Below are 54,845 nucleotides of genomic sequence, written 5' to 3'. Positions count from 1 at the left end.
GGAATACGATATTGCATATCAGTTTGGCCCGGAGGCGTACACCTCGATTGACGTGCTAAGCGAGGTGTGCTACGAGACATATCACACGTATCCAGAACACGGTCTTGCGCTCCGCAGTGAAACGCGATTGGACCAATGAACGGTTGGAGAGTGACAGACAAACGCTGAAACGAATCCTGACGACAGATAGCGATACCGATGTCACAGAGTGACGCGCCGTCTACACGATAGAGCAATACCATACGACACGATGCCAACGAGCTGTTCATACACGTTTGACCCAGCGGAACACGAATCGACTACTGTACAAAGAGTGTGGGAGTGTCCCCACGAAGCGCATGCAGACCACCATCACTGCCAGTTCCATCTGGAACCAGAGGCACGTAGTGAGACAGGGATCTCCGAAAGCGAACTCTCTAAAGAGATCACTACAATTCTGAAGACTGGCACGCCCGAGGAGCGTGTGTTCATCGGGGCAACTCTCCCGGAGATCACGCTAGAGTATATCGACGTTGAGGGTGCCGACCAGCATCCAATTGACTTCCGACACACCACAATCGAAGGCGGCATCACCGCTTCTGACGCCCGGTTTGAGGAACCGTTTGATCTCCGCCACAGTGAGGTCGGGGGAATCGTTGCCGACGACTGTACGTTCGAGAACGGAATCCTCTGTAGTCACGCTACGATTACCGAGCAGGTGGACTTCTCCGATGCACTCGTGTTGGAGGGTGACAGCGATTTCACTGCCAGTCGTTTCGAAGGAGAGGTCTGTTTTGACGAGGCCGATTTCCGAAAGGACGTGAGTTTCGAGGAGGCCGTCTTCGAGGCTGACGCAAGCTTCCTCGCTGTACAGTTCTATGGCCGCGTGAACTCGATAGGTGACAACACCACGTTCGACGAGGCGACATTCCACGGCGATGTGACGTTTGAGTACGCTACGTTCGAATACACATCGTTCGAGGACGTTCTGTTCCACGGAGCGGCAGTATTCGAGAAAGCGACCGTGAACGGTGCGTTCCTCCTTACGGACTGTACATTCAGCGGAGTGGCTGACTTTGACGAGGTAACTTTCCACGACGACACCTCGTTCAGGAATGCACAGTTCGATGCACACGCGACATTTCGTGGTGTGGAGTTCCACGGAGGGGCGGCGGTTCTCGCCGACGACGTCACGTTCGAGGATGCCACATTCGCTGGAGAGGTCACGTTCTATCAGGGGACATTTCACTACTCCAACTTCAGTAATACAGCATTCCAGGACGACGTCAATTTCGAACGGACTCAATTCGATGACGACGCGGTGTTCGATGGTGCCACCTTCGATAGCGTTGCGGACTTCGATGAGGTTCTGTTCAATGGTGATGCGAGCTTCAAGGGCACAACGTTCAAACAGAAAGCGATCTTCCGAGGAGGGGAGTTCCTCGGTGGAACCAACTACCTACACGATGACGCCATCTTCACCGAGGCGATATTCCTCGATGATGCGGACTTCCACGACGGAGTGTTTACGTCGGCTAACTTCATGGACGCGAAGTTTGAGGGGAGCGTCGATTTCATCAACGCCGAATTCAATGACTCGATCAAGCTGAGGGCATCATCATTCGGGCAGAACACGTACTTCAATTTCACAGACGCCGAGGTTGACGACGGAGAGATCATTCAACCGGAGTCCGGATGGATTCGTTTTGACTTTACGAAAGCTACACTCGGGACGGTAACGCTCCGAGCAGAGAACCCGGACGACGAACGGGAGTTGCTGGATTACTTCCGCATCTGCGATACGACGTTCGAAGGGTTCGACTTCGCAGCACACACCGGATATTTAGACCGGAACGACTGGAACCTCCATACATTTGATGCGGGGAACCACGACTACGAGTTCGCCGCCGATCTGACTCCCGAGATGACCGAGAAGACGTACCTGAAAGCGAAAAACAGTGCATCTACGGAGAGTAACATCAAGGCCGCCGGAGAATTCCGAGTGAAGCGCCAGCAGTTCGCTCGGAAGAAGTTCATCGATATCGCTACTGACGCTTCGGAGGGAGTCAAAACGCGTTTCAAGAACTTCCTCAGGGGGGTAGAAAACTGGTTCCTCGGTGTGTCGTGTGGGTATGGACTGCGACTGTATCGAATTACGACTGTCTTCATCCTGTTCCCGCTCATCGCAGGGTTCGTCTTCGCGTTTGGTGGAGATCCGTTCGCCACCAGTGGAGACCAACTCTCGTCGATTGGAGCGTTGGCCACATCAGACGGGTTGCATACGTTGATGATCAACATCTACTTCAGCTACATCACGTTCCTCACTATCGGATACGGCGGCATCGGCCCCACTGGAATCGGCGCGAGGTTCACTGCGGCTGGACTCGTGTACTTGAACGTGATCCTCGCTGGGTTGTTCCTCTACGCCCTGATCAAACGTAGCGAAATCTGACGCTGGGGGTCGCTGCCCTCGCGTGACTGTTTTCCTGAGCGTTGAAGTATCAGCGCTACAAAACAGCTGACATGCTTCGTATTTCGACAGTCGAAGGAGCGATACAGCAACTATGAGCAGTACCGAATCATATTCAGGCGACGTAACGTTGACTGGTGACGAACAGACGCCAATCGAAATCGATGGTGCGGATAACGTTCACGTCCTCTCCGGGAGCATCGACGGCAACCTGAAGGTCGTGAATGCAGAGTACGTGTTCACGAATACGGAAACCGGCGGAGAAGTTGACCTCGACGGCATCGAGACGGAAATCTCTGGCGCGCTCGAAGACGGCTACGTGATGCCGGACGGTGCCACCGGCGATGTCGTGATACGGGACGCGGGGGACGTGTTCATCGAGCACAACGCCGTTAGCGGAGAGTTACAGGTCGTCGGGTCAGAACGCGTCTTCGACGACAGCGATGCCGGAACACCGACAGCTCGTGAGGAGTACGACGAGACTGTAACTGGTTGGGAGCGGTCTCTGCACAGCTCTGATCCGTCTACAGGTGTCGGTGTCGCTGGTGGCCGCTGTTCCGTAGAGATAGAGGAACTCACTCGGGAGATAGACTTGTACGTCACCGGTTGGAAGAACTCCGTGGATATCGAAGGGAATCGCGGAACCGTGAACCTCCACCTTGCCGGCTCGCATAACACTATCGAAGTGGCACCTTACGTCGATCTAAACGTAGCGACGGACACGGGGGTGGAAAACACGGTCACGGAACGGACGATTCCACACGAGGACATCATTCAGACGACGAAGAGCGAGGCGTATCCGTCATTCGGGCGGGCGAAAGTCACCTATCAAGAACCGGCCCCGGATCAGAACCACTGTCCATCCTGCGGGGCAGATGCCGCTACAGTAATCGAGCGTCATCAGGAGGATGCGTTTTTCCTGTTCGGACTCCCGATGTACACCTTCGATGAGGGCGGGGCATCCTACGAGTGCGAAGAGTGCTCCCGGAACGTCGGCCCGGACGTCAGCCTGTCCGAATCAGAACGTAAGAACATCCTTGGGTAGTCGGTATCAGAAGCGGTCTATGCCCGGGCGGCCGGTTGCAACAAGTTCGGGACGACCGGCCGCTGGAAGCAGGTCGGGTTCGACACTGGCTTGGGTACTGGTGCAGTGAGTCACAATTGTGGAGTTCACCTCCAGTATCAGAAGCGTACTTTCCGTGTAGCAAACACATGAGGTGACGTTTCTAGAGAAAGGCTAACACGATGCCAGCGTTCGTCGTCTAAAGTGATATGTTTCCCCTACTGGAAGACACCTTCTATTAGTAGCCGCGACTTGTGAAAATCTACTCGCAGATACACTCATGACCCTGCGAAGAGCGACCAACGACGAATCGGTGTATCTCCGACGCAAGCCCGTGCATTTTTTCCGCGCGATTCGCCGCCGCGACCCCGTCCTGATAGTACGTCTTCGCTCGGTGGTCGCGCCACAGGTCGGCGAGGTTGTCGGCGACTGATTCGGAGAAGATACCTGCGGATGCTGCTTCGCGGTAGACACCGGGATGCGTTTCGGGGAGCGAATTGGACTGTGCTGTCCCGCGCTCCAACAACCGAAACTCGACCGTTCGCTCGATGGCCGCGAACGCCGCTTCGATGACGAGTGTGTAGTAGCCTTCGTCGCGGAGCGCGTCAGCACCTGCGAGCAAACGACATGCCTTCCGAAGCTGCAAGAGAGCGGCATCCTCGACGGTCAGTCCGGTTTCGATGTCGTCTGGCCGCCTGTCAAAGGAGGCCTGTACCTCGTCTAGGAGTGTTTCGATTCTCGAACTACTCATCTGCGAAGACCCCCTTTCGAATCGACTGAAGCTGTTCGGTTCCGTACACAGTAATTCCTTCCTCGAAGATATCTCGCAACTTCTCGCCTGCTCGTCGCGCGCTCTCGGTCGATTCGACGTACGGTTCGAAGTCGAACCGGTCGCCGCCGAATCGACGTTCGCTCAGGTCGCTGACCACGTCCGTCACGTGGCGTCTCGCACTCGTTCTGTCGCCATCAACGACGACAAAGAGGTCAATGTCGCTCTGTCTGTCTGCCTCACCGCGAGCGACGCTTCCGAACAGGACGATACCGACGACAGTCTCGATATCGCCTGTCTCACCGAGTGCAGACTGAACTTCCTTGATGAACATTCGAACAGGGTCGTGAAACTCGGGTTGCTCGATGGCGAGTATTGGGTCGTCTTTTTGAAGACGTGTGGGGTCGATGGAAACGTAATTTCGCTGTGGCGTCTCACGAATTCGGACAACACCGAGATTGTCCAGTAGTTGTACAGCCCGCCAAACTGTCGAGCGAGTCACCCCTGTCGCATTGACGAGTTCGGAAATCGTGAACTCCGTATCGTTTGCGTCGGTCAACAGACGAAGAATGTCGTCTGCAACACCGATTCGAAACACGTTTGTATCGTCGCTGGGGAGAACGTCGATACAGACTCTTATCCGCTGTTTCTCTTCTTTGGACACTATCTGATTTCATGCAACAACATATAAACGGTGTTGGGTTGCGTATTTTTCGTGTAGCGATCCACACTGCGTGATGTTTTTCACTGCAAGCGCTCTATCACCGCTTGGTGGTGATGACGAAATGTTACCCCCACTGAGCCCCTTGTGATGATGGGTTTAACACCGAACCACCGCTAATTTACGACGCGAGGAGACAGCTCTCTGTCTTTCCTACACACTCTCCAACACGGCGATAGCTACGCCAGCCGCGCTCAAAACCTCTTGCGAAGTCGCCCTCGTACGCTCGATGCGAACGTCGTAAACGGTTCGCGGATGAAGTCGCCCAGCAACCTCCCCGATGTGCTCGCCGTTCGGCGCGTCGATTGAGAATGTCTGCGGAAGTGGAGAGAGCATCTGCGAGACGGTGTTCACCGCACCGATGAGTCCGCGTCGAGAGGTAACTTCGACGATTTCTTCGCTGTCTGGAAACGCGACAGTCCAGTGATGGCGACGAAAGTTAAGTTCTTTTGAGAGGGTGAGCAGCGGTTCCTCGCCTTCTCCAACGAGAAGAACGTAATCGCCTGCACTGTCGAACAACCGCTTCGAACGAACTCGAAACGCGATTTCGTCGTCCTCGTCACGAAACGGAAACGTTGCCATGCCCTCCGACACGTTTCGTCCGGTGTCGAGAATGCGATTGCCGTCCGAATCGGAAACCCGGAACTCCTCCCGGAGGAACTTTCGTTTGACGGTGTACGGTTCGTCCCCGAACGGCAGGTCACCAACCTCGTCGCGCACTGGCATCGTCCGACGATTCGAACGTGATGATAGTAATCTCTGCTGATGACTCGCCACATCCACTCTGCCACTGTCCGAAGATTCATTCCCGTGCCGTGGGTACCCCTGTCCATGCAGATTTCCCACCTCGGAATCCACGAATCGGTCGGTGCCGTCTTCCCACCCGAGCAGTTGCGCGAGGCGCTTTCGTCTATCGACCCGAACGTCGTGGTCGTCGGTGACGACCCGGACGAACTCGCGGAGTGTGACGCCGTGGTCACCTTCGCCCACCGGGACGGACTGCTCGATTCCGGACTGGAATGGGTGCATTCGATTCAGGCGGGGTACGACCGATTCCCGCTCTCCGAATTCGAAGACGCAGGTATCATTCTGACGAACAGCACGGGCATTCACGGCACCAGCGTCGGCGAATCCGTGCTCGGGATGATGCTCTCCATTTCCCGCCGACTCCACGTCTTTTCGCGCCAGCAGGCCGACCGCGAGTGGAATCGCCCCGATTGGGACGAACCGTTCACGCTCCAGCACGAACCGGTCTGTGTCGTCGGTCTCGGTACGCTAGGACAGGGAATCGCAAAACGGGCGGATGCAATTGGAATGCACGTCACGGGCGTCCGGCGCTCGGCCGAATCGGTGCCGCACGTCCGCGAGGTGTACGCGAACGACGACCTGCACGACGCGATTTCGGAGGCTCGGTTCGTCGCCTTGGCGACGCCCCTCACCGACGCGACGGAAGGGTTGATGGGTGCGGCGGAGTTCGAGGCGATGCGCGAGGACGCCTACTTCATCAACGTGGCTCGCGGAAAGTGCGCCGACCAGAACGCGCTGATTTCGGCGCTCGAAAGCGCCGAAATCGCGGGCGCGGCCTTAGACGTGTTCGAGGAGGAACCGCTTCCGGAGGAGTCTCCACTTTGGGAAATGGACGAGGTCGTCGTCACGCCGCACGTCGCGGCGGCGGAAATCGACTACTACAACCACATCGCGGAACTGGTTCGGGAAAACGTTCAGCACATCGATGCGGACGAGGAAATCACGAACCGGGTCGTGTAGTCCGCCAAACCGCGAACTGAGTCGCCTAATCCGACGCACCGTCCGACTAGACGAGTTTTCGACTCTCGCAGGCCACCTGTGGGCAGATGACCTGCGTCGGTGCCGATTTTCCGTGCATATTCGACGGCTTTGTCATTTGGTAACACCTAACGCAGATACTGTCGTAGAATCAGTTGCGCCCTTCGTGATGAACCGGAAACGAACGGTGTCGGGACGGGCGCGACAGACGGAGGACACTATGGCGACGACAGCAACAGACGAAACAACCATCGAACAGTTTCGGGAGGGGATTCGGGGGACGCTGATTCGGCCCGACGACGCGGAATACGACGACACGCGCACGATTTACAACGGGATGATAGACAAACATCCCGGACTCATCGTCCAGTGTGCCAACGTCGGTGACGTTATCGTGGCCGTGAACTTCGCCCGCGAGAACGACTTCGACACTGCGATACGGAGCGGCGGCCACAGTGGGCCTGGCCTGTCGTTGGTGGACGACGGATTGGTTATCGACCTGTCCGAGATGACAGGTATCCGTGTTGACCCCGACGAACGAACCGTGCGAGTCGAACCCGGTTGCACGTGGGGCGATGTGGATTACGCGACCCACGCCTTCGGATTGGCAACCGTTAGCGGGGTCATCTCCACGACCGGCGTCAGCGGCCTGACGCTCGGCGGCGGTCACGGCTATCTGACGCGAAAGTACGGCCTGACAATCGACAACCTGCTCAGCGCGGATGTCGTGCTGGCTGACGGCCGACTGGTGCATGCAAGCGAAGACGAAAATCCGGACTTGTTCTGGGCGCTCCGCGGCGGCGGCGGCAACTTCGGCGTGGTCGTCTCGTTCGAGTACGAACTGCATCCCGTGGACACAGTGACCGCCGGGCCGCTGTTCTGGCCCATCGAGGAACTCGAAACCACGATGCGCTGGTACCGAGAATGGCTCCCACAAGCGCCAGAAGACGTGTACGCCTTCTATCTGGTTGCGGAGGTTCCGGGTGACCCCTTCCCACCGGAGATTCACGGCGAGAAGGTTTGTGGCCTGATGTGGTGCTGTCTGGGTTCTGAAGAGCAAACAGAGGAGATGTTTCAAACGGCCCGCGACGTTGCGGAACCGCTGTTCGAACACGTCGGGGAGATGCCCTACCCGGCGCTTCAGAGCATGTTCGACGACCTCTACCCGCCGGGCGAACAGTGGTACTGGAAAGGCGATTTCGTGCGCGAACTCTTCGACGAAGCCATCGAGGTGCACAAACGCCACGCCGAGATGCCGACGCCGAAATCCACGATGCACCTTTATCCAATCGACGGGGCGGCTCACGACGTCGGTTCGGACGAAACCGCGTGGAACGCCCGCGACGCCAACTGGTCGATGGTCATCGTGGGCGTTGACCCCGACCCCGAAAACGACGGGAAAATAATCAAATGGGCGCGCGACTACTGGCACGACCTGCATCCGCACACGGTCGGTGGGTCGTATATCAACTTCATGATGGAAGAAGGCAAAGACCGGATTCAGGCCACCTACGGCGACAACTACGAGCGACTGCGGGAGGTCAAAGCCGAGTACGACCCGGACAACTTCTTCCACGTGAACCAGAACATCGAACCCGCGAACTGAAGGCTAGCGAATCGGATTTTATATTTTTGTAAAAGCGCGCGAGGGATGAGCGAACGAGCGACAGCAAGTGAGCGAATCGGTTGGGGAGGCGTGTGGCTGATTGCGGTGCGGTGGCGGTATGATTGGAGTCGTGACTTGCTATCGAAAACCCTCACCTGTCGTAAGTCGCGCACTACCAATTTCGTCGTGACGGGTATGTGGTGCGTGACTTGCTACTGGCCGTCTGAAGGTACCAACGATACTCACAAACGCAGCAGCGACGTTTCCACACGTCTTCTAAAAACTCCCCTCCGTATCACCTCATTTCTGTTCGAAAACCCACAGCAAGCGCGGGGTACCCTTCCATAAAAGGGGACAAACCTTTCATGGGCTGTGCGCCTGTGTAGCACATGAACCTTCGGGAGGCCTTCGACGCCCCTGCGCCCGCGATTATCCTCGCGGAAGGAGCCTTTGGAACCATGGACGGAAAGACGGCGAACGGGGTCGTCATGCACAGCGAACTGTTCGACGCGAAAGCGGTCATCGACTCGACGCACGCGGGAGAGGACGCGAGCGACGTTCTCGGGCGAAACGACGTCGAGAACGTTCCAATCGTCGCTTCAACAGAGGAGGCCATCGAACGCGCGCCGGACGCCGAAGCTCTCGTCATCGGCGTCGCACCCGCCGGGGGTGCACTGCCGGACGAATGGGTCGCGGACATCGAGGAAGCCATCCGCGACGGACTAGATGTCGTCTCCGGCCTGCACGTCTTTCTTTCCGACCAGTCCTCGTGGCAGTCGCTCGCGGACGAACACGGAATCCAACTCTTCGACGTGCGGAAACCGCCCGAGGAAGACGACCTGCGAGTCGGAGATGGAAACGTGGATGACGCGGACGCGAAAGTAGTCTTGACCGTCGGAACCGACTGCGCGGTCGGCAAGCGTACCACGACGTTCGAACTCTACCGCGCGGCAAAACGTGCCGGGCTGAATGCGGGGTGGGTCGCCACCGGCCAAACGGGAATCATGGTCGGCGCACACCGCGGAGTCGTCATCGACCGCGTCCCGGCGGATTTCACCGCCGGAGTCGTCGAAGACCTCGTATCCGCCGTCGCGGAAGACCAAGACATCGTTTTCGTGGAGGGACAGGCCGCACTCACCCATCGGGCCTACTCCGGAGTCACGCTTTCGCTCCTGCACGGCGCGTGGCCCGACGCCGTGGTGCTGGTCGCTGAACCAGACCGCGAACGACGAACTCACTTCGAACAGTGGCCGGTCGCGGGCATCGAGACGGAAATCGACCTCGTCACTGAACTGTCGGACGCGACAGTTGCGGGGATTTCGACGTGGACCGACCCGGAGAAAGCAGAGTATCCCGTTCCTGCCGCAAACGTCTACCACGAAAACGGGCCTGAAAACCTCCTTTCGTCGGTTCGAGAGGTGCTGTGAGATGGACAATCGGACGACGATACAGAACGCCGCAGTCTCGGCGCTCGATTTGCCCCTCCGCGAGCCGTTCGAAATCTCGCTTGGGACACAGCACCACGCGAACAATCTGCTCGTGACGGTCGAAACCGAGAACGCGACCGGATACGGCGAAGGCTCACCACTTACGCCCGTCACGGGAGAAACGCAGGAGGCAGCGCTCGCAACTGCTCGCGCCGCCGTCGAACTGCTGGAAGGAAAAAATCTCGCGGACTACCGGGAACTGATTGCTGAAGTCCGCGCTACGTTTCCGGGGATGGTGTCGGCTCTGTTCGCCGTCGAAACCGCGATTCTGGATGCCTACTGCCGGGAACGGAAAACGCCCCTTTCGGAACTGTTCGGCGGGTCGCCACGGCCAGTCACGACCGACCTCACGATTTCGATTCTGCCGCCAGAGGAGGCGAACGACCGTGCCACTCGCGCGGTCGAGGAGGGATTCGACTCGCTGAAAATAAAAACCGGAACCACCGTCGAGCGCGACGTTGCCCGCGTCGAGGCGGTTCACGACGCCGCGCCGGACGCGGAACTGGCGGTTGACGCGAATCAGGGGTGGACACCCAAGGAGACGATTCGGTTCGCCGAGGAACTCGAATCGCGTGGCATCGACTGCTCGCTCGTAGAGCAACCGGTTCCCGCGGACGACGTGACTGGACTCGCCCGCGCCCGAAACGCGGTTTCGTTTCCTGTCGCGGCGGACGAGGCCGTGTTCACGCCGGAGGACGCGATTCGCGTGATTCGTGAAGATGCCGCGGATGTAATCAACGTCAAACTCGGGAAATCGGGACTGCTCGCGGCGGCGGACATCGCGTCGATTGCGGAGGCCGCGAACGTCGAGTTGATGGTTGGCTGTATGCTCGAAAGTGCGATTGGGATTCATACGAGCGCGCATCTCGTCGCCGGAATCGGGTCGTTCTCGCACGTCGATTTGGACGGGAATCTCCTACTCGCGGAGGATGTGATTTCGACGGAACGAGGGCCGGAGATTTCGATTGGTGGGCCGGGACACGGAATTACGCCCGAGTAGTCGTTTTTAGGCGAGGCTGGCTCTGTCACAATCCACAACCAGTGACGTGGCCGTTCTAAACACTGGGCGCGTATCTTGCATCCGAAGCCATAACGAATTCATCCATATCTACGTCCGCGTAGTTATCGAGGGCGATCATCCCGCTTGAATCGTGCCTACGACTCCCGTCCCTACCGCAATCGGGGCAAGTACTGCTGCTCGTACTTCGATGGCTAAAACGACAGCAGGTGGAATCTCGTCACGAGGAGTCCGATGGTGAGATAGATCGATGGCCCGACAAATCTCCAGAGCGGATCGTCAACCCGGAAGAGATGTGTCAGGATGGCCCCGGCCATCGTGGCGACGATTAACAGTCCGCCGAGAACAGCGAGAATCGGCGCGAACACGAGACCGACGAGCAAGCCGAGACCACCAAATGCCTCGATGCAACCAGTAACGAATCGGAACCACTCTGGATAGCCGTATCGGTCGAAATCCGCTACCACGAGGTCAATGCCGATTAGCTTCGCAATGCCCGCAGCCAGCATAATGAGTCCGAGCAACCCTTGCACGAGGAGGATGACCGTTTCAATTGTGCTCATAGTCTACTACTCTTACGCGATTCGGACGAGTGTTCATTCGTAACGTTCTGTCCTTGTCTCCGACGAGAGGCATGGATTTACTACGATTGCTGAGACTACGGATTTAATCGTGAATATATTCACCTTTTTAACGCGCTGGGAAGTCTGTTAAGCCACTCGCCAGCCAATTCTGATAGTATGGTTCGTGTACATCTGAAGGTCAACATCGGGGCAGACGGCGACAACTGGCTGGCTGGTGTCTCGACCGACTTCTCGGACGCCGAGTTCAAGATTCTGACGAGCCAGCCCGTAGACGACGGCGTGCTCGAACTGATCGAAGTAACGACATCGGATGGTGACGCCATCATTCGCCGGTTCGACGACGCACCGGAGGTGCGCTCGTACGAAGTGCTCCATTCCAGCGACGGGACAGTAATGATCCAGTTGGTGTTTCCGATGCCGTCAACGTATGAGGCGAGACGTTCGATGGGCATTCTCCCACGATTTCCTATCATCATCCGAGATGGGTGGGCATCGGGTGAACAAACTACTTCACAGGAGCAGTTGTCGGAGTTGACTACCGAGTTAGCGGCGGCTCATATTCCGTACGAGATACTGTCGTTAACCCATTCATACGACTCGAACGGGCTTCTGACCGAGCGCCAGCGGGAGGTCATCACTGAAGCAGTTGAACGGGGCTATTACGACAGCCCTCGCGGCTGTACGTTAGTCGAACTTGCAGAAATATTGGGTGTCAATCAATCGGCGGCTAGTGGTGTCCTCCATCGAGCTGAAGGCCGGATTGTCACGGAATTCATCTCGTAGGCGGCAGAGGTAGATGAATCGCTTTTGTCTCATCCGGTTGCCGAAGGACAACCGATGACGAATTTACCGAGAACCACACCGTTTGTCGATACTACGTTGCTGAATGCATCCTCTGTGTCCAGCATACCATTCCTATCTCTTAGCGGGCGAGTGCGCCGAACTCGCCCGCCTGCTGTTTTAGCTGGGAACGGGCGAACGAACGCTGGAACGAGCGGCTTTGCCATGAGTGACTGCGTGAGTTCGGGCGTGGCTTACGACTCGTGCGTTCTGCGGTGTCGGTCGCACTGGTTCGTGCAGTTGATTCAGTACCTCTTTTTTCTTTTTCTTTTCACGCCACTCGTTACCATTCGACAAACGTGTCAGCGTTTGAAAACTCCTTTACCCGCGGATTGCCCAGTCCGGCCTAATGAGTTACAAAATCGGACTCGTCGGGAAGCCCTCGGTGGGCAAATCGACGTTCTTCAACGCCGCGACGATGAACGACGTGCCGGAGGGTGCGTACCCGTTCACGACAATCGACCCCTCCGTGGGAGAGGCCTACGTGCGCGTGAAATGCGCCGCGCCCGAGTTCGATGAAACCTGTACCCCAAGCGTCGGTTTCTGCGAGGAAGGGACGCGATACGTCCCGACGAAACTCGTGGACGTGGCGGGCCTGATTCCCGGCGCGCACGAGGGCAAAGGGCTCGGAAACCAGTTCTTGACCGACCTGAACGAGGCCGACGTGCTGGTTCACGTCGTGGACTTCTCGGGAACCACCGACATCGAGGGCGAACCGACCGAGGGTCACGACCCGCGTGACGACATCGCGTTTCTGGAAAACGAACTCGACATGTGGTACCTCGAAATTTTGGAAAAAGGAATCGAGCGCTATCGCTCGGGCTACGACGGCGACGAGAAACACATCGAAATCGACCTCGCAGAACAGATGTCCGCGTTCAAAACGAACAAGGACGAAATCAAGCAAATCATCCTCTCGCTCGGACTCGATTTAGACCCCGACGAGTGGGAGGACGACGACCGCGAAGACCTCGCCCGCGAAATCCGCAAACGCACCAAACCGATGGTCATCGCGGCGAATAAAATGGACACGCCCGAAGCGCAGGAAAACTACGACGACATCACGTCCGACCCGGAGTACGAACACCTGACCATCGTCCCGGCCAGCGCCCACGCCGAGAAGGCCCTGAAGAACGCCGCCGAACAGGGCGTCATCGACTACGACGCTGGCGACGAGGACTTCGAAATCACGGGCGACGTGAGCGCAGAGCAGGAAGAAGGCCTCTCCCAGATTCGGGAGTTCGTCACGGAGTTCGACGGCACTGGCGTCCAGAAAGCAATAGAGGTCGCGCTGTTCGACGAACTCAATCTGATGGCCGTCTTCCCCGGTTCGGCAAACGGCAGTGCCAGCGAGAAGGGCGTCTTCCGCGACTGTTTCCTCCTCCCCGGCGGTTCCACCGCGGAGGACTTCGCGTACCACCTGCACAGCGACATCGGCGACGGGTTCCTGCACGGAATCGACTGTCGGAGCAAGCGCCAAATCGGTTCGAGTACGAAGTTAGACCATCGGTCTGTTGTGGAAATCGTCTCTACGAATTAGTAGATATCGAGTTTGAGGCAATTTTTCAATTTGCTATTTTAAGTGTTTGACACTGGTTTTGACCTATTCGACAGACTTCGTAGGAAGTTACCAATTCCAATCAGACCGTTCTAAAACCGCCACCAAGTAACTGGTTTGATGTTCAGGTGCAGGTAGCCATTGCCGACAACAAATAACCGCCGCCGCACCGCACCCGCCCACACCCCTCCCCAACCGACTCGCTCCGCTCGTCCACTGTCAGAGTTTGCTCTGACAAGCCGTTCGCTCGCTGTCGCTCACGAAGACCTCGCGCGCTTTTATTTGCCTTCTCGGACGACCGTATCATCGAAGGTTCGCCAGCGCGCGCCATCTTGCTTGATTAGCCAACCACAAAGGTGCGCCAGCGCATTCGCACGAGAACCGAACGCCAGTGAGGCGTGAGTGCAGTCCTGCGATGGCGGGGAGGGATGGGGAAACTGTGGTTGCGGTGCGGTGGCGGTTTCAGTGGAGTCGGGAGTACCTAGCAGTACTGCTAGCACAGGAAATAGAGGTCAGCCGATTTGTCGCAAACAGGTGTCTCAAAACCACGTATTCGACCTCACACGAACCTTTATATACCAGAAAGCAACCAAACCCGCCAGTGCCTGAGAACAGCCATCAAAAAATAACCTCCCAAAACTACCACTTACGAGAAGAACTTCAACAGGTCGTCGCGCTTCTGGTCGTGCAGATGCTCCTTCACCGACTCGTTCAGCGAATCGATACTCCCGCGCTTGGCGGTGATGGGCGCGATGGTGTCCTGCCACTGCTTCCACGGCGGGTGCAGTCCGAGACGGTCACAGAGGTCGTTCAGACGGTCATCCTTGTCATCCACCTTGTCCATCTTGTTCACCGCGACGACGACCGGGATGCCCACGTCTTGGAGGAAGTAGAACATCTCCACGTCGTGCGGGATTTCGTCTTCTCCGGAGTGGCGGTCGATGATGTCTACGACGCTTTTTCCGTCCACGACGAGGACGCCGAGCAGAATCTTCTCGGCGTTGTCCTCGATGTAGTGGACGATGTCGGTTTTGATTTTCTCCCTGTGCTTGTCGCTGACGCCGGACATGAAACCGAATCCCGGCAGGTCGGTGAGCATGAAATCCTCGCTCGTCCAGTCGAAATGGTTCGGTTTGCGAGTGACGCCGGGTTTGCCACCGGTTTCGAACTTGTGTCCCGTCAGTTCGCGCATGAGGGTGGATTTCCCGACGTTCGAGCGCCCGACGAAAACGATTTCGGCATCTCGGTCGGGTCGGTTGTCGAACATACTGTCCTTTTTTTCCGATGGGGCTTAACGGCCGTGTTTTCTGGTTCGAGCCAGCGATTATATCAATCTGCGAACCCCACCGGGAACTATGCGACTCCTACAGGTTTCTATCCCGACGGGCGAGCGCGAGGCGGTCGTGCAGGCGCTCGACGCCGAGGGAATCGACTTCTTTCTCACCGACGAGACGAGCGGGCGAAAATACACCGCAATCGCTACGTTTCCACTTCCACCGAACGCGGTTCAGCCGGTTCTCGACAAACTCCACGACGCAGGATTGAGCGACGAGGCGCACACGGTCATCATCGACGCCGAAACCGACACCTCGCGGCAGTTCGAGCAGTTAGAAAAGCGGTACGACGCCGAAAACGGCGGCGACCGAATTGCCCGCGACGAAATTCTCACGAAAGCCCGCGAGATGTCGCCTCGATTCCGAACTTTCATCTTCATGACCGTGGTGAGTGCCGTGGTTGCGACGGCGGGCCTCCTGCTCGATTCGCCCGCCGTCGTCGTCGGGTCGATGGTTATCGCTCCGCTGGTCGGCCCGGCATTGGGTGCGGGGGTCGGCACCGTCTTGGACGACCGCGACCTGTTCGTTCGCGGTGTCAAACTCCAACTGCTGGGTGTCGTTACGGCAATCGTCAGCGCGACCGTGTTTGCCTTACTCGTTCGGTACCTGTACCTCTTTCCGCCGAACACGGACGTTACTACCATCTCGCAAATCAGTGGACGATTGTCCCCTGATTTCCTCTCGCTCATCGTCGCACTCGGTGCCGGTGCGGCGGGTATCGTCAGCCTCGCCGCAGGTGTGTCGGTTGCACTCGTGGGCGTGATGATTGCCGCGGCGCTTATCCCGCCCGCCGCCGCCGTCGGCGTCGGCATCGCGTGGGGCGAACCGATGGTCGCGCTCGCGGCAGGCGTCCTCGTGCTGGTGAACGTTCTGTCCATCAATCTGTCCGCGATTGCGACGCTCCAGTACATGGGCTATCAGCCCCGCAGTTGGTTCAGGCTGGAGCGTTCCCGGGAGGAAACCATCCGTCGAATCGGATTTTTGGTTTTCTCGCTCGCCGTCCTCTCGATTTTTCTCGGCGGTGTGACCTACTCCACCTATCAGGACGCACAGTTCGAAGAAGGGGCGGATACGGCGGTGACGGAGGTATTTTCCGCGTCTCAGCTTCAGCAGGCGGAACGATTGGACATGCAGGTACAGTACCAGCAGAGGTTCTCGATGGGGGAAAACACGTACACGAGCGAGTTGCCGTTTCGAGAACCAAGTCGAGTTATCGTCATGGTCGGGCGACCGCAGGGTGAACGCTATCCGAACCTAACCACTCGACTCCAAAATCGAATCGAGCGCGAAACCGGGCGCGAAGTGGCGGTGCAGGTACGGTACATCGAAATAGAAGAAACGTCGGCCTGAACCCTGCTCGCAATCTGCCCGAATTCTATTCACTTCCTGCCCGAGCTATTTGGTTCTCGCCCTCGTCTCTCGTTCGCCATGCGACGCGCAGTCACGACAGCACTGGTGGTTCTCCTCTTTTTCGGTTCCATAGGGGCTGGAGCCAGTGGTGCGGCACAGAGTGAGAGTAGCGAATCGAACACGACGATTCGAGTATCCGCGGTCGGCGAAGCCGAATCGGAACCGAATCAGGCAGTCGTACTGCTTTCGGTCGTTCAGTCCGCGAGCGATGCCGAAACCGTTCGGGAGCGGCTCGCGCAGAACTCGTCCCGAATGCAAAGCGCACTCCGAGAAACCAATATCGGCGACGAGCAAATTCGAACCGTTTCGTTCGATATCTCGGAAGACCAATCCGGAGACGAAAGCCAACCCGAGTTTCGCGGGATTCACATCTTCGAAATCACCGTGAACGATACCTCTCGTGTCGGAGAAATCATCGACACGGCGGTACAGAACGGCGCGAGCGAAGTGAGCGGCGTCGAATTTACTCTGTCGGACAATCGAACCCGAGAACTCCGGGCGACCGCACTCGAAACCGCGATGCAGTCCGCCAGAACCGACGCGGAAACGATTGCTGGCGCGGAGAATCTGTCCGTCGTCGGCGTGCGAAACGTTTCGACCGTCGAACCCTCGTTCGTTCCGGTCGAAGCACGGACGACCACAGCGGCAAACGCTGGCGGAGAAACCAACGTCGAACCCGGGCCGGTGACGGTGTCCGTGCAGGTGGTCGTGACCTACGAGGCGCGGGAGAGCGATACAACTCGACAGGCGGCCTGAACGCTTTTGCTTCGCTGTCTTGTTGTGCGTTCGTGCGTCTAGTTCACGTTTTCGTCTCGGAAGAACAGAAAGAAGCGGTCTTCGAGGTACTCCAAGACTGCGAGGTCGATTACGTCACCACCACTGCATCGAGCGCCGCAACCGGCGGAACGCTGGTGGAGTTTCCACTCCCTACTGACGGCGTCAACGACGTTCTCGACTCGCTCCGCGAAGTGGGTCTGGACGAGGAGTCATACGTCGTCGTCGGTTCCGCAGAAACCGCGAGGACGGGGACGATGGAGCGACTGCAAAACCGGTACGCGAGCGATTTTTCGCCGCTTGCGACAGCCGAACTCCGGTCGAAATCTCGGGATATGTCCTACGATTTGTATTCGTTCGTCTGGCTGGTGGCTGTCTCCGCGGTTATCGCCGCCGGAGGATTGCTCGTCGATTCGCCCGCCGTCATCGTCGGGTCGATGGTCATCGCCCCGCTGGTCGGGCCGGTTCTCACGACTGGCGTCGGCGTCGTCACCGACGACCGAAAAATGATGTCCGACAGCGTTCAACTGCAAGTCGTCGGCCTCGTCGTTGCCATCGTCACGTCGGCGATGTTCAGCTTGTTTCTTCGCGTGACGGGATTCGCTCCGGCAGGGCTTGCAATCTCCTCGATAGAGTTGGTGAGCGTCCGCCTCGCACCGACGCTGATTACGGTCGCCATCGGTCTTGGTGCGGGGTCTGCCGCCGCCTTCGCGCTCACGACGAAAGGGCCGACGGCGCTCGTCGGCGTGATGATTGCCGCGGCACTGCTTCCCGCCGCCGCGACGGTCGGTATCGCCCTCGTCTGGGGCGCGCTCATCGTGGCGTTGGGTTCCGCTCTCTTGCTGACGATGACGCTCATCTTCATCAACCTCGCGGTCATCGCCACGCTTCGGTATCTCGGCTACCAGTCGGACGACCACGATTCTGAGACGGATGCGGGTGAAAATCATCCGTCGTGGACGATTCCGCGGTTCGCCGCGGTTGCCCTGCTCGTCCTCGTCGTGACGGGCGTTTTGGCGGGAACGTTCATTCAACTCTCGTTCGAACGCGAGGCGACGACAAGCGTCGAGGAAGTTATCGACCGACCGGCGTACGACGGGTTGGAAGTCGTCGCAGTCAGAACCCAGTACGACGGTCGGCCGTTCGATTCCGCTCGAACCGTCTCGGTCACGCTTAGCAAATCATCGAACAGAACGTATCCGGCCGTTGCGGCCGATATTCAACGGCAGGTTGCCAGTCGAACGGGAGAAGAGCCGGAAGTTCGAGTCCGATTTCAGGAGTATCAGGTCGCTTCTCCCAACTCTCGACTCGCGCCAGATTAGCCGTCGAACGGCAGTTCGGGTTCGTAGCCGATGGCTTCCACGGCGGCATCGAGGGTTTCGGTGACGTTGTCGTCTTCTTCGATGCTCATGTACAGGTCTGCCTCCACGTCGGTCGAGAGGTCTGCTTTGTTGCACACCGTGAGCACCGGCACATCACCGAACTGTTTTTCCACCGAATCGCGGAGTTCGAGTTGCGCGTCCAATGGGTAGCCACAGTACGCGCTAGCGTCCACCATGAACAGGATGCAGTCCGCGACGTGTGTCAGTGCCGACACCGCCTGCCTTTCGATGGCGTTTCGCTCGTCCTCCGGCCGGTCGAGGAGGCCGGGTGTGTCCACGATTTGGTATCGGATGTGGTCGCGCTCGAAGTGGCCAACACGGACACTTTTCGTCGTGAACGGATACTTTGCAATTTCGTTCCGTGCGCGGGTGACGTCGTTGACGAACGAGGATTTCCCCACGTTGGGGTAGCCCGCGACGACCACGGTCGGGTCGTCGGGATTGATTTCGGGCAGTTTCCGCAGGTCGTTCCGTGCGGCACCGACGCGGTCTAAGTCGTCCTCGACTTCCTCCACGATGTCCGCGAGGCGGGCGAACCCTTGCTTGCGAACTTTTCGGGTGTAGTTGATGTCGCCGCGGAGTTTGCCTTGGTACTCGCGGCCGATTTCTTTCGTCTTTCGTGAGGCCCACTGGATTTCCGACAGGCTCTTTCGAATCTCGTCTACTTCCACTACGGCGTCCGCGAGTTCGTAGTAGAAGGGGTCTACCTCGCCGAAGTCCGGCCACGCGGTGACGACGTTCTGCAGGTTATCCGAAAGCACGTTCGAGGCGGTCTGGAGCATGGACTGCTGGGCTTGGATGCCGCTTTTGGCCCGCCCCGCCCGTGCCGCCCGCGAAAATGCCTTGTCGATGAGTTCCTCCGACGTGGGCGTTGTCGGTAGGGTCTCGAAAATCATGGTCATCCGTATGGACTCCCGGGTTAAAAGGGCGTCCATAGCGTCGTTCGACTCCATTTTGTGTTCAACTCTGTTTCGAATCGACTCCGTCTCGCGCTCTGCCCGTTTCGGCGGGAGACTTTTGCTCGTCCGAGGCCTACGGAATACATCATGACGAACTGGTACGCAGTTTTCGTCGGCTTCGTCGTCTCGGTTATCGCGGGCGTCGTCGCGTTCGCCGTTCCCGGAATCGGCCACATTGGTGCCGGACTTATCGGTGGATTCGCCGCAGGCTACGTCGCAGGCGGTGGGTTGGGCAGTGGCTTCTGGCACGGCCTGCTCGCAGGGGCGCTTGGCGGAATCGTCGTCGCCCTCTTTTTGGGCCTCGCCGGAACCGTCGTCGGCGGACTGGCGGGCGGCCCCGTCGGGTCGCTGTTCGGCGGCATCGGCATCTTCGCCGCCGCGCTTCTCGTCGCGTTCATCATGGCGCTCGACAGCGCGCTCGGCGGGATGGTCGGGTCGCTGTTGAAAAGTTAGCGTATTTTTGTCCACGGGCCGAATAGCCGGTATGGCCGAAATCGACGCCGACACCGTCCTTCCAGCAGAGCACATCCAACAGGCAGTCGCCTCCGGGCGCGTCTCGCAGTTGCACCGCGGCGACCAGTACGCAGACGAGGGCGACACGTTCGACATTTCCGGCAAGACATTCGAAGTGGTCGAAGTGACCGAGCGAAAACTCGGCGATTTGACCAACGAAGATGCGCAGGCCGAGGGGTCGGAAGATTTGGATGGCTACCGCGAGCGTCTAAACCACGCCCACGATCATTTCGAATGGGACGACGATGTGACCGTCTACCGACACCGATTCGAGCGACAGGAGTGAACACGGGATTCGCGTGGTTGTTTTGTAAATTGGTACTGAGTTGCTTTTGCCACTGTGTTGTGAACAGACTGCATTGCTTTTGCCACTGTGTTGGAACAAATCACGACAACAAATACCGCCACCGCTACAGCAACCGGCCACGCCCTCCCCAACCGATTCCTTCGTCACTGCGTTTCTCAGTCATCCCTCGCGCGGGCGAACCACGGTTCGCCTTCGCGCGCCATATGGAACATTCGGGTTTTCTATTCGATACAAACCCTGTGGCGCGTGCGTCGGCAGACCCTCGGACTCTTCGTCCGAGGGTCTGCCAATTTTCGCGCGAGGGATGAGTGCGCGAACGAATGTGAGCGCACGAGTCGGTTGGGGAGGGAGTGGCCGGGTGCGGTCATGTATTGTCGTGATTACCTAGCGTTACAATGAGGTAAATCACACAAAACCGAACCAGTACTTATCGCCCGATTCTCGCTTAACCGTTCGAAACCTCCCATTCCCGCCCTTATCCCCGCTCTGCCAACTCAGACCGTAAATCCTCCAAATCCATATCCTTCATGGCCAGCAACACCAACAGATGATAGACGATGTCTGCGCTCTCGTGCGCGATTTCCTCGTAGTCGTCGTCCTTCGCGGCGAGGACGAGTTCCGTCGTCTCCTCGCCGAGTTTTTCGAGGACGGCGTTCTGGCCCTTCTCGTGGGTGAACAGCGATGCGGTGTAGGAGTCTTCGGGGAGCGTCTCCTTTCTGTCCTCGATAACGTCGAAAAGGTCGTCTAGTACGTCGTCCATGGCTCTATTTCGCACCAATTTGGGCAACTTCTCTGATGTCCTGTAGTTCGTCGAACTGCTCGCGCTCCTGTTGGCCGTGGTGGAACACCTCGTCCGCGACTTCGATGGGCGCGTTGGTGCGCGATGCGAGCGCCAGCGAGTCACTCGGCCGAGCGTCAACGACTTCGGGGCCGCGGGGCGTCTGAATGTGGAGTTCGGCGATGTAGGTGCTGTCGTCGAGTTCGCTGACGACGACGCGTTCTACGCGCCCGCCGAGTTCCTCCATCACGTCGAGCAAGAGGTCGTGGGTCAGGGGTCGCCCGATGTCCTCGGCTTCCATCCCCCGGGCGATGCTGATACCCTCTTCGAATCGGATGAAAATAGGAAGCACGTCGTCGCCGTCGTTCGGCGCGAGTACGACGACCGGGAGCGGCCCGTCCCCGGTCGCGGCGACGCGCACCGCGTCGATTGAAACGTCCATAGCCAAACGGAAGCGACCCAGTGCCAAAAACTCTTGCTCACTGCGGTGCAGGGTGGGCCGTCAGTCGCCGAAAAACGCAAGCCCGTGAATCCGACTGTCCGGCGTCAGCTCCGGATGGAACGAGGTTCCGACGACGGGGCCATCTCGCACGGCCACGGGTCTGCCGTCCCATTCTGCCAGCACCTCGGCGTCCCCCACTTCGCTGATGAGCGGTGCCCGGATGAACACGGACGGGAACGGGTCGGAAAGATCGGTCACGGAAAGCGGGGCCTCGAAACTGTCCTTTTGGCGTCCGAAGGCGTTGCGCTCGACCGTCACGTCCAGCAGACCGAGGTTTTCCACGCGGTCGTCTCCGGCATCCGCGGCGGCCACGATAAGCCCGGCGCAGGTGGCGAGCACCGGTTTTCCGGCCTCGACGTGCGCCTGAATTTCCGGGGCGATTTCCTCCGACTGGAGCAAGCGCGAGATGGCGGTGGATTCGCCACCGGGCATGCAGAGCAGGTCACAGTCCGGGACGATGCCGGATTGGCGGATTTCGGTGACATCGGCCGTCTCGCCATGGGCTGTGGCGGCCTGCCGAATCGCGTCGGCGTGTTCGCTCACGTCGCCTTGGACGGCGATAACGCCAGCGTTGAGACTCATACCGGGAGTTGGAAACACGTCGGCAAAAGGGACTCGTTTAGATTGCGAGGACGTTCAGCACCATGATGAGGATGCCGAAGAGGATGCCGAACGCGAAGACGCTTTTCGGATTGATTCGAATCGCGTTCCGGTCTTCCGCATCGAAATATCGCACGAGTCCGGCGCTGGACATCAGTCCGCCGGAGTTTTGACCACTGCTCATACGTTCGGTTCCGATAGCATCCCGGGTAAACCTTTCGCAACGATTGTCGTCCGATGGTTTTCGGACGAAACCGGCCTCCGCTGCCGTTCGATTGTTCTAAAATGTCACCGATATTTCTTTATCGGGAACGCACAACATCGCTCCATGGACGAACAAATCGCGTCGGTGCTCTCCCGCGCGTTCTCCGACCGCGAGGTTGCCGAGGTGAAGTCTTCCGGTCCGTCGTGGAACGACCAGAACCGAACCGTCGGCATCGATTTCACCGACGGTGAGAGCATCTTTCTGAAGATGTCGAACGAGGGTGACGGAACCCGAATCGACCGCGAGCAAGCGGTCATCGACTACGTTCGGGAAAACTGCTCGGTTGCCGTGCCGAAAGTTGTCGCCTCTGATTCCGAAAACGAGATTCCGTATCTCGCTACTGCACCGGTATCCGGAGAGAACTTCATTCACCTGTGGTCGGATGCGAGCGCGACCCGGCGGGCCGCGCTCGCTCGTCAAGTCGGAAAATCGCTTGCGACCGTTCACTCGCTTCGTTTCGAAAATCACGGCCACATCGTCGGCGGCGATGCGACCGTCCTCGAACTCGAAACGGGGCCATGGACGGACGTTCTCATCGACACGGTTTATGAACTACGGGAAATCGCTTCCTCGAACCGTTTCGACCACCATTTCGATGCGGTGGTTTCAGCCGTCGAAACGAATCGTGAACTGCTGGACGAGGCACCCGCCGCACTCCTTCACGGCGACCCTGCCCGGCCGAACTGCTTCGGCACCGACGGCGGAATCGGCTTTCTCGACTGGGAAATCGGGCACGTCGGCGACCCGGTTCGGGAAATCTACCGCACCCAAAATTTGCAGTTCGGCTCGCTTCGCGCCGACGCTCCCGAAGAACTCGTCTCCGCGTTCTACGACGGCTACCGCGAGCAAGCAGGCGGATTTCCGCCGGGATTCGAATCCCGCCGTCCGGTTTATGCGGCGGTTCGGTTCCTCGGCCATTCCGGCGTTTTCGACAAATGGGCGGACTTCCTCGATGAGTCGCCCGAGGAACTCGCGGCGTGGATGGACGAAGAGATGGAACGACGGCTTGCCGAAATCGACTGAGTGATTTGTCGTCTCCTTTCGCTCTCCGTTTCAGCAAGTACCAACAAAGAATTTCAATTGAGACAACTAATCGGCCACTCTGGATGTTGAAATTTAGCCCGACGATGCACGGAGACGACAGCGGATGACCGAATACGACGCAGTCATCTTCGACAACGACGGCGTCCTCGTCGAACCACCTGCTTACGACACGCAAGCCGAGGCTACACGAACCGCGTTCGAAGCGGTTGGCGTCGCGGACGTAGACCGAAACTATCTCGATGCGGTCATTAGCGGCATCACCGTCGATGGACTCCGAGAAATCTGTACAGCCTACAACCTCGATCCGGAGTCCTTCTGGGAAGCGCGCGAATACCACGACGAGCAGTCGCAACTGGAGAAATTCAGAGCAGGCGTTCGAACCTGTTACGACGACGTTTCGGCACTCTCCGCGCTTTCCGACCACCCAATCTCCTGTGCCCTCGTGAGCAACAACCACCACAGCACTATCGAGTTCATCTTGGAGTTCTTCGAATTGCACTCTTTGTTCGACACCTACTACGGTCGCCCCAAGGCCATCGACAGCCTCCGGTGGAAGAAACCGAATCCGCACTATCTCGACAAAGCACTCGCCGACCTCAACGCAGAATCCGCACTCTACGTCGGCGACAGCCAAAGCGACGTGGTCGCGGCCCACCGCGCGGGCATGGATTCGGCGTTCGTCCGCCGAGCGCACTGCTCCAACCTGAACCTTGCCGTGACTCCGACTTACGAGGTGGAGACGCTCCACGATGTTACAGCAATCGTATCCGACTGAAATATGTCAAAATCGGACGGTAGAACCTTATATCCGGGGTTTCAGTGTTCGTCGCATCATGAAAACAGGCGGCAGAGTTGGCAGAGTGAGAAACCCTTATGCACGCGGCGACGGAATCTCGACAGAGAGACGATGACCGTCAAGCTACTCGACTTCTACGCAGATTGGTGTGGCCCGTGCAAGACGCAAGACCCAATTCTCGACGACCTCCAAGAGGACTGGGGAGACGTCGAGTTCGAGAAAGTGGACGTAGATGAGCATCAGGACGTCGCCAACGAATACCAAGTGCGCTCGATTCCGACCATCGTCATCGAAGACGACGAGGGCGTCGTCGAGCGATTCGTCGGCGTCACCCAACGCGACGACTTGGAGCGCGTCCTCGAAGAAGCAGGCGCGTAAGTCGGAACATTGAAAAGTCGAAAATCGGCAATCGATAACCAACAACCAACGTTTTTCGGTTCGCTACTCCCTGAGCGACTGTGTCAGTTGAATCGGCAACGGTGCGCTATTCGAACCTGACGCCCACGTCGTGCAGTCCTGCGTTGTTCATTGCGAGGTTGATGAGCAGTGGCGTCATGCTCTCGACTTCCGCGCTGTTTGCCAGACCACCGGCGTCCAGTGGCCGCAGGCCTTCGATTCCGTCTGCGAGCAGTTTGACCGTCTCCTTTGCGTCCTCGTCGTCGCCCACGAGGAGCGTGTCCTGCGACAGTTCGGCTTCGAGGTCGGCGAGTCGCCCCGCCGAAAGACCGTGGAACGCGCCGACGACCGGGACATCCTCGGGTGCGGTTTCGGCCACTAGTTCCGTCACGCTCCCTGCTTTCGGCGGTTTGTAGTGGAATCCGTCTTCCTCGCGGTTCATCCCGACTGCGGGCGTCACCAGCACGTCCACGTCGTCCAGTCGGTCGGCCACCGATTCGACCGTATCCCGGACGTGGAACGGCGGCACCGCCAGCACCACGACGTCTGCGCGTTCGGCGGCCATCTCGTTGGCGAAGCCGTTAATCGAGCGCGAGACGTTCAAGCTGTCGAGTTCGGTTTCGTACTCGTCGGCCTTCGTTCGGGCCTTTTCGGGGTCGCGCGACCCGATGACGACCTCGTGGTCGGTGTCGAACGCCCAGCGGAGCGCGAGTCCCTGTCCGATGTCGCCAGTCCCGCCCAAAAGTGCGATTCGCATACACGAGGTGTCTGTCGGTACCGGGTTAAGTACTGCGAAAGGGATGTTTTCGTCGTGGATTTTTGGGTGACTTTGGTGGGTTTTGTGGTCGTAATTTGCTCGGGGAATGTGTGGTGTTGATTTGAATCGATTCACAGCCTGTAGTGGGGACCGAAGTTGCTGACTCCAAACGAAGCCCTCAGTCGCTCACTCCTCGCTCCGCTCGTCGTTCTCTCCTTCGCCCTTCATCCGCCAAGGCCCGCCACCGCAGTCTCCCCAGACCCCCCCGCCAGCGCGGGCTTGCACTCACGCCTCACTGGCGTTCGGCCCTCGTGCGATTCGCGCTGACGCTACCTTGCGACTGGGTAGTCAAGCGATGTGGCGCGTGCTGGTGCAGAACCGAGGACTCCACGTCCGAGGTTCCGCACTAAAATCGCGCGAGGTCTTCGTGAGCGACGGAGGAGTTCTCGTGAGTGACGGAGGAGCGAACGAGAGCACGGAAGAGCTGTGCTCTTCCGGAGCGAGCGAATGGCTCATCAGAGTTTGCCTCTGATGGTGGATGACTGAAACGAGCGACAGTGGGTGAAGGAATCGGTTGGGGAGGGTGTGGGCGGTGGCGGTCTGATTGGAGTCGTAACTTGCTATCTCCAAGCCTACACCAATTCGATTGACAATGCCTCCTGATTCCACAAATTCCACTCCACACTACTGGTTTCGAATCCCGCCGGAATTTCCGCCGCCACAACCGCTTTCCTATTGCTCGCCCTTGCTGTGAATACGATGTCATACGATGATAGCGACGGCATTCCGAAACTCGGACTCGGAACGTGGCAGAACACCGACGGCGAGGACTGCGCACACAGTGTGAAATACGCCCTCGACCTCGGCTACGAGCATATCGACACGGCACAGGCCTACAGCAACGAGGAGTACGTCGGCGAAGGAATCGAAGAATCGTCCGTCTCCCGCGAGGACTTCTTCCTCGCCACCAAGGTCTGGATTGACAACTTAGAACACGACGATGTACTGGAAACGACCCAAACCAGCCTCGACAAACTCGGGACGGAGTACGTAGATCTGCTCTACGTCCACTGGCCCGCCCGCGAGTACGACGCAGAAGAAACCCTCGCGGCCTTCGACCAACTGTACGACGAAGGCAAAATCGAACACGTCGGCGTGAGCAACTTCGAACCAGAACATCTGGCCGAGGCGCAGGAAATCCTCGACGCACCTCTCTTCGCCAATCAAGTCGAGATGCATCCGCTGCTTCAGCAGGACGAACTCCACGATTACGCGGTCGAAAACGACATTCAACTCGTGGCCTACTCGCCGCTCGCCCGCGGCGAGGTGTTCGACGTGCCGGAGCTGAACGACATCGCCGAAAAACACGGCGTCAGCGAAGCACAGGTCAGCCTCGCGTGGGTGATGCAGAAAGAGAACGTCGTCGCCATTCCGAAGGCGACCGGCGAAGACCACATCGAGGACAACTTCGCCGCACTCGACCTCGAACTGGACGACGAGGACGTGACGAAAATCGACGATATCGACCGCACGAGCCGAGAAGTTGACCCGAATTTCGCCCCGTGGTAATCATTCCGCGAAAAACGAACTGAACACCTTCGATTCCGCTTTTCGTAGATGTTGGTGGAGCGTTGGCGACGAGATGCCGAGCGCGTCGGCGACGTCCTCGGCGGTGCTGGCACGCGGCCAGTCGAAATATCCGGCCATGTAGGCCGCCCGAAGTGCGGCCAGTTGACGCTCGGTGAGGTCGCCTTCGAGGTCGGCCACGAGTTCGTCCACGGTCTCTGTGGGTCGCTCTCGTTCGCGCTTTCCCATCAGTTCGGACGACGGAAACATGCCTTTGAACGTTTCGACGACGTTCCGAACGTCCACGTCTGCGGGCAGTTCGGCGACGATTCGCGCCGCACCGTCCTCCACGACCGCCTCCGTCACCGATCCGCCCAGTTCCGTCAGCGTCAGCACCGGCGATGCTCCGACTACCGTCATCTCGAACAACGTCTCGTCGATGGCTCGAATCCGCTCGATATGGTTGGACTCCTCACCGCGTTCGAGTACGTCGTCCGTCGGTATACCCTCGATGCGACCGTATTCGAGAAGCGTCCCGGCCTCTCCCGGAACTATCTCTTCAAGGGCGCAGGTGGCACCGAACTCCTTCGACAGGGAGACGAAAAATGACCGTTCGTCGGTGACGCGGAACTCCAGTTCGACCACCCTGTCCGCGAAGAGCAATCGTTTGCTTTCTACGGCGTCGATGACGAACCCCACGAGTTCACCGAGGGCTTCGAATCCGACTGCCTCGCGCTCGCTGAAGGCGTCGGTTCGGGTGGCGTAGACGGCGAGGACGCCGTAAACCGTCTGGCCGTGCGAGAGGGGGAGCGCGATTCCGGAGCGAACCGCGCTATCGGTGATGGTTCGCCGTACCGACGCCGGAAATCGCTCGTCGGATTCGATGTCGTTGATGACGGTTAACTCCCCGGTGTGGAGGACTTCGCTGGCCGGGCGTTCCCAGTCGTTTTTGCTATTCGCCGCTTCGAACAGTTCCCGCGCACCGTCGTCGATCCCGGCTTCCGTTCTGACGGCGACACCGCCGGTATCTCTGTCTCGTTCGCCAATCCACGCGAACCGATAGAGATCCGAGTCGGCGAGATAGTCGCACACTGTTCGTTCGACTTCTTCGCGTGTCGCTGCCGAAACGAGTGCCCAGACGAGTTCGCGGATGACGACGTTGATGTGGTTCAGTGTCTCCAGTTCGTCACGGTGCTTGCGGAGCGTTCGCTCGCGGCGCTTTCGCTTGCTCACGTCGCGGACGACGCCGACGACGGTTTCGGCATCGTCGGCTTGGAGAAGGGCAAACCGCGTTTCGACTGGGAGCAGTGCCCCGTCTTTTCTGACGAGTTCGGAGTCCAACGCCGCAACGTCTTGCTTGCCGCTCGTGATTTCGACCGCCAACTGTTCGCCTCGCTTGAAATCTTCCTCGGTGCTCAGCACCGAGGCATGCAGGCCGAGCAACTGGTCTCGGTCGTACCCGGCCATCGCCGCGAATGCGTCGTTGACGGCGGTGTATCGGAGGTCTGCATCGAGGACGAACACGCCGTCGTTTATCGTCTCGAACAGGGTTTCGTACTGCTTGCGTTCGTTTTCGCGTCGTTTTCGCTCCGCGATGTTTCGGGCCGTTCCCGCGAGTCCGACGACGGTTCCGCTCTCGTCCGTGATGGGTGACCCGTTGAACTCGTGTGGAATCCGCTGGCCGTCCTCGGTCAACAGATGCGATTCGACGGTTTGGGTGACTCCCTGTTCCAACACTTTCCGCGTTGCTTTCTCTAACACCGGGCGCTCGTCCTCGGGGACGAGCGCCAGCGGACTCATCTCGGCAAGTTCGTCGTCGCTGTAGCCGGTTCGTTCTGACAGGCGGTCGTTCCACCGCCGGAGTCGAAACTCACTATCGATTGCATAGAACACGTCGGAAAGGGCGTCACAGAGGTCGCTCTCGAATGCATCAAATTTCTGATTTCGTGGTCGTTTTGGTTCTCGCTTCGTCATTCCCCTCTTCGCCGCTCGTATGTAGTTAGCTAACAAACATTATACTTTGCGTCGATTCGGATTTTCACCGACAATTTTTCGTCTACTGCTTTCTCTCCGTTGTCTGCTAGTTACACTCCGTTACCTGCTATCTCCTCTCTATTACCGTCTTCACTCCTCCACCAGCACATCCTACCGGGCGAACTATGCGTTCCGCGGACAATGTCGCGCATATGACCGACCTCGTGACGTTTGGCGAGACGATGCTGCGCCTCTCACCACCGAACAGTGAGCGAATCGAGAGTACTTCGACCCTCGAACTCCGGGCCGCGGGCGCGGAAAGCAACGTCGCCATCGCGGCAAATCGCCTCGGTGCGGAAACGATGTGGACATCGAAACTCCCGGACTCTCCCCTCGGTCGGCGGGTCGTCGCCGGACTCCGGCAGTACGGCATCGACACCGACATCGCGTGGACTGACGAGGGACGACAGGGAACCTACTATCTCGAACACGGCACCGACCCGCGCGGAACCAACGTCATCTACGACCGGGCCGACGCCGCGGTAACCACGACCAAACTCGACGACCTCCCGTTGGGTTCGATTCGAGACGCGAAAATTTTCTACACCTCCGGCATCACGCCCGCCCTCTCTTCGACCCTCGAATCGACCACTCGCGAGGTGCTTCAGGACACACAAGCCACCGGAACGACGACCGCTTTCGACGTGAACTATCGCTCGAAGCTCTGGTCGCCTGTCGAGGCTCGCGAGAGCCTGACCGACCTCTTCCCGGCAATCGACCTGCTCGTGACGGCGGCGCGCGACGCCCGCGACGTGCTCGGACGCTCCGGCGACGCCGAGGAAATCGCCCGCGGACTCGCCGCCGACTGGGACTTCGAAACGGTCGTCGTCACCCGCGGTTCTGCGGGCGCGCTGGCGTTTCACGACGGCGAGGTTTTCGAGCAGTCGGCCTTCGACACCGAGACGGTTGACCCGATTGGCACCGGGGACGCTTTCGTTGGCGCGTTCCTCGCCTGCCGACTGGACGGGGAAGACGTGCAAACGGCACTCGAATACGGTTCCGCGACTGCGGCGCTCAAACGCACGATTCCCGGCGACGTGGCCGTGGTGACGCGAGAGGAGGTCGAACGGGTCGTTGGATCCGATGTGAGCGAAATTTCACGATAGCGCTCACAAGCTGAAATTTTCGATCGTTTTTCTGAGTCTGCTGTTTGATTCGTTCTTATGTCAGTAGACAAAAACCGGGTTGGATTGTGATACAGAAATCACGATTCCAATCAGACCGCACCGCCACCGCATCCGTCTACACGCTTCCCCAACCGACTGCGTTCCTCGCTTCGCTCCCTGCGAGGGATGAGCATCGCAGGGAGCGAAGCGACTGAGAAGCGCAGTCGGTTGGGGAGGTGTGTGGCCCGTAGTTGCGGTGCTGTGGCGGTTTTCAGTGGAGTCGTGATTACCTAGCACCAAATCTCCAAAACTCCTCACATCAAATCTCCAAAACTCCTCGGTACCAAACCTCGACAAACTCTTCTGCTCCCACTTCAACGAACCAATCTACCCGCCATCTGAACCGACACCTCAAACGATAATGTCCCAGCACACCTTGTCACACCCATATGACCATTCAGGTCGCAATAATCGGAGCGTATGGAAGCGCGGGGGTCGCAGTCGCCGACGAACTCGCGGACGAACCGGGGGTTGAACTTACCCTCGTAGACGACGGCGAACCCGGCGGTGGCCTGTGCATCCTCCGCGGGTGCATGCCCTCCAAGGAAGTGCTGTCGGCCTCGGCGCACAAGTTCCACGCTCGGCACGACCCGCGACTGTCGAGGACGCCGGAGGTGAATTTGCAGTCAGTCGTGAACACGAAAAACGAACACATCTACAGTTTTGCGGAACACCGCCGGGCCGCGGTGCGCGACCTCGCGGAACGTGAGAACGTCGAATTCTACCACGATTCCGCCCGCTTCGTGGACGACCACACGATTCGAATCGGAAACGAAAAAATCGAGGCGGACTACGTCGTCATCGCCACCGGGTCGGTCGTGAACGTTCCCGACTTGCCCGGGATCGAGGACGTGGATTTCATGACCAGCGCGGACGTGCTGGATACGACTCAGTTCCCCGACTCGGGCGTCGTAATGGGATTCGGCTACGTCGGATTGGAACTCGTGCCCTACCTCACCGAGGCGGCGGGGATGGACATCACCGTCATCGAGCACGACGAGCGACCGCTGGACGAGGCCGACCCGGCGTTCGGCGACGAACTGCTCGACATCTACCGCGACCATTTCGGCGTCGAAATTCTGACCGACACGGACGAGAAGAGCGTCGAACCCACGGAAAACGGAATTCGGCTCCACGTCGAACAGGACGGCGACGAGCGCGCCATTGGGGCCGACGAACTATTTTTGTTCACCGGCCGCCAGCCCAATCTCGGCCGACTCGGACTGGAGAATACGAGTCTCGAACCCGAATCGAGGTGGGTTGAAGACACCATGCAGTCCCGCGACGACCCCCGAACATTCGTCGTCGGGGACGTAAACGGTAAAGAACCGATTTTACACGTCGCCAAAGAACAGGGATTCAAAGCCGCCGAAAACATCCTCGCGCACGCTCGCGGAGAGAGTCTCGAACCCTACGAAAACGTTCACCACCACGTCATCTTCTCGGCAACTGGCGTGTATCCGTTCGCTCGCGTCGGCTTCTCGGAAGAAGCGGCGAAAGCGCAAGGCCGCAACTACGTCGCAGTCTCACGGCAGGCCAGCGACGACGGCGTGTTCAAAACGAAACAGGCCACGGAAGGACTCGCAAAACTCGTCGTGGACGCTGACGACGGCACGGTTCTGGGCTATCAGGGGCTACATTACCACGCCGACGTGATGGCGAAGACGATGCAGGTGGTCGTGGAGCAGGAAATGGATGTGCGAGAGATTCCAGACCGGGCGTATCATCCGACGACGCCCGAGATTTTGGACGGACTGTTTCGGGATGCGAGTGCGGAGATTGGGGAGAAATAGCGAATCAGTTCAGTCAACAACTCGAATCGCAGGTAAGGCTAAAACCCGGGGTGACATAGAGACAGATATGAAGGCCAAGCGGGAGTATCGACGCCGCACGGACATCGAAGTCCGGGTACTCGACGCCCTCGTAGACCGGCACGAGGAGGGGATGACGGTGTTCGAACTTCGGACGCAGGTTGATGTCGATATTGACGATTTGGAGGACGCGCTGGGCAACCTCAAAGAGGACGGCCTCATCGACGCCGAGAAAGAAGACGGAAGAACCCTCATCAAACCCGACGAGCGCGTCATTCCCGACCCGGAGGAAGAAAGCGACGAACCGACAATCGTTGACCGCATCATTGACCGATTACCGCTCTAATCCGAACACATCCGACGTTTTTACCCGGCCACGGCGACGACTACGACCATGCACGTAGAAGACCTGCACGCCGACCACGGGGCGACGTTCTGCTCTGTCGGCAACCGACGGGTTCCCCGCGATTACGGACGACCGGAGCGCACGCACCGCGCCGTCAGAAACGGCGTCGGACTCACGGAAATGCCATACGGTGTTCTGGTCATCACGGGCGACGACCGAATCGAGTACGTCGATAACGTCGTTTCGAACCGGATTCCGACGGAAGACGGTGAGGGAACCTACGCCCTGCTCCTCGACCCGCAGGGCAAAATCGAGATGGACATGTACGTCTACACGACGGACGACAAACTCCTCCTTTTCACGCCGCCCGGCAAGGCGACTCCATTGGCCGAAGAGTGGCGCGAGAAGGTGTTTATTCAGGACGTGGAGATTACAGTTGCGACCGACCAGTTCGCCGTCTTCGGCGTCCACGGCCCGCACGCCACCGAGAAGGTCGCCAGCGTGTTGAACAACGTGAGCACGCCCGACGAACAGCTAACCTTCGTTCGCGGGAAGATGGCCGACGTGGGCGTCACGGTCATCCGAACTGATGCACCGACCGGCGAAGAAGGATACGAAGTCGTCTGTACGACGGGCGAAACCGAGGACGAAATCGGTCGTCCGCGCCCGAACGTCGAACTCGTCTTCGACGCACTGATTACGCACGGGATGAATGCCGCGCCGTTCGGCAGGAAGACGTGGGAATCGCTGACGTTGGAGGCTGGTACACCACTGTTCGAGTTCGAACTGGAGGGAGAAATTCCGAACGTTCTCGGTATTCGGAACGCGCTCGACTTCGAGAAAGGCTGTTTCGTCGGACAGGAAGTCGTCTCGCGCGTCGAAAACCGTGGCCAACCGAGTCGCAAACTCGCCGGACTGGTTCCCGAATCGGTGCCCGAACAGGGCGCGGCGGTCTTCGACGGCGACGAAGTCGTCGGCGAAGTCACCCGCGCAATCGACAGTCCGTCCTGCGAGGAACCCATCGCGATGGCGCTCGTAAATTACGCCGTGGGAACAGACGCCGACCTATCAGTTCGCATCGACGGAGAAGACGTTTCGGCGGAACTGGTGACGCTCCCGTTCGTGGAGGGTAGCGATTCGTCGGGTCGGGTGCCGCAGTACGACTGAGAACTGTTTTTTTGAACAAACTACGCAGGACGCCACCTGATTGCGGTTTGCGGATGGAGCGGATTCGCGCCGAGAACGTCGTAGTCGGTGTGTGTCACAGAAATATCGGGATGTTCCCGGAGAATTGGCAGTAGGTCGGTGTCGTACCCGCGAATATCGGCGTATCGCCGTCGGAGTAGTCCGAGAACGGTATCTGTCGGGTGTGGCCCTGTCTGTTCGAGGTGGACACCTGCCGCGATTGTTCCCGCATTTGCTCGGGAGACTAATCGGTCAACGACCGATTCGACTTTGTTCAGTGTCGTTAGGGCACCACGAGTGAACACGACTACGTCCTCGTGTTCATCAAAAATACGCCACTCGTCGTGGAAGTCGAACTATTCGGCAGAAATCCGATCGTCCTCCGCGTGTAGTTCGCGCGAAATTTCGACACCCTTCTCGGTGATTTCGCCGCCGACGACTGTTACGTCGGGAAATCCATCCGCGATGATGCCGAGGTTTTTCCCCCACCCACAGCCGAGCGCGAGGACGGTTTCGCCGCCCTCCAAAACCGGTCTGAGCGCCTTGCGCACGACGTCTTTTTCGCGCGAATGGAGTTCATTCGAACTGGAGAGAAACAGTTCTTTTTCGACCGAAATGACATCCGGTTCCTCGCGCCCGCGAGAGCGAGTTTCGACCGCGAAGCCTTCGCGGTCGAGATTCGTTTCACGATAGTGGTTCAGCACATGGCCGTAGATGTCGTCGTACACCGCCGGGTCGGTGTAGGCGTCGAAATCTCCCGGTGGGTCGCGGTCTGTATCGAGAAGGTAGCCCGACCACTCCGACTGCTGTGGCAGTTTGTCGAGTGCCAGTGGTTCCATTGGATTCGTAGCCTGTGAACGATTGCATAAATAACATTTCGATTGACGAGTGGCCACGTTTCGTTCGCCATCTTCGTACCACCAACAGAGGGAAACGGTTTTCAACAACCTAGTAATATCACTAGGTGGTATGCACGACTTCGACGGATTCGCGGACGTTAGCGAGGCGGAAGTAACGCGAGCAATCGGCACGGCGTGGAGCGACGAGTTCACCGAGTTTTCCGAAAGCGAGGTCATCATCGTCGGCGGCGGCCCGTCCGGACTGGTCGCCGCAAAGGAACTCGCGGAACGCGGAGTGCAGACGATGGTCGTAGAAAAGAACAACTACCTCGGCGGCGGCTTTTGGCTCGGCGGATTCCTGATGAACAAGGTCACGGTTCGTGACCCGTCACAGGCCGTTTTGGACGAACTGGGTGTCCCCTACGAGGAGTCGGACGAGGCGGAGGGACTGTACGTCGCAAACGGGCCGCACGCCTGTTCCGCCCTCATCGAATCGGCCTGCGCCGCGGGCGCGAAGATGCAGAACATGACCGAGTTCACCGACGTGGTCGTCCGCGAGGGCCACCGCGTCGGCGGCGTGGTGATGAACTGGACGCCGGTTCACGCCCTCCCGCGCGAACTCACCTGTGTTGACCCAATTGCAGTCGAATCCGACCTCGTTATCGACGCCACGGGCCACGACGCAGTCGTCGTCTCGAAACTCCAAGAGCGCGGCGTGCTGGATGCCCCGGGACTTTCCCACGCAAAGGAGTACAACACCGGGATGGACAAAACCGAGGAAGGAGAGTACGGCGCACCCGGCCACGACTCACCCGGCCACGATTCCATGTGGGTCGCAAAGAGTGAGGACGAAGTGGTCGAACACGCCGGGAAAGTCCACGACGGCCTCGTTGCGACTGGCCTCGCAACCGCGACGACCTACGGTCTGACCCGAATGGGGCCAACGTTCGGCGCGATGCTTCTGTCCGGTAAACGCGCCGCACAGGTTGCGTTGGACGAGTTGGATGTCGGTGGGACTGTAGAAATGGAAGGGAGTTCGTTGACTGCGGACGACTGAAAACCTGAAAAACCACACCTTCGCCTATTTTCACACTGGCAATCGCCCGCCGGTAATCCGAACCACACCCAGCGCGTGTTCGCTGTCGTTCGTCTCGACTGCGCGCTCCGACAGCGCCCGCCGCGCTTCCGCGACTCGGTCGTCAAGCACGTTCCACGGCGGTTCTTCGAAGTTCTTCCCCCTGCCGGGAGTCGAAGCGACGACCAATCCGCGGAAGGCCTGATTGACGGCCCACGAGTACGGATGCGTGCTTTGGCCTGCGTCGAGCAGTGCGAGCCCACCGCCCGGACTGATGCCGTCCAGCCAGTAATCGACGGTGGTGTAGGGGTCGTCCAGCATCCCCACGACGAACGTGGCGAGGACGGCGTCAACCTCCTCGCGGAGTTCGAACGTGGCGGCGTCGGCCTGCACGAGGTGGACGTTGTCCCAGCCTTCGCGTTCGACCCGCCATCGAGCTTGTTCGAGCATTCCGCGGGTAAAATCGACGCCGACGACGGTTCCGTCCGAACCGACGCGCTCCCGAAGATGGGGAAAGTTCGCCCCCGTACCACAGCCCATTTCGACGACCGTATCGCCGGGTTCGAGGCCGAGTTGGTCGGCGACCCGACCACGTAACTGGGAGAATCCGGGCGTCGCCGACGCGAGGAAGTCATAGAGCCGCGCCCACCGCCCGTAGAACTGCTGGGCAGCGGTGGTTCTGCTCTGGGACATGAATGCAGATACGACCGGTTTCGATAAAAGAGACGGGGCTGGATATGCACGGTGGCATTATATCTTGTGGACGAGATTGCTTGGAAATTTAACGAACGACCGTTCGAACTCGGTATTTACGGTGGTATCGAGTCAACAGGCTCCTGCCAAAACCACGCTAAAACGGCCAGAGTATTCAATACATACCATAAAAATTTCCATTATTATATTATATATCAGACCGCTCGGAGACGGTGAAAAACGCGTCGTCAGGGCGAGTACCGTCTCATCAGTTCAAACGGAAACGACGAAAATACATACCCCGTGTTCGAAGTATCTGACGAGAACAACGAGGACACGGGGATCGGTTCACAGACCCATAGCTACGCTGTCTGTGTCTAAAAAATAACCTCGTGTACCCCTACCCGAGGTAACTGAACAGTAAGACCGGACTGGTATATACTTTGTGTGTGCCAGTTCCGTTGGACAACATAAACTACCTGCGTGAGTAGGCAAGAACTAAACGAAATGAGAACGATACAGAAACAATACAGCATGCAACCACTGCCTAAGACTAGTGATATTCCTGCCGGATGGGAGCAGTCGCCAATCCGTGGCGACGAAATCGAACTCCGGCATCAGAACGGAGATATCGCAGTGAAGGCGGTTCGTGCGACGAGTGCGGACGAGTGGGAACTCGAAATGGAGGACAGCATCGGCAACCGATACACCACGATTCGACCGGTTGGGCAAGCCGACACGAAAACCCAAGCCGTTTCTGCGCTCGTGGCGCTTGCCGAGGCGGTTTCCGACCTTCGAAATGAGCGCGACGACATGCTTCCCCACGACATCGTTCGGGAAGTGAAACGCGGGCAGCGAGTGCCGGTGTAGTCGAGTCGAATCGAGTTGTGACGAGTTGAATTAAGTCGAATCGAGTCGGGGGACTCGATTCACGAGACGGACAACACGGAACTCAGACGATTTTCCGCGCTATTTCCGCCGTTTCTTCGGCAGTCTCGCCGAGAATGTACGTAATCGGTTCGATGCCGTAGCTTCCGGTGTGGTACAGAATCGTCGCATCGGGATTCTCCGCGAGCGCGTCTCCCAGCGTTTCGCCGAGATTCTCGTATGTTGCATCGAACTCCGCGGTTTCGTAGCCCAGTTCATCCAATCTGCTGATGACGTCGGGGTCGTACCGAATATTGAGTGCTGCGCGGGCGCTAGCGCCGTTTTCGCGCGCCGAAAGCAGGATGGAGGCGACGTGTTCGCTGACGCCGAACTCGGGTTCGGCCGGAATCGTCGCGCGGCCTTTCACGTCGAAAATTCTGCCCGGAATCCCGGCAACGTCGTCAATCGCATCCGCGTCGGGGAGACACTCACAGAGGTTCGACCCGACGGCGGGAATGAGCGACGAAAAGCCGCTCGTCTGTTCTACGATGCGAATCGCCCGGCGCATCGAGGTGAGAACGCGCTCCGTCGCCCGAAGTTCGTCTTCCGGGTCGTGGATGTTGAAGTCGCCGCCGTGACCTTTCAGTTTCGGCATCGATTCCTCGTGCAACTGCGCGATGAGGTCGTGGTCTTCCAGTCGCCGGATGAGGACTTCGACTTCCACGAGGGCCTGCACCTGACTCATGCTTCCCGTCGCCAACCCCTCGCCGATTTCGTCCACGAGACGACTCACGCGCTCGTCGTCACGAATACGGTCGTTCTGTGCAACCTCTCCGTGGGCGTATTTCGACACCGCACTCTGACTGATGCCGAGCGCGTCGGCTACCTCGCTCTGTGTCAATCCGCGCTCGCGGAGATCTTCGGCGAGCATCGAACGAAACGTGGGGAGAAACTCTTCGACCACGATTTCCTCGGCGAACTTCATGAGTCGTCTCCCCGCGACTCTCCCCCGAAATTCTGCTCCCCGCCGAACTCGTGGTCGCTACCGATTCGGGAGGCCTGTGGCCCGTCTTGGTCTTGATATTTCGACCCGCGTTCCGACCCGTATGGTCGCTCCGCCGAATTTTTGAGCTCCGTGAAAATGAGCTGTGAGATTCGCGTGTCGGGTTTCAGCGCGACGGGTGCCGTGCCGAGATTCGACAGTTCGAGCGTGATTTGGCCGCGATAGCCGGGGTCAACGACGCCCGCAGTCGCGTGGACGACCACCGCGAGTCGGCCGAGCGACGATCTCCCTTCGACGTGGGCCAGCAAGTCGGCCGGAATCTCGACCCGCTCTTTCGTCGTCCCGAGGACGAAGTCGCCGGGGTGGAGGATGAACTCGTCGCCGTCCTCCACGATTGTTTTGTCCACGTAGCTATCGACTTCGTCCTCGCTGTCCGGATGGATGCAGGGAATGTTCGTGCGCTGAAATTCGAGGAACTCCTTTCCGAGGCGGAGGTCGATGCTCGCCGGTTGTATCTGCAGGTCGGGTTCGTCTATCGGTTCGACGACTAGCGACCCCGATTCCAAACGGCTGCGAATATCGACATCGGAGAGTATCATGTCGGTAGAACGGGCGGGGGTGAGTAAAGAAGATTCGGTCGTCAGGCGCTACCGAGAATGGTCAGATAGAAGAAAGGAAGGCGACGGAACCTGCTGCTGCCGTCGCCTTCGGAAGCGGTTGTGATCGCTTGGCTAAGCCACCTACCCATGATACCAACTGCGGCAGACGTACTGATGGCGACGAAGAACACGATCGTGAATGTCTGCGGAAACGGCAGTTTCGGCGTTCGCTCACGGAAAAATCGGTCAGGGTTCCGGAGCACGTCTCGAATCATGTCCGAAATGTTAATTTTAGTTACATAACAGCTTCCAAATCGAGTAGCCAGCGTTTTACTCCACCACTTCCACCACTGCTCATGAAACAGACCATCGTCGCGCGAACTGACATCGGGATGGGTCGCGGCAAGCTCGCGGCACAGGTTGCACACGCGTCACTTTCCGCATACGAGGATACGGGACGCAAAGCACGAAAACGATGGAAGGGAAGCGGCCAGAAGAAAGTCGTTGTAAAGGCCAGTGGTGAAAAAGAAATCTTCCAACTCGCGGAAAAAGCGCGCGCAGAGGGACTTCCCCATGCCATCATCCGCGATGCAGGCCACACCCAACTTGACCCCGGAACCGTGACGACGCTCGCAGTCGGCCCGGCGGACGACGACCTCGTTGACCGGGTTACCGGCGATCTCTCTTTGTACTAAAAATTATACCTACCGAAAAATTACCAATTTAGAAACACTTTAGCGACTCGGCGACCGATTCTCCCGATACGCTACGCACCGTGTTAGCGATTGACTCATGAGGACGGTAATGGACGAACGAACTGTTCGGGCAGTTCTCGACGCGCTCCCGGATGTATTCTACGCCTTCGATGACGATGGGTCACTCGTACAATGGAACGATCGTTTGACGGCGCTCACGGGCTACGACGATTCGGAAATCGAGGGGATGACTCCAGAAGATTTCATCCCAGAAGAAGACCAAGAAACGATATTTGCGGCTATCGACGCCGTTCTTGCAGACAACCAAACCGAAACACGACAGTCCGCACTGTTGACGAAGGACGGCAAAAAAATTCCGTTCGAATTTAACGCACGGCGGGTTACCGACGGGGATGGCACCGTTCGCGGATTCGTCGGAACCGGTAGAAACCTCTCCAAGCGCCGTGAGCGCGAGCGTGAACTCCGCCGACAGCGCGACGAACTGGAGACGTTCAACCGGATCAACGAACTCGTTCGAGAGGTCATTCACGCACTCGTCTCGGCGGCGGTACGCGAGGAAGTCGAACAAACCGTCTGTGACCAGTTAGTCGATTCCGACCTCTATCGGTTCGCGTGGGTTGGCGACTACGACGTTGTCGAGAATGCCATCGTCCCGCGAGCGACCGCTGGCGACGACGAGGGATACCACGAAGTGGTAAGTGAGCAGGTGAACGACGAGTGGGAGCGCCCCGCGGAAACCGTCTATCGAACCGGTGAGAGCGTCGTCGTTCGTGACATCTCCGAGGAACCCGCTCTCACAGCGGAACTCAGGAACGAAGGAACCGAGCGAGGGATTCATTCGGGAATCACGGTTCCGCTCTCCCACGGCCCGACGACGTACGGTGTTCTCGTCGTCTATGCGAACCGCACCGATGCCTTCAGCGAGCGCGAAGCGGACGGATTCAAAGCCCTCGGAAAACTCGTGGGCTTCGCCATCAACGCGACCGAAAGCAAGAAACTCCTGACCGCTGGCTCAATCGTCGAACTGGAGTTCGACGTAGCGGACGAGGACGCCGTGCTTGTTTCCCTTTCACGCCAAACTGGCGGAGTGCTCGTGCTCGAAGGAACTGTCCCACTGTCCGGTGGAAAGTTCCTCTACTATTTACGTACCGAGGGAGTCACGCCGGAACAAGTTACGGACGTTGCAGAAACGCTGTCTGCCGTGGACGAGTCGCGCGTCGTCTCCTCCCATTCTGACGCGGGGTTGCTGGTGTTGACCGTCTCGGACTCGCTGGTGAATTTGGTCGTCGAAATCGGTGCGAAGGTTCGAACCGCCAGAGCCGAACACGGCCAGAAACACCTCGTCGTGGAGGTGTCACCGGACGCGGACATTCGAACGCTGTTGGACTCTGTTCGGTCGTCACATCCCGACGTAGAACTCAGCGCAAAACGCGAAGTCGATAGGCCGGTCGAGACACGAAGCGATTTTCGCCAATCGTTCGCGTCCGACCTCACGTCCCGCCAACGGGCCGCCTTCCGCGCCGCCTATCTCGCTGGTTACTACGACTGGCCGCGCAAAAGCACGGCCGAGGATATCGCGGACACGATGGGAATCGCGCCCGCGACGCTTCATCAGCATTTGCGAAAAGCGGAGGGAAAACTCGCGTCTACGTTTTTCACCGATAACAGGGAGTGAGAAGACGCTCTTCCCCGTTTGCCTGCACTACCAACGCACGTAGGTACACAGTATTTGGTTACGACGTTCCACTACACAATCGATGAGCGAGAGACAGGCAACAGTAGACATGAAAGAGCGACACCCGGATGACGAGGTGAACTTGTCGGTCGAAACGCTCTTCGACGTGCTGGAGAGTTCTCACCGGCGATTCGTCCTCTCGTACCTCTCGGAGTCACTACCGCCAGTGAAAATCGACGACCTTGCGGAGTACATTGCCGCCGCGGAAGAAGGGACGGCGGATACCGACCTATCCTCGGAGATGACGGACGAAATCGAGATTCTTCTGTATCACGTCCATCTGCCGAAGTTGGAAGATGTCGGCTTGGTTTCATACGATTCTTCGGCAGGAATCGTCGAGCCCGGCGACGCAATCGGCGGCGCACAGGGCTACCTCGAACTCGCGGAACTTTAGTCCCGTCCGGTTCATTCTCCGGACGAATGCGCGAGGCACACCCCATCGAAACTGCGGTCGGTATGGAGTATTACGTCAGTGACACCGCGGGAGTGGGCGGTCACCTCCGCGACACCGACGAGGATTTTCGCGTTCGGGAAATCGAGCAGTTCGAGGTCGAACCGCTCGGCGCAGACCCCGGTTCGTATCCACACCTCGTCGTTCGGGCCACACTGCGCGGGTGGGACACGAACGACTTCGCCAAGCGCTTGTCCAGCGAGTTGGCAATCAGCAGGGAGCGCGTCTCGTGGGCCGGAACGAAGGACAAGTACGCCGTCACGACCCAACTGTTCAGCCTCCGAAAAGTAAATCCGGAAAACGTGCCCGAGATTCGAAACGCCGAAATCGAACCGCTCGGACGAGCAGGGCGAGCACTCCAGTTCGGTGATCTCGCGGGCAACGAGTTCGAAATCGTCGTCTCCGACCCCGAACGTCCGGAAAACGCAGACACAATCGCGGATGAACTCGAAAATTTCGCAGGTTCCGCCGACGGCGTCGCGGTGCCGAACTTCTTCGGTCAGCAACGGTTCGGCAGTTTGCGGCCCATCACGCACGAAGTCGGCCTACACATCGTTCGCGGCGAGTGGGAAGACGCCGTGATGGCCTACGTGGGCAATCCGTTCGAAACGGAACCGGAAGACACGCAAACCGCCCGAAAGCGCGTCGAAGAAGTCGCACCTGATTGGGACGCCGTCCTCGACGCGCTTCCGAGACGACTCGGATTCGAACGCTCGATGGCTCACCGACTCGTGGAAAACGGCGGTACCGAACCGGAGGATTTCCGCGATGCGCTGGAATCGCTCCCGACGAATCTCCAGCGATTGCTCGTGAACGCGGCCCAGTCGTACATCTTCAACCGAATCCTGAGCGAGCGACTGGAACGCGGGCTTCCATTCGACAAACCGGTCGCTGGCGACGTTGTCTGTTTCGCCGAGGAGGTTGACGGCCTGTTCATGCCGGATATGAGCAGAGAACAGAAGGTAACCGAAAACCGCGTAAAAACCATCGAACGCCACTGCAAGCGCGGTCGAGCGTTCGTCACCGCGCCACTCGTCGGCACGGAAACCGAACTCGCGGAGGGTGAACAAGGCGAAATCGAACGCGAAATTCTTGCCGACGTAGCCCTCGAACCGACCGATTTCAACTCGCCGGGAGAATTTCATTCAACCGGCACCCGCCGGGCGATTCTGGTTCGAACCGACTGCACTGTGGGACACGACCCGCTGTCGTTCGAATTTTCGCTTCCCTCGGGGTCGTATGCGACCGTCTTCCTGCGGGAGTTTCTGAAATCCGACCCGCTCGATATGGGGTAAAGTGACTCATCGTGACTACGATTTTTCCGCCGGAATCATCCTGCCGAGTAGAAATGCCGGAATCCCGACGAAGGTGACAGCGACCAGAATTACGCCGACGAACAGGAGCGAATAGAGGGTATAAAGCGACGTTCCGACGTACGTGATCGGTCTAGCCATCGCAAGCGAAACCGCCAGCATCGTCGGTGGGAGGGCAATTGCAACCCGCCGGTATCGCGGGTCGCTGACCGCATAACCCACGACGGCCATCGAGAGCAGAAAGAGGCTGGAAAACGCGGCGAACATGAAGTTGTTGACGGCGTAGTAATCAAGCGCGAGCAGTCCCGACACGACGTAACTATCGACGGCGATGGCGCTGGCAAACAGTATCGCTATGCCTGCTCCCCACGCGAGGAGGACGCCACCTGCAACGCGGGGGAGCGTCGGACGAACGTCCGCGAAGGTCAGGAGTGCCAGCACGGTGTACGCACTGCCTGCGATGACGATTCCTGAGGCGAAGCTACCGCCGTCCGCGATTCCGAGTAATCCGAAGAAAAGCGTCAGGACACCGAGTGCCATGACGATTCCCGCGAGACATTTTGCCGTCCGCTCGTCGCGCTTCACGGTTTTTTCGCTGAGCCACACGAATCCCACGAGAAACGCCAGTAAGGAAACAGCGGGCAAGAGAACGTTGAGGAGCAGGTTTCGAATCACGTTGTCAGCGAGTGTTTCCGAAACCGAGACGAAACTCCAAAATTCTCCGGCCACGCCGCCGGACTGCGTGAAGGTGACGAACGGGCCGTTGCCCCTCCCGCCGTCGTATTCGGTGAGTTCCAGTTCGTTCCCGCGCACCGTCGCGTCGCTCGGTGCGCGCGTGATGTGAGTTCCTGACGGCCCGATAACGGTCATTTCGTCGGCACCTAAGTCGGAAATCCTTCTCGTCCCTATCTCGCGGAAGCCATCGAATCGGAGGGTGTCGCCACGCGTTCGGACGACCTGCTCGTCGCTCCGGTAGCGGAGGACGGCCGTGTCACTGCCGACGATTTTCGCAGAGAAAAAGTGTATATCGCTGTAGCCTTCGGCACTTTCGGTGATTTCGGTGAAGGCGTCGTGGTTGTTTCGGAAGTATCGAACCGCACGCTCGCTCATGAGCTGATTTCTCACCGTCCAGATGGCGGTTTCGTTCTCGTAGACGCGAACAGTGACGGTGCTGTGTTCGACGCCCGTCGCCGTCTCGTTTACGAGGTTGGTATCCTGGCCGTACCACGTCGCGGCCTCACTGAATCCCTCTCCACACGGTTCGCAGACGGACTGTGGAGGGGGTGCCGCTATTGTTGGCGTCGCCACGAGAAAGACGAGAATGAGGAGGGAAATCGTCCGGAGACGGAAACGCTCCATATTCCAAATCATTTCTAATCAGATATGTTTCTTGCCCTCGGATTTCACTGTATCACGACTGCGAAACGCCGAGATTAAACGCCACGATTCGCAAGGAACGACATGGACTGTCGGCAGTGTGCGTCCCCGCTCGAACGCCCCGGCGACTACTGCCTCGTCTGCCGGACGCACAACGCCGACGCCGTGGTTCTCTCCCTCGACCGCGACCACGCCGAACTGACGATGCTGGGGGAGGATGCAGTCGTCGGGAAAACCGACGTGCGCACGACGCCAGAAGACGGCGATGCGGAGGTGGTCGAACTCCGAAACTTCGCGGGACGAATCGCGGACGACGTACAGCGAAAACGCCCCGAGGAGGTATTTGCCGCGGGCGACCGGGACGTGGTTCGCGCTGTTCGCGCGCATCTCCACTACGATTTCTATCGCGTCGGAAAGGAAAATCCAGTCGAGGACGTTCTTTCTCGCAGGGGTGAGCGTTCGCTCGAAGTCGTGGAAACCGCTCCCGCGGACAAACTCGGCGGGTCGCACACCACGCTCATCGGAAACCGCGACGGGATGCGCGTGATTCGGGAAATCGCGGGTCACCCCCACGTCAAGAAAATCATTCCCGGCCCAATCAGCGCGGGCGGCGCGAGTTCGGATTCGGGTGTCCGCGCCAAAGCTACTCGCGCGGACGAAAACGGAAACGTCCGACTGCTGTTGCGCGATGGGTCGAGCGTTCAAGAAAATCGCGTCGTCACCACCGCAATGGACAGGGAACTCGGCGAGCGAATCCGCGAGGATTTGAACGAAGCGCTAGCGGAAACCGGATTTCGGTAGATCGATTTTGAATCCAGTCTACCATTCTCGCCCCCCACTTAGTAGCCGCCCCAGCGCTTTTCATGCTCCGTAATTAGATGTAATTACATGGCCTCTCGCTACGACGCGGTGCTCGCAGCGATTCCGACGCTATCGGGCGGTGGATACATGGCAGGGCAGTTTACGGCGTTTCCGCTGACGGTGCTCGGACTGCTCGGAGCGGTGCTGGTCATCGGATATGCGCTGGCTCGCCCGCCGGTCTGACTCAAAGGCTTTATCTGTCCTCTCGGGTAAATCTCCGGTACTATGGCCGAAGACTCTAAATCACGAACCGGCAGTGCCGGTCGGTTCGGCGCGCGATACGGTCGCGTCGCCCGCAAACGCGTCTCCGAAATCGAAGCGGACATGAACGAGAACCACACCTGCCCGGACTGCGGAAGCAGTTCCGTTGACCGAAAGGGGACGGGCATCTGGGCGTGCGGTCGCTGTGACTACACGTTCGCTGGCGGAACCTACCGACCAGAGACGCCCGCCGGAGAGACTGTCAAACGTTCCATCCGCGCCGCGCTCGCTGACGAAGAATGAGCTACAAATGCTCGCGTTGTAAGCGAGACGTCGAACTGGACGAGTACGGCGGCGTCCGCTGTCCGTACTGTGGCCACCGCGTCTTGCTCAAAGAGCGGAGCAGGGACATAAAGGAAGTACACGTCCGATAGCGCCCGTGTCTCACGACGCGCTTTTCCAATTCGAGTACGAATCCGACGAGCGTGCACTGCTGGTTTTCAGAAGCATTGAACAGGAAATCGGCGAAATAGACGACGACCGCTCGCAGACGACCGTCGAACGAGAGGAAAACTGTGTCGTCATTCGTGTCTCCGCGGACGACCTCGTGGCGCTCCGTGCCGCGATGAATACGTGGCAGACATTAGTGGGGGTTGCGGAGCGGGTTTCCGGGTTCGACGAGTCTTCACCGTCTCTCGGTCGGTGACGAAGCCGACTTTCTGCACGCGCCACATCCGACGCCAACGAGTATCAGTTTTCACGCCATTCGTAGCCGTCCGGACGCTTGACGAGCGTCCCCGCTTCGCGCCACGCTTCGACTACATCCTGAAGGCCTTCCCGGTAGGTCGGATACGCAGGCTCCCAGTCGAACGTTTCGCGGAATTTCGCGTTCGAGGTCGGGGCCGAGTTCGTCAGCAGACGCACCGACGATTTGCCGACGAGTGGCCGTGCGAGCCATCCCGGAATCCGTCGCGGTTCGGGAGCGTCGAGTCGGTCAGCGAAGGTTCGTAGAAACTCGAAAAGCGTCACCGGTCGGTTGTCGGTGACGTGCCACAGTCCGGTTGCGCTCGATTCGGCCGCCGCCGCGAACGCTCGTGCGGCGTCTTCGACGTGAACTATCGAGAGCGTCGCATCCTTTCTGCCGAGGATGCCACCACCGAGAATCGGGAATTTGCCAGACAGTAGTTCGGCACCAATCTGACGGGTGTGTGCCGTTTCTGGTGCGTAGAACCAGCCACAGCGAAGGATGCCAACTTCGAAGCCGTATTCTTCGCCTCCTTGTCGGACGATTCGTTCCGCGTCGAGTGCAGACCGAGTCACCCGGTTCGGGTTCGGCGGCGCCTCTTCGGCGAAGGGAGAACCATTCGGTCTGCGAGCGAGCCACGTAATGCTTTGTTGAAGCAGGCGGTCTGCTCCGACTTCGTCGGCGACAGAGACGAGATTTCGTGCTCCTTCCGCACGCACTCGGTCGTTCAGCGTCCACTCGCTGTCCGCCGGTTTCGTACTGGTAGGAATCGCAGTTGCGGCGTGAATGAGCACGGCACAGCCTTCCGCTGTCTCGGCGAGTGATTCGCGGTCAAGGATGTCGCCACGGCGAGGTTCACCGCCGCACTCGGCGACGAGTTCGTCGCCTCGCGCATCGCGCGTGAGGCCGATGACCTCGTGATTTCGCTCCGTGAGGTGCCCGACGAGTCGGCGTCCAAGGACGCCGGTCGCGCCAGCGACGAAAACGTTCATGTCTCTTTGTTTGTCAGAATTGGCGATAGCTGTTCTGCCGCAGTTCTCTGGATGATTTATAAGAGGTCTGAAACTCGACAATCGGGCATGAAATATCTCCGACTCTCGCTCGACTCCGGCCAAACGACGATACATCCGGTATACGACGTTCTGACTCGCGGGGACTGCGTCGAACAAGCGCGCGGTCTTCACGGAAACGTTTCCGGAGACATTGCCACGCTCTTGTTTCACATTCGAGGAGATATGGGGCGATTTACCGCGATTCTCGACGACATCGAAAAAGTACTCGAATACGACATAACGCGCCTTTCCAACGACGAGTTCTACTGCTACATCTACAACGAGACGACCGCCGTGGATGGCGCGCTGTTCGCCGCGTTCACGCGCGAAAGCGTGGTGCAAATCTCGCCCGTCGAATATCACGACGACGGACGAGCCACGTTTGCGGTCGTCGGCCCGCCCGCTGAACTCCAAGACGCGATGGCCGACGCACCCTCCGGAATCGACCTCCGCGTCGAACGAATCGGTGACGGTGCGCTCCAGCGCACCGTCACCGCAGGGCTGAGCGAGCGCCAGCGAGCGGCCGCGGAAATCGCAGTCGAACTTGGCTACTACGACGTGCCGCGACGAGCGAGCCACGAGGACGTTGCAGATGCGCTGGACTGTGCACCCAGTACTGCCGCAGAACATCTCCGAAAGGCGGAATCGAAGGTGTTCACGGCCTCCTTCCGGTGAAAATCCATCGGTGTGTCGCGTGCCCTCTCACGAGTCGCAAAGAGTGGCTTTTTCCGTCCCGACCACGACGTTCTCACTATGCAGGGTAATCTTCCACCAGAAGCACAGGAGAAGCTCGAACAACTGCAAGACCTTCAGGACACGGCACAGCAGGTCGCCGTCCAGAAGAATCAGGCCGAAACGGAGCTGACCGAAGCGCAGAACGCGCTCGACGAACTGGAGGACATCGACGAGGACGCGACGATGTTCCGCGAAGTCGGCGAACTGTTCGTCAAGACGAACTTCGACGACGCACAGGAAAACCTCGACGACAAGGTTGACACGCTCGAAATCCGCGTCGAGACGCTCGAAAAACAGGAGAGCCGAGTGCAGGAACAGTTCGAATCGCTCCAGACCGAACTGCAGAACATGCTCGGCGGCGCTGGCGGCGGCCCGTCCGGCCCGACCGGCCCCGGCGGCGCTGGCGGCGCGTAAGCGATGGTCAGCGACGAAGAAGTCGTCCAGACTGCCGCGGAAGCGGCCGAGGACGTGATTTTCTCGCGCATCAAGCAGTCCCAAGTGAAGGACTTCGACGTGACGGTCACGTTCGAGGAGGGCGTCCTCGACGTTGACGTGTACGTCAACGCCCCGAACTCGGAACGGGACGAGGAGAAAATCGCAAATGATGCGGCGCTGGCGGCCCGAGCGGCGGTAGACGAGTTGTTCGCCGAGGAATCGGCGTAACCGCCGTCCGTGCCTTTTTCATCCCGTCCTTGAATGAGCAAGGACAAACACTACCTTCGTTTAGTCGTTTTAATTTAATTGTGACGTGCCATCAGTCACTGGCCCGCTCGGGGGACGACCGCCAAACGGCGGACTCGGCGCGCTTTCCTCGCGCCGTGAGACAGCGTCCCACTGGTTGACCCGCCCACCCGATACCCATCGGACAACCGATGGCCGGGTTCTTTCCACGGGCGAACCGGAACGCACCGAGCGGTGAAACGCCGAACATGATGGCCCGAAAACCCTCTCTGAAGACATCGGGGGAGAGTAGGTCTGTGAGCGGGCGTACATCCGTCCGCTGGTCTGTCACATCTGGGCAAACGGTTTCCGGGGCGGTCAGGGTTTGGATAGGTTCGGGGGAAACGGGGGTTTCCGGTGGGTTTCAGGACGGGTCTGAATTTATGCTGTTTTCATCGTGGCGGAGACGATTGTGACGAAAAAAAAAACGACTCCGAGGTGGCACGCTGTGTCACCTCGGTTCGAAATCACCCGTCGGTTCCTACTCCTCCGCTTTCAGATTTCCGTGCGCCCGGAACACGCCCTCCGGGTCGTATTTCGCTTTGACTTCGGCAAGTCGTTCTGCGTGGTCGCCGAACGGGATCTCCGAAGAGTCCTCTTCGAGCCCGGGGAAGTTGACGTACTGGCCGCGCGCTTCCGAATGCGCACGCATTTCGGCGATGCTTTCTCGCACCCACTCCACCGCGGCGTCGGTTTCTCTGGGGTCGTCCCAGTTCGCCTCGAAGTTGAGTCCGTAGGGGACGTTCCGGTACGGGAACGCGGTTTCGTCGGCATCGACGCGGGCGATTTCACCGCCACCCTGCCACACGTCTACGGTCGAAAGCGGCACCGGACAGCGTTCCGAGCAGGCGACGATGCTGTCGATGACCTCGTCGTTCAACTCGTCCAGATAGAGCGATTTCCAGTAGTAGTATCGCCCGTCCGGGTAGTCCTCGTCCAGCATCGACTGGAGTTCGACGTATAACATCGTACCGCTGAAATCCACGACAGGGTCGGCGAACTCCCGAACCGGGCGCAGTGCCTCCTCGCCTTCCTCCGGGTCGCCCGCGTAGCACCCGAGGAAGGCGATGGCCGAGTCCCCCCACGACGATTCGGGAAACTCCGCCAGTTCCGGCACCCACGCGTAGAACGGTAGGAGACTCACCTCGTCCGGCGTATCCTCGGTGTACTCCCTGAAGAACGTGAGGGCGTCCTCTGCCTGTTTCCCGTCGTACCAGACGAAACACATGGCCACCTCCGGCCCGACCGGATGGCAGTCGTATTCGAATGCGGTGACGATACCGAAGTTGCCGCCGCCGCCGCGGAGCGCCCAGAACAGGTCTTCGTGGTCGTCCTCGCTCGCCCTGATGAACTCGCCGTCGGCGGTTACCACGTCCGCCGAAACGAGATTGTCACAGGAGAGGCCGTACTTCCGGCGGACGTGTCCCATGCCGCCACCGAGTGTGAGTCCCGCGATGCCGGTGACGGAAACGACGCCGCCGGGAACCGCCAGTCCGAACTGCTGTGTCTCGCGGTCTACGTCGCCCCACGTCGCGCCAGCACCGACCCGGGTGCGGCGAGAATCGGGGTCTACCTGCACCCAGTGCATCGGTTCGAGGTCGATAACTAGTCCGTCGTCCACGGTTGCCCGCCCCGCAGCGCCGTGGCCGCCGCCCCGCACCGCGATTGGCAAGTCGTGTTCGCGGGCGTAGCGCAATGCGGCCTGCACGTCGGCGACGCCCTCGCACCGAGCGACCAGCGCGGGTCGCCGGTTTATCATTCCGTTCCAGACCCGGCGCGCCTCGTCGTATCTCTCCTCGTCTTCCGGCGTGATGAGGTCGCCGTTCAGTTCGGATTCGAGTGTCTCGACTGTCGAGTCTACTGTCTCTATTGCCATTTCCCCCACCAGAAGAACGTTAGTCGTGTGAGTCGATAAACAGGGTTGTAAAATCGGCGGACAGGTTCAGGCGAGGAAAAAGATGAGGACGCTGATGGACATCACGGCGAGAATGACCGCCCCCGCCAACGCGCCGCCCATTGCGATAACCGCGTTCGCGTGACTCGCAAGCGTTTCGGTGCGGTCGTTGCCGAAGACGGTCACTTCGGCGTACTCACTGGCCATGCCGCCTTCGACTGGTTCGAGGTCGGCTGTCGCCTCCTCGACCAGTCGATTCACGAGCGAGATGAGTTCGTCGTGGTCGATGGCTCCGCCGACTTGATTCGAGGATTCGACCATGTTCACGATATGCGTGTCGGTGGTCATCACCTCGACTTCGTCGGCATCGACCGCCGAGACGATTCTGTCCCGCAGTCCGGGTTCCATGTTGTTCCCGTCTACGAGAACGTAGGTCGTGCGCTGACCTTCGACTTCGAAGACGGACACTCGGATGCCGAGGGGGCCGATTCCCTCGGCTGGCGTCCACTCCGTTTCGTCCCACGCGACGCCGAGTTTCGGCGCGCCGCGTTCCGCGCTTTCGAGGTCTTTCGAGACTGCCTTTGCGGCCTGAATCATCTGGAACGAGCGTTCGCTCCCGGGATAGACGTGACCGAGGTCTTCGCCTTGGAGTCCGTTGTTGCAGTTGTGAGCGTCCACGAGCATCACGTCGTCCAGTCCGTTCGACCGCGCTTCCGCGGCGGTAGCGAGGCCGACCGAGTATTCCACGTCGTCGGCAAATTCGGGGGAGTAGGTCGCGGCGAGGAGTGCGTCGTCGCCGAAGCCCTGTCCGATGATTTTCGCGTCCCCATTTTGCGCACGAACGCTCTGGGTTGCGGTGTCGCTGTATTCGATTCGCTGGAACGCTGTTTCCGCAGTTTTGAGGATGGTATCCACTTCGCGCTCGGTGACGAGGTTAAAATCGTGTCCGGCGGTTGCGTGCGGCGGGAACGCGAGGCCGTCGGCCTGACTGGCCACGCGCCGCGGGAGGTTGCCACCGCCGATTTCACCCATCGGGCCGGGATGAATCATCGGCAGGACGAATCGGGCTTTCTCGCCCTCATCGGTTCGAAACGAGAGGACGGTGACGGGAACGACCGCTTTCTGTCCCATCTTTTCGAAAAAGTCCTCCAACTCGCGGGTGCCCTCCGCGATGTGGCCGATGAATCCGCGGACGAAATCGAGGACACTGACGCCGAGACTGCGCCGCCACGGACGGTCGATGACGACGAGGAAGACGTACACGCCGAGCGCGTACACGCCGCAGACGAGGGCAAGCAGGATAAAATCTCGCGGCTCGATGACGCCCAGTTCCGACGGTGCTTGGCTCCCTCGCGCAAGAACGTTCTGCACGAGCGGGCCGCCGACTTCGAGGACGCGAATCGTCTCGCTGTAGATGAAAAACAGGAGCGCGGCGGTTCCGGTCTGAATGCCTGCGGAGACGGACGAAACGAGAAACGAGGTGCGCGAAACTGCCATCACGACGAACAGTCGCAGAGCAAAGATAGCCGCGAGGCTGACGAGCAGCACGTCGAAGACAAACTGCTGGCCGATTCCCGTGAACGCGGCGAAGATTCCGGCAATCGTCATCACCGTGACGACGATTGCCTCGCACGCCAGCGCGAGCAGCGACGACCGGTTGTAGGTCAACTGGCCGCCGAGACGGCGGTCAACCGGCGTCGTCAGCACGCTCGCCACGACCGTCGGAACCCCGATGAAAAACATACCTTCCCACGCGTCCTGAAGGATGTATTCGGAGTCGAACGCCCCGATACCCGCGAGGGCCGCGATAAGCAGAGCGAACGTGACGCTCGCGTACCACTGCGGCGCGCGGAAGATGTAGCGGGACAGGCTCGCCAGGTCGCTCTGGGTCGCTGTCATTGGCAGAAAAGCTACGCCGCGAAGAGTTAAAAGATACTACTCGCAGATTTCTCGGAAGTTTTCGAACACTTCCTCGCCCTTCGCGGTGTGGGCGACTTCCGGATGCCACTGGACGCCGTATAGGTCGCGGTCGGTGTCGCTCATCGCTTCGATGCCACACACGTCGCTCGTCCCGGTTCGTTCGAAACCGGACGGAACTTGCTTCACCTCGTCGGCGTGACTCGCCCAGACGCGTGTTTCGGGGGAGAGCGAACCGATGAGCGGATCGTCATCTTCCGTCACTTCGACCGTCACGTCCGCGTAGCCGCCGTATTCGCCGCCGCCGACTTCGCCGTCCAAGACGTGCGCCATCACCTGCATGCCGAGGCAGATGCCGAGAACCGGAATATCGAGGTCGAGGTACTCCGCACAGTTTCCGATGTCGTCCATCGACGGGCCGCCCGAAAGCACGAGTCCGTCGGCGTCGATTTCTTCGGGCGGCGTGTCGTTGTCGATGAGGTCGGTTTCGATGCCCATGTCCCGAAGCGCGCGGTGTTCGAGGTGGGTGAACTGGCCGTGGTTGTCCACGACGAATATTTTCGTCATTGGCGGGCGATATGGAGGGCACGAATAAAAGCGCCTCGTCACCGCCGTGTTTTTGCCACGGAGTGTTCTACCAGCTAACCGTTTCTCACCTCATCGCTTGGCTACCGCTCCGCCCACGAGCAGAATGGCCGCAAGCGCCACGACGCCCAGTCCATAGGTTCCAAATGGCGTATCAGCCCCCGGTAGCGTGTTCGACTCGCTACTGTTCGATTCTCCGGATTGCTGGTTCTGTGTCCCCTCACCCGATGGGCCTTCATTGGGCGACGAACCGTTTTCGCCATCCTGAGACGAATCCGCCACCTGCACCGTCACAGTTGCACTGTCGGTGACGTTTTCGCTATCCACGACCGTCACGTTCGCCGTCTGTTTTCCAACACTTTCGTAGGTGTGCGTCGCGGTCGGTTTCGTGGTCGTTTCGTCAATCTCACCGTCGCCGTCGAAATCCCAGCGATATTCGGAAATATCACCGTCGGGGTCGCTCGATTCGCTCGCGTCGAAGGTCACTTGCTGGCCCGTTTGCACCGAATCGCTCGCGGTGAGGGTCGCCGCTGGCGGCGACCCGCATCCGCCGGGACGAATGGTCACGGATTGGCCCATGTCGAGTTGCGTTTCGTTCGGGTTGCTCACGCCCCCCGACAGAAACGCCCACGAGGTGACTGGTTCGGATTCGAACCTCGAATCGTAGAGCGTTGCTCCCTCGTTCCACGACGGGGAGACAGTCAGTCCGTACTCGCCGGACAGTCCGCGGAAGACGGCCCCGTCAACGCGCGACCCCGTCCACGTCCAGTCGATTTGGCTGCGCGACCACTGGTCGTCGCGGCCATCGTAGGTGTCGTCCATCAGTATCCACGCTCCCGATTCGGGTAGGCCGTCGAACCCGAACGATGCGGCGCTCATCGGGAGTTTATCCCCAGTTCGCTCCTTTCGCAGTTGGTCGTGGAGCACGACGAGGCTGACCACCCCGCTCGGGGCTTCGTACAGAAACATCGTACTTCCGTTCTCCCGGGTGAGCGAATCGGGTGCGAAGGAACTGTACGACCAGTCGCTCGGTTCGGTGTAGGGATTCCGGTAATCGTAGAACGCAACCACGTTTTCGTCGCCCTGAATTGGATTCACCGCGACACAGGTGTCGCCTTGTTGGACGGAATAGGTGTCGTGTTCCGACGCAGGCGTGTCTGGAAGTGTGTCACCGGGCAGTCCGGGCGGCGGAACTGCGGTGGCGATACCGAACGTGGAAACGACGAGCGTAGCGAGGAGGGCGGTCAGTGCAGTACGATTACTCATCGTTCTGCAAGCGTTCGCTTGAACCTTTGTTATGGCCCGCCTGTGGTTTTTCGCTCTCCTTTCAGGCACCGCTTTCTTCGAGCGCACGGCCCGATTCACGAAAGTACACGACCCACGCGATAATCGGGAGCATGGTGGTAACCCACGCGAGACGAACGCGGAAGTCGATGATTCCACTGGTTAGCAGGTTCGCCACCTGCAAGCCACCGAATATCACGAGTCCCAAGCCGAAACCGAACGCGACGTGCTGATTTCGTTGGGGCTGTCGCTCCAGAACGAAGTAGACGAGCGGGACACAGATAACGAGTAGAATTGGCGTAAAAACCACCTGCGTGAAGGGGTCGGGCGGTCCGAATATTCCACCAAAAACGAACGCCAGAACCGTCCCGTATTTGA

General features: G+C 59.1%; 64 protein-coding genes (2 of these 64 running past the window's edge). 37 read left to right on the top strand and 27 right to left on the bottom strand.

Features of this window, described 5'->3' with window-relative positions; translation table 11 throughout:
• A protein-coding gene (locus tag HL45_RS21430) for a hypothetical protein (RefSeq protein ID WP_211250861.1) crosses the window boundary here: on the top strand, positions 1–139 show its 3' portion. Its footprint begins 365 nt before the window's first position; the window shows 139 of its 504 coding nt (coding positions 366–504); the start codon falls outside the window, past its left edge; the stop codon is at positions 137–139.
• A gap of 357 nt (positions 140–496) precedes the next feature.
• Here HL45_RS21430 and HL45_RS21425 read toward each other — a convergent pair whose 3' ends face one another.
• Positions 497–913, bottom strand: a complete 417-nt coding sequence (locus HL45_RS21425) for a hypothetical protein (protein WP_211250860.1) — start codon at positions 911–913, stop codon at positions 497–499.
• On the opposite strand from HL45_RS21425, the gene HL45_RS14735 reads away from it, so the two are divergent.
• Positions 800–2,431: a pentapeptide repeat-containing protein gene (locus tag HL45_RS14735; RefSeq protein WP_368085935.1), complete on the top strand. Its 1,632-nt coding sequence runs from the start codon at positions 800–802 to the stop codon at positions 2,429–2,431. The two genes, HL45_RS21425 and HL45_RS14735, sit on opposite strands and share 114 nt — an antisense overlap.
• A 112-nt stretch (positions 2,432–2,543) precedes the next feature.
• Positions 2,544–3,494, top strand: coding sequence for a hypothetical protein (locus tag HL45_RS14730; RefSeq protein WP_049971806.1), 951 nt, complete (start codon positions 2,544–2,546; stop codon positions 3,492–3,494).
• Between the two features lie 280 nt (positions 3,495–3,774).
• On the opposite strand, the gene HL45_RS14725 is transcribed toward HL45_RS14730, so the two are convergent.
• The 3 genes from HL45_RS14725 to HL45_RS14715 form a co-directional block, all read right to left on the bottom strand.
• On the bottom strand, positions 3,775–4,263 hold the full coding sequence (locus HL45_RS14725; protein ID WP_049971805.1) for a hypothetical protein: 489 nt from the start codon (positions 4,261–4,263) through the stop codon (positions 3,775–3,777).
• Positions 4,256–4,945: a nucleotidyltransferase domain-containing protein gene (locus HL45_RS14720; protein ID WP_049971804.1), complete on the bottom strand. Its 690-nt coding sequence runs from the start codon at positions 4,943–4,945 to the stop codon at positions 4,256–4,258. Before HL45_RS14720 ends, HL45_RS14725 begins: the two co-directional genes overlap by 8 nt.
• A 210-nt stretch (positions 4,946–5,155) precedes the next feature.
• Positions 5,156–5,728, bottom strand: a complete 573-nt coding sequence (locus HL45_RS14715; protein ID WP_049971803.1) for a hypothetical protein — start codon at positions 5,726–5,728, stop codon at positions 5,156–5,158.
• A gap of 105 nt (positions 5,729–5,833) precedes the next feature.
• Between HL45_RS14715 and ddh the strand changes: the two genes are divergently transcribed.
• The 4 genes from ddh (at position 5,834) to HL45_RS14695 (ending at position 10,880) form a co-directional block, all read left to right on the top strand.
• Positions 5,834–6,769: a D-2-hydroxyacid dehydrogenase gene (gene ddh / locus HL45_RS14710; protein WP_049971802.1), complete on the top strand. Its 936-nt coding sequence runs from the start codon at positions 5,834–5,836 to the stop codon at positions 6,767–6,769.
• 238 nt (positions 6,770–7,007) lie between these two features.
• Positions 7,008–8,393 (top strand): FAD-binding oxidoreductase, encoded by a 1,386-nt coding sequence (locus tag HL45_RS14705; RefSeq protein WP_049972068.1) that lies wholly within the window; start codon positions 7,008–7,010, stop codon positions 8,391–8,393.
• A 389-nt stretch (positions 8,394–8,782) separates the two neighbouring features.
• Entirely contained in the window at positions 8,783–9,820 is a 1,038-nt protein-coding gene (locus HL45_RS14700; RefSeq protein WP_049971801.1) for a DUF1611 domain-containing protein, read from the top strand.
• Between the two features lies 1 nt (position 9,821).
• A complete protein-coding gene (locus tag HL45_RS14695; RefSeq protein WP_049971800.1) occupies positions 9,822–10,880 on the top strand; it encodes a dipeptide epimerase in 1,059 nt (352 codons plus the stop codon).
• A 212-nt stretch (positions 10,881–11,092) separates the two neighbouring features.
• Here the strand turns inward: HL45_RS14695 and HL45_RS14690 are convergent, their stop codons facing one another.
• Positions 11,093–11,461, bottom strand: a complete 369-nt coding sequence (locus HL45_RS14690) for a DoxX family protein (protein ID WP_084156949.1) — start codon at positions 11,459–11,461, stop codon at positions 11,093–11,095.
• A 177-nt stretch (positions 11,462–11,638) separates the two neighbouring features.
• Here HL45_RS14690 and HL45_RS14685 point away from each other — a divergent pair, with 177 nt between their 5' ends.
• Positions 11,639–12,265, top strand: coding sequence for a helix-turn-helix domain-containing protein (locus tag HL45_RS14685; protein ID WP_049971799.1), 627 nt, complete (start codon positions 11,639–11,641; stop codon positions 12,263–12,265).
• Between the two features lie 406 nt (positions 12,266–12,671).
• Positions 12,672–13,862: a redox-regulated ATPase YchF gene (locus HL45_RS14680; RefSeq protein ID WP_049971798.1), complete on the top strand. Its 1,191-nt coding sequence runs from the start codon at positions 12,672–12,674 to the stop codon at positions 13,860–13,862.
• A gap of 664 nt (positions 13,863–14,526) precedes the next feature.
• Here HL45_RS14680 and engB read toward each other — a convergent pair.
• Positions 14,527–15,147, bottom strand: coding sequence for a GTP-binding protein EngB (gene engB / locus HL45_RS14675; protein WP_049971797.1), 621 nt, complete (start codon positions 15,145–15,147; stop codon positions 14,527–14,529).
• Positions 15,148–15,235: 88 nt separating this feature from the next.
• Between engB and HL45_RS14670 the strand changes: the two genes are divergently transcribed.
• The 3 genes from HL45_RS14670 (at position 15,236) to HL45_RS14660 (ending at position 18,720) form a co-directional block, all read left to right on the top strand.
• Positions 15,236–16,564 carry a TIGR00341 family protein gene (locus HL45_RS14670; protein WP_049971796.1) on the top strand — a complete coding sequence of 443 codons (1,329 nt, stop codon included), beginning with the start codon at positions 15,236–15,238 and terminating at the stop codon, positions 16,562–16,564.
• A 78-nt stretch (positions 16,565–16,642) separates the two neighbouring features.
• Positions 16,643–17,380 (top strand): SIMPL domain-containing protein, encoded by a 738-nt coding sequence (locus HL45_RS14665; RefSeq protein ID WP_049971795.1) that lies wholly within the window; start codon positions 16,643–16,645, stop codon positions 17,378–17,380.
• 32 nt (positions 17,381–17,412) lie between these two features.
• The gene (locus tag HL45_RS14660) at positions 17,413–18,720 is read left to right on the top strand and encodes a DUF389 domain-containing protein (protein WP_049971794.1); all 1,308 of its coding nucleotides are present in this window, start codon (positions 17,413–17,415) and stop codon (positions 18,718–18,720) included.
• Here the strand turns inward: HL45_RS14660 and HL45_RS14655 are convergent.
• The gene (locus HL45_RS14655) at positions 18,717–19,676 is read right to left on the bottom strand and encodes an NOG1 family protein (RefSeq protein ID WP_049971793.1); all 960 of its coding nucleotides are present in this window, start codon (positions 19,674–19,676) and stop codon (positions 18,717–18,719) included. The two genes, HL45_RS14660 and HL45_RS14655, sit on opposite strands and share 4 nt — an antisense overlap.
• Positions 19,677–19,826: 150 nt before the next feature.
• On the opposite strand from HL45_RS14655, the gene HL45_RS14650 reads away from it, so the two are divergent.
• Both HL45_RS14650 and HL45_RS14645 read left to right on the top strand, forming a co-directional pair.
• Positions 19,827–20,192: a DUF5518 domain-containing protein gene (locus tag HL45_RS14650; RefSeq protein WP_049971792.1), complete on the top strand. Its 366-nt coding sequence runs from the start codon at positions 19,827–19,829 to the stop codon at positions 20,190–20,192.
• A gap of 31 nt (positions 20,193–20,223) precedes the next feature.
• Positions 20,224–20,538, top strand: coding sequence for an ASCH domain-containing protein (locus tag HL45_RS14645; RefSeq protein ID WP_049971791.1), 315 nt, complete (start codon positions 20,224–20,226; stop codon positions 20,536–20,538).
• Between the two features lie 496 nt (positions 20,539–21,034).
• On the opposite strand, the gene hisE is transcribed toward HL45_RS14645, so the two are convergent.
• From hisE to HL45_RS14625, 4 genes are read right to left on the bottom strand one after another with little or no spacing between them, the layout of a single operon-like run.
• Positions 21,035–21,319: a phosphoribosyl-ATP diphosphatase gene (gene hisE / locus HL45_RS14640; protein ID WP_049971790.1), complete on the bottom strand. Its 285-nt coding sequence runs from the start codon at positions 21,317–21,319 to the stop codon at positions 21,035–21,037.
• A 4-nt stretch (positions 21,320–21,323) separates the two neighbouring features.
• Positions 21,324–21,779, bottom strand: a complete 456-nt coding sequence (locus HL45_RS14635; protein ID WP_049971789.1) for a bifunctional nuclease family protein — start codon at positions 21,777–21,779, stop codon at positions 21,324–21,326.
• 60 nt (positions 21,780–21,839) lie between these two features.
• Entirely contained in the window at positions 21,840–22,421 is a 582-nt protein-coding gene (pdxT, locus tag HL45_RS14630; protein WP_049971788.1) for a pyridoxal 5'-phosphate synthase glutaminase subunit PdxT, read from the bottom strand.
• Positions 22,422–22,458: 37 nt separating this feature from the next.
• On the bottom strand, positions 22,459–22,623 hold the full coding sequence (locus HL45_RS14625; protein ID WP_049971787.1) for a preprotein translocase subunit Sec61beta: 165 nt from the start codon (positions 22,621–22,623) through the stop codon (positions 22,459–22,461).
• 144 nt (positions 22,624–22,767) lie between these two features.
• Between HL45_RS14625 and HL45_RS14620 the strand changes: the two genes are divergently transcribed.
• The 3 genes from HL45_RS14620 (at position 22,768) to HL45_RS14610 (ending at position 24,922) form a co-directional block, all read left to right on the top strand.
• The gene (locus HL45_RS14620) at positions 22,768–23,727 is read left to right on the top strand and encodes a phosphotransferase family protein (RefSeq protein WP_049971786.1); all 960 of its coding nucleotides are present in this window, start codon (positions 22,768–22,770) and stop codon (positions 23,725–23,727) included.
• 124 nt (positions 23,728–23,851) lie between these two features.
• Positions 23,852–24,523: an HAD family hydrolase gene (locus tag HL45_RS14615; RefSeq protein ID WP_049971785.1), complete on the top strand. Its 672-nt coding sequence runs from the start codon at positions 23,852–23,854 to the stop codon at positions 24,521–24,523.
• 3 nt (positions 24,524–24,526) lie between these two features.
• The gene (locus HL45_RS14610) at positions 24,527–24,922 is read left to right on the top strand and encodes a thioredoxin family protein (RefSeq protein WP_267879595.1); all 396 of its coding nucleotides are present in this window, start codon (positions 24,527–24,529) and stop codon (positions 24,920–24,922) included.
• A gap of 106 nt (positions 24,923–25,028) precedes the next feature.
• On the opposite strand, the gene npdG is transcribed toward HL45_RS14610, so the two are convergent.
• Complete coding sequence (gene npdG / locus HL45_RS14605; protein WP_049971783.1) at positions 25,029–25,697, bottom strand: NADPH-dependent F420 reductase; 669 nt, start codon at positions 25,695–25,697, stop codon at positions 25,029–25,031.
• 759 nt (positions 25,698–26,456) lie between these two features.
• Between npdG and HL45_RS14600 the strand changes: the two genes are divergently transcribed.
• Positions 26,457–27,266 (top strand): aldo/keto reductase, encoded by an 810-nt coding sequence (locus HL45_RS14600; RefSeq protein ID WP_049971782.1) that lies wholly within the window; start codon positions 26,457–26,459, stop codon positions 27,264–27,266.
• Here HL45_RS14600 and HL45_RS14595 read toward each other — a convergent pair whose 3' ends face one another.
• On the bottom strand, positions 27,267–29,237 hold the full coding sequence (locus HL45_RS14595; protein ID WP_049971781.1) for a bacterio-opsin activator domain-containing protein: 1,971 nt from the start codon (positions 29,235–29,237) through the stop codon (positions 27,267–27,269).
• A 212-nt stretch (positions 29,238–29,449) separates the two neighbouring features.
• Here HL45_RS14595 and kdgK1 point away from each other — a divergent pair, with 212 nt between their 5' ends.
• The 5 genes from kdgK1 to ygfZ all read left to right on the top strand — a co-directional run bounded on the left by kdgK1 (position 29,450) and on the right by ygfZ (position 33,787).
• Entirely contained in the window at positions 29,450–30,403 is a 954-nt protein-coding gene (gene kdgK1, locus HL45_RS14590; RefSeq protein WP_049972066.1) for a bifunctional 2-dehydro-3-deoxygluconokinase/2-dehydro-3-deoxygalactonokinase, read from the top strand.
• Positions 30,404–30,489: 86 nt separating this feature from the next.
• Complete coding sequence (locus tag HL45_RS21830) at positions 30,490–30,618, top strand: hypothetical protein (RefSeq protein WP_267879594.1); 129 nt, start codon at positions 30,490–30,492, stop codon at positions 30,616–30,618.
• A 234-nt stretch (positions 30,619–30,852) separates the two neighbouring features.
• Entirely contained in the window at positions 30,853–32,256 is a 1,404-nt protein-coding gene (locus tag HL45_RS14585) for a dihydrolipoyl dehydrogenase family protein (protein ID WP_049971780.1), read from the top strand.
• A 67-nt stretch (positions 32,257–32,323) separates the two neighbouring features.
• Positions 32,324–32,620, top strand: a complete 297-nt coding sequence (locus HL45_RS14580) for a DUF6432 family protein (protein WP_049971779.1) — start codon at positions 32,324–32,326, stop codon at positions 32,618–32,620.
• A 48-nt stretch (positions 32,621–32,668) separates the two neighbouring features.
• Positions 32,669–33,787 carry a CAF17-like 4Fe-4S cluster assembly/insertion protein YgfZ gene (gene ygfZ, locus HL45_RS14575; protein ID WP_049971778.1) on the top strand — a complete coding sequence of 373 codons (1,119 nt, stop codon included), beginning with the start codon at positions 32,669–32,671 and terminating at the stop codon, positions 33,785–33,787.
• A gap of 20 nt (positions 33,788–33,807) precedes the next feature.
• Here ygfZ and HL45_RS14570 read toward each other — a convergent pair whose 3' ends face one another.
• Positions 33,808–34,110, bottom strand: coding sequence for a hypothetical protein (locus HL45_RS14570; protein WP_049971777.1), 303 nt, complete (start codon positions 34,108–34,110; stop codon positions 33,808–33,810).
• Between the two features lie 51 nt (positions 34,111–34,161).
• Positions 34,162–34,644 (bottom strand): hypothetical protein, encoded by a 483-nt coding sequence (locus HL45_RS14565; RefSeq protein ID WP_049971776.1) that lies wholly within the window; start codon positions 34,642–34,644, stop codon positions 34,162–34,164.
• Between the two features lie 130 nt (positions 34,645–34,774).
• Between HL45_RS14565 and HL45_RS14560 the strand changes: the two genes are divergently transcribed.
• Positions 34,775–35,701, top strand: coding sequence for a sulfide-dependent adenosine diphosphate thiazole synthase (locus HL45_RS14560; RefSeq protein ID WP_049971775.1), 927 nt, complete (start codon positions 34,775–34,777; stop codon positions 35,699–35,701).
• Between the two features lie 30 nt (positions 35,702–35,731).
• Here the strand turns inward: HL45_RS14560 and HL45_RS14555 are convergent, their stop codons facing one another.
• A complete protein-coding gene (locus HL45_RS14555; RefSeq protein WP_049971774.1) occupies positions 35,732–36,412 on the bottom strand; it encodes a class I SAM-dependent methyltransferase in 681 nt (226 codons plus the stop codon).
• A 534-nt stretch (positions 36,413–36,946) separates the two neighbouring features.
• Here HL45_RS14555 and HL45_RS14550 point away from each other — a divergent pair.
• Positions 36,947–37,282 carry a hypothetical protein gene (locus tag HL45_RS14550; protein ID WP_049971773.1) on the top strand — a complete coding sequence of 112 codons (336 nt, stop codon included), beginning with the start codon at positions 36,947–36,949 and terminating at the stop codon, positions 37,280–37,282.
• A gap of 82 nt (positions 37,283–37,364) precedes the next feature.
• On the opposite strand, the gene HL45_RS14545 is transcribed toward HL45_RS14550, so the two are convergent.
• The 3 genes from HL45_RS14545 to HL45_RS14535 are packed head-to-tail and all read right to left on the bottom strand — an operon-like array spanning position 37,365 to position 39,156.
• Positions 37,365–38,264 (bottom strand): thiamine-phosphate synthase family protein, encoded by a 900-nt coding sequence (locus HL45_RS14545; RefSeq protein WP_049971772.1) that lies wholly within the window; start codon positions 38,262–38,264, stop codon positions 37,365–37,367.
• Entirely contained in the window at positions 38,261–38,881 is a 621-nt protein-coding gene (dcd, locus tag HL45_RS14540; RefSeq protein ID WP_049971771.1) for a dCTP deaminase, read from the bottom strand. Before dcd ends, HL45_RS14545 begins: the two co-directional genes overlap by 4 nt.
• 41 nt (positions 38,882–38,922) lie before the next feature.
• Positions 38,923–39,156 (bottom strand): hypothetical protein, encoded by a 234-nt coding sequence (locus tag HL45_RS14535; RefSeq protein WP_049971770.1) that lies wholly within the window; start codon positions 39,154–39,156, stop codon positions 38,923–38,925.
• A gap of 81 nt (positions 39,157–39,237) precedes the next feature.
• Between HL45_RS14535 and pth2 the strand changes: the two genes are divergently transcribed.
• The 4 genes from pth2 to truD all read left to right on the top strand — a co-directional run bounded on the left by pth2 (position 39,238) and on the right by truD (position 43,078).
• Positions 39,238–39,576: a peptidyl-tRNA hydrolase Pth2 gene (gene pth2, locus HL45_RS14530; protein ID WP_049971769.1), complete on the top strand. Its 339-nt coding sequence runs from the start codon at positions 39,238–39,240 to the stop codon at positions 39,574–39,576.
• 109 nt (positions 39,577–39,685) lie between these two features.
• Positions 39,686–41,272, top strand: coding sequence for a bacterio-opsin activator domain-containing protein (locus tag HL45_RS14525; RefSeq protein ID WP_049971768.1), 1,587 nt, complete (start codon positions 39,686–39,688; stop codon positions 41,270–41,272).
• 82 nt (positions 41,273–41,354) lie between these two features.
• On the top strand, positions 41,355–41,726 hold the full coding sequence (locus tag HL45_RS14520; RefSeq protein WP_233274786.1) for a DUF7344 domain-containing protein: 372 nt from the start codon (positions 41,355–41,357) through the stop codon (positions 41,724–41,726).
• Between the two features lie 26 nt (positions 41,727–41,752).
• Positions 41,753–43,078, top strand: a complete 1,326-nt coding sequence (truD, locus tag HL45_RS14515) for a tRNA pseudouridine(13) synthase TruD (RefSeq protein ID WP_049971767.1) — start codon at positions 41,753–41,755, stop codon at positions 43,076–43,078.
• A 15-nt stretch (positions 43,079–43,093) separates the two neighbouring features.
• On the opposite strand, the gene HL45_RS14510 is transcribed toward truD, so the two are convergent.
• Complete coding sequence (locus HL45_RS14510) at positions 43,094–44,455, bottom strand: hypothetical protein (protein ID WP_049971766.1); 1,362 nt, start codon at positions 44,453–44,455, stop codon at positions 43,094–43,096.
• Between the two features lie 102 nt (positions 44,456–44,557).
• Here HL45_RS14510 and HL45_RS14505 point away from each other — a divergent pair, with 102 nt between their 5' ends.
• From HL45_RS14505 to HL45_RS14495, 5 genes are all read left to right on the top strand, one after another.
• A complete protein-coding gene (locus tag HL45_RS14505; protein ID WP_049971765.1) occupies positions 44,558–45,274 on the top strand; it encodes a DUF2103 domain-containing protein in 717 nt (238 codons plus the stop codon).
• Between the two features lie 87 nt (positions 45,275–45,361).
• The gene (locus tag HL45_RS21290; RefSeq protein WP_162833883.1) at positions 45,362–45,517 is read left to right on the top strand and encodes a hypothetical protein; all 156 of its coding nucleotides are present in this window, start codon (positions 45,362–45,364) and stop codon (positions 45,515–45,517) included.
• A 42-nt stretch (positions 45,518–45,559) separates the two neighbouring features.
• A complete protein-coding gene (locus HL45_RS14500; RefSeq protein ID WP_049971764.1) occupies positions 45,560–45,838 on the top strand; it encodes a 50S ribosomal protein L37ae in 279 nt (92 codons plus the stop codon).
• Entirely contained in the window at positions 45,835–45,969 is a 135-nt protein-coding gene (locus tag HL45_RS20015) for a DNA-directed RNA polymerase subunit P (protein ID WP_076427131.1), read from the top strand. Before HL45_RS14500 ends, HL45_RS20015 begins: the two co-directional genes overlap by 4 nt.
• Positions 45,970–45,974: 5 nt before the next feature.
• A complete protein-coding gene (locus tag HL45_RS14495; RefSeq protein WP_049971763.1) occupies positions 45,975–46,241 on the top strand; it encodes a KEOPS complex subunit Pcc1 in 267 nt (88 codons plus the stop codon).
• 44 nt (positions 46,242–46,285) lie between these two features.
• Here the strand turns inward: HL45_RS14495 and HL45_RS14490 are convergent, their stop codons facing one another.
• Positions 46,286–47,272, bottom strand: a complete 987-nt coding sequence (locus HL45_RS14490; protein WP_049971762.1) for an NAD-dependent epimerase/dehydratase family protein — start codon at positions 47,270–47,272, stop codon at positions 46,286–46,288.
• Between the two features lie 87 nt (positions 47,273–47,359).
• Here HL45_RS14490 and HL45_RS14485 point away from each other — a divergent pair, with 87 nt between their 5' ends.
• The 3 genes from HL45_RS14485 (at position 47,360) to HL45_RS14475 (ending at position 48,730) form a co-directional block, all read left to right on the top strand.
• Positions 47,360–48,007 (top strand): helix-turn-helix domain-containing protein, encoded by a 648-nt coding sequence (locus tag HL45_RS14485; protein WP_049971761.1) that lies wholly within the window; start codon positions 47,360–47,362, stop codon positions 48,005–48,007.
• A 78-nt stretch (positions 48,008–48,085) separates the two neighbouring features.
• Entirely contained in the window at positions 48,086–48,481 is a 396-nt protein-coding gene (locus HL45_RS14480) for a prefoldin subunit beta (protein WP_049971760.1), read from the top strand.
• Between the two features lie 3 nt (positions 48,482–48,484).
• Positions 48,485–48,730, top strand: a complete 246-nt coding sequence (locus HL45_RS14475) for a DUF3194 domain-containing protein (protein ID WP_049971759.1) — start codon at positions 48,485–48,487, stop codon at positions 48,728–48,730.
• Positions 48,731–48,821: 91 nt separating this feature from the next.
• On the opposite strand, the gene HL45_RS20495 is transcribed toward HL45_RS14475, so the two are convergent.
• From HL45_RS20495 to HL45_RS14450, 6 genes are all read right to left on the bottom strand, one after another.
• Positions 48,822–49,079 (bottom strand): hypothetical protein, encoded by a 258-nt coding sequence (locus HL45_RS20495; RefSeq protein WP_144240096.1) that lies wholly within the window; start codon positions 49,077–49,079, stop codon positions 48,822–48,824.
• Between the two features lie 189 nt (positions 49,080–49,268).
• On the bottom strand, positions 49,269–50,663 hold the full coding sequence (locus HL45_RS14470; protein WP_049972064.1) for an FAD-binding oxidoreductase: 1,395 nt from the start codon (positions 50,661–50,663) through the stop codon (positions 49,269–49,271).
• A gap of 66 nt (positions 50,664–50,729) precedes the next feature.
• A complete protein-coding gene (locus tag HL45_RS14465) occupies positions 50,730–52,580 on the bottom strand; it encodes a DUF2070 family protein (protein ID WP_049971758.1) in 1,851 nt (616 codons plus the stop codon).
• A 36-nt stretch (positions 52,581–52,616) separates the two neighbouring features.
• A complete protein-coding gene (locus tag HL45_RS14460; RefSeq protein ID WP_049971757.1) occupies positions 52,617–53,165 on the bottom strand; it encodes a GMP synthase subunit A in 549 nt (182 codons plus the stop codon).
• Between the two features lie 90 nt (positions 53,166–53,255).
• Positions 53,256–54,449, bottom strand: coding sequence for a PKD domain-containing protein (locus tag HL45_RS14455; RefSeq protein ID WP_049971756.1), 1,194 nt, complete (start codon positions 54,447–54,449; stop codon positions 53,256–53,258).
• 61 nt (positions 54,450–54,510) lie between these two features.
• Positions 54,511–54,845 carry the 3' portion of a hypothetical protein gene (locus tag HL45_RS14450; RefSeq protein WP_049971755.1) on the bottom strand. The gene runs 31 nt beyond the window's last position, so only the last 335 of its 366 coding nucleotides appear in the window; its start codon lies off the right edge, out of view; its stop codon occupies positions 54,511–54,513.

Origin of the sequence: Haladaptatus cibarius D43, from assembly GCF_000710615.1 — an archaeon.
Lineage (GTDB): Archaea > Halobacteriota > Halobacteria > Halobacteriales > Haladaptataceae > Haladaptatus > Haladaptatus cibarius.
The sequence above is the reverse complement of the archived record's forward strand: the minus strand, read 5'-3'. Positions and strand labels throughout refer to the sequence as shown.

Coding starts and splice junctions, on each gene's coding strand:
- HL45_RS14680 (WP_049971798.1), top strand. CDS start 12,672: ATGAGTTACAAAATCGGACTCGTCGGGAAGCCCTCGGTGGGCAAATCG.
- pth2 (WP_049971769.1), top strand. CDS start 39,238: ATGAAACAGACCATCGTCGCGCGAACTGACATCGGGATGGGTCGCGGC.
- npdG (WP_049971783.1), bottom strand. CDS start 25,697: ATGCGAATCGCACTTTTGGGCGGGACTGGCGACATCGGACAGGGACTC.
- HL45_RS14480 (WP_049971760.1), top strand. CDS start 48,086: ATGCAGGGTAATCTTCCACCAGAAGCACAGGAGAAGCTCGAACAACTG.
- HL45_RS14585 (WP_049971780.1), top strand. CDS start 30,853: ATGACCATTCAGGTCGCAATAATCGGAGCGTATGGAAGCGCGGGGGTC.
- hisE (WP_049971790.1), bottom strand. CDS start 21,319: ATGGACGACGTACTAGACGACCTTTTCGACGTTATCGAGGACAGAAAG.
- HL45_RS21290 (WP_162833883.1), top strand. CDS start 45,362: ATGGCCTCTCGCTACGACGCGGTGCTCGCAGCGATTCCGACGCTATCG.
- HL45_RS14655 (WP_049971793.1), bottom strand. CDS start 19,676: ATGATTTTCGAGACCCTACCGACAACGCCCACGTCGGAGGAACTCATC.
- HL45_RS14730 (WP_049971806.1), top strand. CDS start 2,544: ATGAGCAGTACCGAATCATATTCAGGCGACGTAACGTTGACTGGTGAC.
- HL45_RS14490 (WP_049971762.1), bottom strand. CDS start 47,272: ATGAACGTTTTCGTCGCTGGCGCGACCGGCGTCCTTGGACGCCGACTC.
- dcd (WP_049971771.1), bottom strand. CDS start 38,881: ATGATACTCTCCGATGTCGATATTCGCAGCCGTTTGGAATCGGGGTCG.
- HL45_RS14625 (WP_049971787.1), bottom strand. CDS start 22,623: ATGAGCAGTGGTCAAAACTCCGGCGGACTGATGTCCAGCGCCGGACTC.
- HL45_RS14715 (WP_049971803.1), bottom strand. CDS start 5,728: ATGCCAGTGCGCGACGAGGTTGGTGACCTGCCGTTCGGGGACGAACCG.
- HL45_RS14690 (WP_084156949.1), bottom strand. CDS start 11,461: ATGAGCACAATTGAAACGGTCATCCTCCTCGTGCAAGGGTTGCTCGGA.
- HL45_RS14535 (WP_049971770.1), bottom strand. CDS start 39,156: ATGATTCGAGACGTGCTCCGGAACCCTGACCGATTTTTCCGTGAGCGA.
- HL45_RS14635 (WP_049971789.1), bottom strand. CDS start 21,779: ATGGACGTTTCAATCGACGCGGTGCGCGTCGCCGCGACCGGGGACGGG.
- HL45_RS14695 (WP_049971800.1), top strand. CDS start 9,822: ATGGACAATCGGACGACGATACAGAACGCCGCAGTCTCGGCGCTCGAT.
- truD (WP_049971767.1), top strand. CDS start 41,753: ATGCGCGAGGCACACCCCATCGAAACTGCGGTCGGTATGGAGTATTAC.
- HL45_RS14700 (WP_049971801.1), top strand. CDS start 8,783: ATGAACCTTCGGGAGGCCTTCGACGCCCCTGCGCCCGCGATTATCCTC.
- HL45_RS14650 (WP_049971792.1), top strand. CDS start 19,827: ATGACGAACTGGTACGCAGTTTTCGTCGGCTTCGTCGTCTCGGTTATC.
- HL45_RS14465 (WP_049971758.1), bottom strand. CDS start 52,580: ATGACAGCGACCCAGAGCGACCTGGCGAGCCTGTCCCGCTACATCTTC.
- HL45_RS14460 (WP_049971757.1), bottom strand. CDS start 53,165: ATGACGAAAATATTCGTCGTGGACAACCACGGCCAGTTCACCCACCTC.
- HL45_RS14685 (WP_049971799.1), top strand. CDS start 11,639: ATGGTTCGTGTACATCTGAAGGTCAACATCGGGGCAGACGGCGACAAC.
- HL45_RS14610 (WP_267879595.1), top strand. CDS start 24,527: ATGTCAAAATCGGACGGTAGAACCTTATATCCGGGGTTTCAGTGTTCG.
- engB (WP_049971797.1), bottom strand. CDS start 15,147: ATGTTCGACAACCGACCCGACCGAGATGCCGAAATCGTTTTCGTCGGG.
- ygfZ (WP_049971778.1), top strand. CDS start 32,669: ATGCACGTAGAAGACCTGCACGCCGACCACGGGGCGACGTTCTGCTCT.
- HL45_RS14560 (WP_049971775.1), top strand. CDS start 34,775: ATGCACGACTTCGACGGATTCGCGGACGTTAGCGAGGCGGAAGTAACG.
- HL45_RS14565 (WP_049971776.1), bottom strand. CDS start 34,644: ATGGAACCACTGGCACTCGACAAACTGCCACAGCAGTCGGAGTGGTCG.
- HL45_RS14475 (WP_049971759.1), top strand. CDS start 48,485: ATGGTCAGCGACGAAGAAGTCGTCCAGACTGCCGCGGAAGCGGCCGAG.
- HL45_RS14510 (WP_049971766.1), bottom strand. CDS start 44,455: ATGGAGCGTTTCCGTCTCCGGACGATTTCCCTCCTCATTCTCGTCTTT.
- HL45_RS14470 (WP_049972064.1), bottom strand. CDS start 50,663: ATGGCAATAGAGACAGTAGACTCGACAGTCGAGACACTCGAATCCGAA.
- HL45_RS14550 (WP_049971773.1), top strand. CDS start 36,947: ATGCAACCACTGCCTAAGACTAGTGATATTCCTGCCGGATGGGAGCAG.
- HL45_RS20015 (WP_076427131.1), top strand. CDS start 45,835: ATGAGCTACAAATGCTCGCGTTGTAAGCGAGACGTCGAACTGGACGAG.
- HL45_RS14620 (WP_049971786.1), top strand. CDS start 22,768: ATGGACGAACAAATCGCGTCGGTGCTCTCCCGCGCGTTCTCCGACCGC.
- HL45_RS14455 (WP_049971756.1), bottom strand. CDS start 54,449: ATGAGTAATCGTACTGCACTGACCGCCCTCCTCGCTACGCTCGTCGTT.
- HL45_RS14505 (WP_049971765.1), top strand. CDS start 44,558: ATGGACTGTCGGCAGTGTGCGTCCCCGCTCGAACGCCCCGGCGACTAC.
- HL45_RS14485 (WP_049971761.1), top strand. CDS start 47,360: ATGAAATATCTCCGACTCTCGCTCGACTCCGGCCAAACGACGATACAT.
- HL45_RS14525 (WP_049971768.1), top strand. CDS start 39,686: ATGGACGAACGAACTGTTCGGGCAGTTCTCGACGCGCTCCCGGATGTA.
- HL45_RS14555 (WP_049971774.1), bottom strand. CDS start 36,412: ATGTCCCAGAGCAGAACCACCGCTGCCCAGCAGTTCTACGGGCGGTGG.
- ddh (WP_049971802.1), top strand. CDS start 5,834: ATGCAGATTTCCCACCTCGGAATCCACGAATCGGTCGGTGCCGTCTTC.
- HL45_RS14670 (WP_049971796.1), top strand. CDS start 15,236: ATGCGACTCCTACAGGTTTCTATCCCGACGGGCGAGCGCGAGGCGGTC.
- HL45_RS14615 (WP_049971785.1), top strand. CDS start 23,852: ATGACCGAATACGACGCAGTCATCTTCGACAACGACGGCGTCCTCGTC.
- HL45_RS14595 (WP_049971781.1), bottom strand. CDS start 29,237: ATGACGAAGCGAGAACCAAAACGACCACGAAATCAGAAATTTGATGCA.
- HL45_RS14645 (WP_049971791.1), top strand. CDS start 20,224: ATGGCCGAAATCGACGCCGACACCGTCCTTCCAGCAGAGCACATCCAA.
- HL45_RS14725 (WP_049971805.1), bottom strand. CDS start 4,263: ATGAGTAGTTCGAGAATCGAAACACTCCTAGACGAGGTACAGGCCTCC.
- HL45_RS14600 (WP_049971782.1), top strand. CDS start 26,457: ATGTCATACGATGATAGCGACGGCATTCCGAAACTCGGACTCGGAACG.
- kdgK1 (WP_049972066.1), top strand. CDS start 29,450: ATGACCGACCTCGTGACGTTTGGCGAGACGATGCTGCGCCTCTCACCA.
- HL45_RS14520 (WP_233274786.1), top strand. CDS start 41,355: ATGAGCGAGAGACAGGCAACAGTAGACATGAAAGAGCGACACCCGGAT.
- HL45_RS14580 (WP_049971779.1), top strand. CDS start 32,324: ATGAAGGCCAAGCGGGAGTATCGACGCCGCACGGACATCGAAGTCCGG.
- HL45_RS14500 (WP_049971764.1), top strand. CDS start 45,560: ATGGCCGAAGACTCTAAATCACGAACCGGCAGTGCCGGTCGGTTCGGC.
- HL45_RS14705 (WP_049972068.1), top strand. CDS start 7,008: ATGGCGACGACAGCAACAGACGAAACAACCATCGAACAGTTTCGGGAG.
- HL45_RS14665 (WP_049971795.1), top strand. CDS start 16,643: ATGCGACGCGCAGTCACGACAGCACTGGTGGTTCTCCTCTTTTTCGGT.
- pdxT (WP_049971788.1), bottom strand. CDS start 22,421: ATGAGTCTCAACGCTGGCGTTATCGCCGTCCAAGGCGACGTGAGCGAA.
- HL45_RS14545 (WP_049971772.1), bottom strand. CDS start 38,264: ATGAAGTTCGCCGAGGAAATCGTGGTCGAAGAGTTTCTCCCCACGTTT.